Origin of the sequence: Rhizobium sp. BK212 (genome assembly GCF_014197475.1) — a bacterium.
GTDB lineage: Bacteria > Pseudomonadota > Alphaproteobacteria > Rhizobiales > Rhizobiaceae > Rhizobium > Rhizobium anhuiense.
In genome coordinates this window covers 56917-114587 of the sequence record NZ_JACIFS010000014.1, presented here as the reverse complement: position 1 = coordinate 114587, position 57671 = coordinate 56917, and the positions used below count along the sequence as shown (strand labels likewise).

53 protein-coding genes (2 of these 53 only partly in view) are annotated in these 57671 nt (G+C 60.4%); 23 read left to right on the top strand and 30 right to left on the bottom strand.

Going from position 1 to position 57671, the window contains the following annotated elements; translation table 11 throughout:
* A protein-coding gene (locus FHT79_RS30515; RefSeq protein ID WP_028759144.1) for a metallopeptidase family protein crosses the window boundary here: on the top strand, positions 1-122 show its end. The gene continues 316 nt to the left of window position 1, outside the view; 122 of the gene's 438 nt are visible here — the last part of the coding sequence; its start codon lies off the left edge, out of view; it ends in the stop codon at positions 120-122.
* Positions 123-144: 22 nt separating this feature from the next.
* On the opposite strand, the gene FHT79_RS30510 is transcribed toward FHT79_RS30515, so the two are convergent.
* Both FHT79_RS30510 and FHT79_RS30505 read right to left on the bottom strand, forming a co-directional pair.
* Complete coding sequence (locus tag FHT79_RS30510; RefSeq protein WP_017962591.1) at positions 145-351, bottom strand: DUF1737 domain-containing protein; 207 nt, start codon at positions 349-351, stop codon at positions 145-147.
* The gene (locus FHT79_RS30505; RefSeq protein WP_183904645.1) at positions 351-1265 is read right to left on the bottom strand and encodes a CoA ester lyase; all 915 of its coding nucleotides are present in this window, start codon (positions 1263-1265) and stop codon (positions 351-353) included. Before FHT79_RS30505 ends, FHT79_RS30510 begins: the two co-directional genes overlap by 1 nt.
* A 138-nt stretch (positions 1266-1403) precedes the next feature.
* On the opposite strand from FHT79_RS30505, the gene FHT79_RS30500 reads away from it, so the two are divergent.
* From FHT79_RS30500 to leuD, 3 genes are all read left to right on the top strand, one after another.
* Entirely contained in the window at positions 1404-1637 is a 234-nt protein-coding gene (locus FHT79_RS30500) for a hypothetical protein (protein WP_047615832.1), read from the top strand.
* Positions 1638-1763: 126 nt separating this feature from the next.
* Positions 1764-2183: a glyoxalase/bleomycin resistance/extradiol dioxygenase family protein gene (locus FHT79_RS30495; protein ID WP_063473864.1), complete on the top strand. Its 420-nt coding sequence runs from the start codon at positions 1764-1766 to the stop codon at positions 2181-2183.
* 134 nt (positions 2184-2317) lie between these two features.
* The gene (gene leuD, locus FHT79_RS30490) at positions 2318-2926 is read left to right on the top strand and encodes a 3-isopropylmalate dehydratase small subunit (RefSeq protein ID WP_047615835.1); all 609 of its coding nucleotides are present in this window, start codon (positions 2318-2320) and stop codon (positions 2924-2926) included.
* 73 nt (positions 2927-2999) lie between these two features.
* Here the strand turns inward: leuD and FHT79_RS30485 are convergent, their stop codons facing one another.
* On the bottom strand, positions 3000-3932 hold the full coding sequence (locus FHT79_RS30485; RefSeq protein WP_183904644.1) for a pyridoxal-phosphate dependent enzyme: 933 nt from the start codon (positions 3930-3932) through the stop codon (positions 3000-3002).
* A gap of 171 nt (positions 3933-4103) precedes the next feature.
* On the opposite strand from FHT79_RS30485, the gene leuB reads away from it, so the two are divergent.
* Entirely contained in the window at positions 4104-5216 is a 1113-nt protein-coding gene (gene leuB, locus FHT79_RS30480) for a 3-isopropylmalate dehydrogenase (RefSeq protein WP_183904643.1), read from the top strand.
* A gap of 277 nt (positions 5217-5493) precedes the next feature.
* Positions 5494-6246 carry a lipid A 1-phosphatase LpxE gene (gene lpxE / locus FHT79_RS30475; protein ID WP_183904642.1) on the top strand — a complete coding sequence of 251 codons (753 nt, stop codon included), beginning with the start codon at positions 5494-5496 and terminating at the stop codon, positions 6244-6246.
* Positions 6247-6289: 43 nt separating this feature from the next.
* Here the strand turns inward: lpxE and FHT79_RS30470 are convergent, their stop codons facing one another.
* The 5 genes from FHT79_RS30470 to FHT79_RS30450 all read right to left on the bottom strand — a co-directional run bounded on the left by FHT79_RS30470 (position 6290) and on the right by FHT79_RS30450 (position 12839).
* Positions 6290-8176, bottom strand: coding sequence for an MFS transporter (locus tag FHT79_RS30470; protein WP_132574450.1), 1887 nt, complete (start codon positions 8174-8176; stop codon positions 6290-6292).
* A 229-nt stretch (positions 8177-8405) separates the two neighbouring features.
* Positions 8406-9722, bottom strand: a complete 1317-nt coding sequence (locus FHT79_RS30465; protein WP_183904641.1) for an FtsX-like permease family protein — start codon at positions 9720-9722, stop codon at positions 8406-8408.
* Positions 9719-10411 (bottom strand): ABC transporter ATP-binding protein, encoded by a 693-nt coding sequence (locus FHT79_RS30460; RefSeq protein WP_047615849.1) that lies wholly within the window; start codon positions 10409-10411, stop codon positions 9719-9721. Before FHT79_RS30460 ends, FHT79_RS30465 begins: the two co-directional genes overlap by 4 nt.
* 6 nt (positions 10412-10417) lie before the next feature.
* Positions 10418-10885, bottom strand: a complete 468-nt coding sequence (locus FHT79_RS30455) for a hypothetical protein (protein WP_183904640.1) — start codon at positions 10883-10885, stop codon at positions 10418-10420.
* Positions 10886-11084: 199 nt separating this feature from the next.
* A complete protein-coding gene (locus FHT79_RS30450) occupies positions 11085-12839 on the bottom strand; it encodes an alkaline phosphatase (protein ID WP_183904639.1) in 1755 nt (584 codons plus the stop codon).
* 86 nt (positions 12840-12925) lie between these two features.
* Here FHT79_RS30450 and FHT79_RS32540 point away from each other — a divergent pair, with 86 nt between their 5' ends.
* The 3 genes from FHT79_RS32540 to FHT79_RS30435 all read left to right on the top strand — a co-directional run bounded on the left by FHT79_RS32540 (position 12926) and on the right by FHT79_RS30435 (position 15379).
* Positions 12926-13138, top strand: a complete 213-nt coding sequence (locus FHT79_RS32540) for a hypothetical protein (protein WP_028759181.1) — start codon at positions 12926-12928, stop codon at positions 13136-13138.
* A 111-nt stretch (positions 13139-13249) separates the two neighbouring features.
* On the top strand, positions 13250-14284 hold the full coding sequence (locus FHT79_RS30440) for an aspartate-semialdehyde dehydrogenase (RefSeq protein WP_047615853.1): 1035 nt from the start codon (positions 13250-13252) through the stop codon (positions 14282-14284).
* A 273-nt stretch (positions 14285-14557) separates the two neighbouring features.
* Positions 14558-15379, top strand: a complete 822-nt coding sequence (locus tag FHT79_RS30435) for a lytic transglycosylase domain-containing protein (protein WP_132574460.1) — start codon at positions 14558-14560, stop codon at positions 15377-15379.
* A 117-nt stretch (positions 15380-15496) separates the two neighbouring features.
* Here FHT79_RS30435 and FHT79_RS30430 read toward each other — a convergent pair whose 3' ends face one another.
* From FHT79_RS30430 to pdxY, 3 genes are all read right to left on the bottom strand, one after another.
* Entirely contained in the window at positions 15497-17116 is a 1620-nt protein-coding gene (locus tag FHT79_RS30430) for a GGDEF domain-containing protein (protein ID WP_183904638.1), read from the bottom strand.
* A 96-nt stretch (positions 17117-17212) separates the two neighbouring features.
* Positions 17213-17854 carry a carbonic anhydrase gene (locus FHT79_RS30425; RefSeq protein WP_047615856.1) on the bottom strand — a complete coding sequence of 214 codons (642 nt, stop codon included), beginning with the start codon at positions 17852-17854 and terminating at the stop codon, positions 17213-17215.
* 71 nt (positions 17855-17925) lie between these two features.
* Positions 17926-18801 (bottom strand): pyridoxal kinase PdxY, encoded by an 876-nt coding sequence (gene pdxY, locus FHT79_RS30420; RefSeq protein ID WP_183904637.1) that lies wholly within the window; start codon positions 18799-18801, stop codon positions 17926-17928.
* A gap of 18 nt (positions 18802-18819) precedes the next feature.
* Here pdxY and FHT79_RS30415 point away from each other — a divergent pair, with 18 nt between their 5' ends.
* The 3 genes from FHT79_RS30415 to FHT79_RS30405 are packed head-to-tail and all read left to right on the top strand — an operon-like array spanning position 18820 to position 25266.
* A complete protein-coding gene (locus FHT79_RS30415) occupies positions 18820-19065 on the top strand; it encodes a hypothetical protein (RefSeq protein ID WP_183904636.1) in 246 nt (81 codons plus the stop codon).
* Positions 19066-19077: 12 nt separating this feature from the next.
* Positions 19078-23853, top strand: coding sequence for an NAD-glutamate dehydrogenase (locus FHT79_RS30410; RefSeq protein ID WP_183904635.1), 4776 nt, complete (start codon positions 19078-19080; stop codon positions 23851-23853).
* Positions 23854-23877: 24 nt separating this feature from the next.
* Positions 23878-25266, top strand: a complete 1389-nt coding sequence (locus tag FHT79_RS30405; protein WP_028758890.1) for an MFS transporter — start codon at positions 23878-23880, stop codon at positions 25264-25266.
* Between the two features lie 51 nt (positions 25267-25317).
* Here FHT79_RS30405 and purH read toward each other — a convergent pair whose 3' ends face one another.
* The 4 genes from purH to htpX form a co-directional block, all read right to left on the bottom strand.
* Positions 25318-26934: a bifunctional phosphoribosylaminoimidazolecarboxamide formyltransferase/IMP cyclohydrolase gene (gene purH, locus FHT79_RS30400; RefSeq protein WP_047615862.1), complete on the bottom strand. Its 1617-nt coding sequence runs from the start codon at positions 26932-26934 to the stop codon at positions 25318-25320.
* Positions 26935-27041: 107 nt separating this feature from the next.
* Complete coding sequence (locus tag FHT79_RS30395) at positions 27042-28715, bottom strand: heparinase II/III family protein (protein WP_047615864.1); 1674 nt, start codon at positions 28713-28715, stop codon at positions 27042-27044.
* A 215-nt stretch (positions 28716-28930) separates the two neighbouring features.
* Positions 28931-30319 carry an RsmB/NOP family class I SAM-dependent RNA methyltransferase gene (locus tag FHT79_RS30390; RefSeq protein ID WP_028758414.1) on the bottom strand — a complete coding sequence of 463 codons (1389 nt, stop codon included), beginning with the start codon at positions 30317-30319 and terminating at the stop codon, positions 28931-28933.
* On the bottom strand, positions 30310-31272 hold the full coding sequence (htpX, locus tag FHT79_RS30385) for a zinc metalloprotease HtpX (protein WP_047615869.1): 963 nt from the start codon (positions 31270-31272) through the stop codon (positions 30310-30312). Before htpX ends, FHT79_RS30390 begins: the two co-directional genes overlap by 10 nt.
* Before the next feature lie 110 nt (positions 31273-31382).
* Here htpX and FHT79_RS30380 point away from each other — a divergent pair, with 110 nt between their 5' ends.
* Positions 31383-31607 carry a DUF1674 domain-containing protein gene (locus FHT79_RS30380; RefSeq protein ID WP_097544599.1) on the top strand — a complete coding sequence of 75 codons (225 nt, stop codon included), beginning with the start codon at positions 31383-31385 and terminating at the stop codon, positions 31605-31607.
* A gap of 268 nt (positions 31608-31875) precedes the next feature.
* On the opposite strand, the gene acs is transcribed toward FHT79_RS30380, so the two are convergent.
* Positions 31876-33831, bottom strand: coding sequence for an acetate--CoA ligase (acs, locus tag FHT79_RS30375; protein WP_047615873.1), 1956 nt, complete (start codon positions 33829-33831; stop codon positions 31876-31878).
* A 231-nt stretch (positions 33832-34062) separates the two neighbouring features.
* Between acs and FHT79_RS30370 the strand changes: the two genes are divergently transcribed.
* The gene (locus FHT79_RS30370; protein WP_047615874.1) at positions 34063-34761 is read left to right on the top strand and encodes a DUF1013 domain-containing protein; all 699 of its coding nucleotides are present in this window, start codon (positions 34063-34065) and stop codon (positions 34759-34761) included.
* An 82-nt stretch (positions 34762-34843) separates the two neighbouring features.
* Here the strand turns inward: FHT79_RS30370 and FHT79_RS30365 are convergent, their stop codons facing one another.
* From FHT79_RS30365 to FHT79_RS30355, 3 genes are all read right to left on the bottom strand, one after another.
* Positions 34844-35779: a flagellin gene (locus FHT79_RS30365; RefSeq protein ID WP_047615876.1), complete on the bottom strand. Its 936-nt coding sequence runs from the start codon at positions 35777-35779 to the stop codon at positions 34844-34846.
* Between the two features lie 155 nt (positions 35780-35934).
* The gene (locus tag FHT79_RS30360) at positions 35935-37845 is read right to left on the bottom strand and encodes a propionyl-CoA synthetase (RefSeq protein ID WP_183904634.1); all 1911 of its coding nucleotides are present in this window, start codon (positions 37843-37845) and stop codon (positions 35935-35937) included.
* A gap of 82 nt (positions 37846-37927) precedes the next feature.
* Entirely contained in the window at positions 37928-38587 is a 660-nt protein-coding gene (locus FHT79_RS30355; protein ID WP_047615880.1) for a YggS family pyridoxal phosphate-dependent enzyme, read from the bottom strand.
* 200 nt (positions 38588-38787) lie between these two features.
* Here FHT79_RS30355 and leuS point away from each other — a divergent pair, with 200 nt between their 5' ends.
* The 3 genes from leuS to holA are packed head-to-tail and all read left to right on the top strand — an operon-like array spanning position 38788 to position 42978.
* Positions 38788-41418 (top strand): leucine--tRNA ligase, encoded by a 2631-nt coding sequence (leuS, locus tag FHT79_RS30350; protein WP_132574470.1) that lies wholly within the window; start codon positions 38788-38790, stop codon positions 41416-41418.
* On the top strand, positions 41408-41929 hold the full coding sequence (gene lptE, locus FHT79_RS30345) for an LPS assembly lipoprotein LptE (RefSeq protein ID WP_132574472.1): 522 nt from the start codon (positions 41408-41410) through the stop codon (positions 41927-41929). Before leuS ends, lptE begins: the two co-directional genes overlap by 11 nt.
* An 8-nt stretch (positions 41930-41937) precedes the next feature.
* Positions 41938-42978, top strand: coding sequence for a DNA polymerase III subunit delta (holA, locus tag FHT79_RS30340; protein WP_132574474.1), 1041 nt, complete (start codon positions 41938-41940; stop codon positions 42976-42978).
* 90 nt (positions 42979-43068) lie between these two features.
* Here holA and FHT79_RS30335 read toward each other — a convergent pair whose 3' ends face one another.
* The 9 genes from FHT79_RS30335 to FHT79_RS30295 all read right to left on the bottom strand — a co-directional run bounded on the left by FHT79_RS30335 (position 43069) and on the right by FHT79_RS30295 (position 52231).
* Positions 43069-43947: a ParB/RepB/Spo0J family partition protein gene (locus FHT79_RS30335; RefSeq protein ID WP_047615886.1), complete on the bottom strand. Its 879-nt coding sequence runs from the start codon at positions 43945-43947 to the stop codon at positions 43069-43071.
* A 32-nt stretch (positions 43948-43979) separates the two neighbouring features.
* Positions 43980-44774, bottom strand: coding sequence for a ParA family protein (locus FHT79_RS30330; RefSeq protein ID WP_063473880.1), 795 nt, complete (start codon positions 44772-44774; stop codon positions 43980-43982).
* A 19-nt stretch (positions 44775-44793) separates the two neighbouring features.
* The gene (rsmG, locus tag FHT79_RS30325) at positions 44794-45411 is read right to left on the bottom strand and encodes a 16S rRNA (guanine(527)-N(7))-methyltransferase RsmG (protein WP_047615890.1); all 618 of its coding nucleotides are present in this window, start codon (positions 45409-45411) and stop codon (positions 44794-44796) included.
* Positions 45412-45436: 25 nt separating this feature from the next.
* Positions 45437-47314, bottom strand: coding sequence for a tRNA uridine-5-carboxymethylaminomethyl(34) synthesis enzyme MnmG (mnmG, locus tag FHT79_RS30320; RefSeq protein ID WP_132574476.1), 1878 nt, complete (start codon positions 47312-47314; stop codon positions 45437-45439).
* Between the two features lie 73 nt (positions 47315-47387).
* Positions 47388-48707 carry a tRNA uridine-5-carboxymethylaminomethyl(34) synthesis GTPase MnmE gene (gene mnmE / locus FHT79_RS30315; protein ID WP_183904633.1) on the bottom strand — a complete coding sequence of 440 codons (1320 nt, stop codon included), beginning with the start codon at positions 48705-48707 and terminating at the stop codon, positions 47388-47390.
* Positions 48708-48811: 104 nt separating this feature from the next.
* Complete coding sequence (gene rho, locus FHT79_RS30310; protein ID WP_011654069.1) at positions 48812-50077, bottom strand: transcription termination factor Rho; 1266 nt, start codon at positions 50075-50077, stop codon at positions 48812-48814.
* A 199-nt stretch (positions 50078-50276) separates the two neighbouring features.
* Positions 50277-50813, bottom strand: a complete 537-nt coding sequence (gene hemJ, locus FHT79_RS30305) for a protoporphyrinogen oxidase HemJ (protein ID WP_047615896.1) — start codon at positions 50811-50813, stop codon at positions 50277-50279.
* 2 nt (positions 50814-50815) lie between these two features.
* Complete coding sequence (gene hemE, locus FHT79_RS30300) at positions 50816-51862, bottom strand: uroporphyrinogen decarboxylase (RefSeq protein WP_063473883.1); 1047 nt, start codon at positions 51860-51862, stop codon at positions 50816-50818.
* A gap of 66 nt (positions 51863-51928) precedes the next feature.
* Complete coding sequence (locus FHT79_RS30295; protein ID WP_165932242.1) at positions 51929-52231, bottom strand: hypothetical protein; 303 nt, start codon at positions 52229-52231, stop codon at positions 51929-51931.
* A gap of 31 nt (positions 52232-52262) precedes the next feature.
* On the opposite strand from FHT79_RS30295, the gene FHT79_RS30290 reads away from it, so the two are divergent.
* From FHT79_RS30290 to dnaQ, 5 genes are read left to right on the top strand one after another with little or no spacing between them, the layout of a single operon-like run.
* Positions 52263-53084: a pyruvate, water dikinase regulatory protein gene (locus FHT79_RS30290; protein WP_047615900.1), complete on the top strand. Its 822-nt coding sequence runs from the start codon at positions 52263-52265 to the stop codon at positions 53082-53084.
* 33 nt (positions 53085-53117) lie between these two features.
* Positions 53118-53717, top strand: coding sequence for a Maf-like protein (locus FHT79_RS30285; protein ID WP_132574482.1), 600 nt, complete (start codon positions 53118-53120; stop codon positions 53715-53717).
* Positions 53710-54567 (top strand): shikimate dehydrogenase, encoded by an 858-nt coding sequence (locus FHT79_RS30280; RefSeq protein ID WP_132574484.1) that lies wholly within the window; start codon positions 53710-53712, stop codon positions 54565-54567. Before FHT79_RS30285 ends, FHT79_RS30280 begins: the two co-directional genes overlap by 8 nt.
* Entirely contained in the window at positions 54567-55178 is a 612-nt protein-coding gene (gene coaE, locus FHT79_RS30275) for a dephospho-CoA kinase (protein ID WP_132574486.1), read from the top strand. The genes FHT79_RS30280 and coaE overlap by 1 nt, the downstream gene beginning before the upstream one ends.
* Positions 55171-55893: a DNA polymerase III subunit epsilon gene (dnaQ, locus tag FHT79_RS30270; RefSeq protein WP_063473886.1), complete on the top strand. Its 723-nt coding sequence runs from the start codon at positions 55171-55173 to the stop codon at positions 55891-55893. The genes coaE and dnaQ overlap by 8 nt, the downstream gene beginning before the upstream one ends.
* A gap of 66 nt (positions 55894-55959) precedes the next feature.
* Here dnaQ and secB read toward each other — a convergent pair whose 3' ends face one another.
* Together secB and FHT79_RS30260 are read right to left on the bottom strand one after the other, a co-directional pair.
* A complete protein-coding gene (gene secB / locus FHT79_RS30265) occupies positions 55960-56442 on the bottom strand; it encodes a protein-export chaperone SecB (protein WP_047616084.1) in 483 nt (160 codons plus the stop codon).
* Between the two features lie 101 nt (positions 56443-56543).
* Positions 56544-57050, bottom strand: coding sequence for an FxsA family protein (locus FHT79_RS30260; protein WP_048338427.1), 507 nt, complete (start codon positions 57048-57050; stop codon positions 56544-56546).
* A gap of 131 nt (positions 57051-57181) precedes the next feature.
* Between FHT79_RS30260 and FHT79_RS30255 the strand changes: the two genes are divergently transcribed.
* Positions 57182-57671, top strand: the 5' portion of a protein-coding gene (locus FHT79_RS30255) for a Tim44/TimA family putative adaptor protein (protein ID WP_047615912.1). It continues 215 nt past the right edge of the window; only the first 490 of its 705 coding nucleotides appear in the window; the start codon lies at positions 57182-57184; the stop codon falls past the right edge of the window.

The following is a 57671-nucleotide window of genomic DNA, read 5'->3' as shown; positions in this document are numbered from 1 at the left end:
ATGAGACGCTCGGCGATATCATCACCCATGTCCTGATCCACGAGATCGGCCATCATTTCGGGCTGAGCGACGATGACATGGAGCGGATCGAGGCCAGCGCCGAGGAAGCCGCCGAGCGCTAAACCGCGCGTTTGGCAGAACGCGCTACTGCTCGGAGAGCTTCATCTCAGGATCGTAATCCTTGCCTTCGACATGTTTGACGACGGCCTGGCCGCACTGCATCGCGCCGGTTGCGGCATTGAAGGCATAGGTCGGCGAGCCCTCCAGCGACCAGCCCTTGTTGAGGGCGGCGGTAACCTTGTGGCAGAAGGAAGCATCGTCGGGACCGGTCAGGAAGCGGTAGAGTTTCATCACATCGTCTTTCGTGCTGCAGCCTGGCGGGCTGCGATCAGGCGGGCTTTATGAACCAGACTTTCCGCCTGGACAAGATGCAGCCGCTCGATCATCCGCCCGCCTGCATTGATGACGTTCAGCCCCTCGGAAGCGGGATCGGCAAAGGCTGATATGATCGCCTCCGCTTCCGCAATCGCGGCCGGATCCGGGCCGAAATGGCGATTGGCGGGCTCGATCTGCGCGGGATGGATCAGCATCTTGCCGGTAAAGCCCATGGCCCGGCCCTGCTGGCATTCGGCATCGAAACCCTGCTCGTCCCTGAAATCGTTGAAGACGCTATCGATCGCATCGAGCCCGTAGGCGCTGACCGCAAGGACGACCTGCATCAGCCACGGCACGAGATAGCTCCGTCCCGGCTGCGGCAGCACGCCGGTTTCCTTGCGCAGGTCGTTGAGCCCGACGACGAGACAATCGAGCCGCGAGCCCGGCGTGCGCCCGGCCTCGGCGATATCAGCCGCATTCAGGATGCCGCGCGGCGTCTCGATCATCGCCCAGATGCGCAGATCTTCGGGCGCATCCACCTCGGAGAGAAGGTCGCCGATATCGGTGACATCCTGCGGCTCGTCGACCTTCGGCAGCAGAACGGCATCGGGACCAAGCGCCGTCACCAGCTCCAGATCGGCCAGGCCGAAATTGGATGACAGGCCATTGATACGGATGATCCGCTCCTTGCCTTGGAGCGGCCGATCCGAAAAAAAGCGCCTCAGGTTTTCCCGCGCTTCCGCCTTCTTTTCCGGCGCCACCGAATCCTCGAGATCGAAGATCACTGCATCGCAATCGACCGCATGGGTCTTTTCGAGGGCGCGGGGGTTGATGGCAGGCACACTCAGCACCGAACGGCGCAGGCGAGGGGTCACGGGGTTTCGGCTCATGGCGAATTAGTGCCAAGCTTTGACAGCCGAAGCAAGCAACCTGCCCCAGAACATCCAGCAGAACAACAAAAAGCCATGCTTGCCTTGCAGAGAGGAAAGAGAAGGACCACATTCCTTTCCGAAGAAAGGTCTCTAACCATGCAGAACATTCGCTCCATCTTCCTCATGCTTGCCGGCGCCACCGTTTTCGTGGCCATGCTGCTTCTCACCTTTTCGGTGACGCTTGCTGTCGGCGGCATCCTGACCGTACTCATGGTCGGGCGCGCGCTGTCGATGAAGATGAAGCCCGCTCCGATCCGTGCCAAGGCAAACAACGGTAAGCCGGAGATGCGGGTGTGGAACGACGGCCGCGGCACGATCATCGATCTCTGATCACCTTTTCACTGAAGATTTCGTTCGCTGAAAAATTTCGGCCGACACTGTCGGATCACGCTTCCATGCTACGTCCTTGAAGCAGCCAGGCATTCAGCCGGCGCTAAAAACGAATGGAGGACAAGCATGGATGCGACAGAGAGCAACCCGACCAAGATGCCGCCGGTCAAGAATGGCCTGCTGCCCTATCTGACGGTCAATGGCGCGGTGAAAGCTGCGGAATTCTACACGAAGGCTTTCGGCGCCGAAGAGGCCTATCGCGTGCCGGTCGACGAAAACGGCAGAACGATGCATGTGCATCTCTACATCAACGGCAGCTCCCTCATGCTGTCGGATGCCTATCCCGAATACGGCCATCCCTTCAAAGGCCACGAAGGCTTCGCCATCCAGCTGGTTATCGACGATATCGATTTCTGGTGGGATCGCGCGGTTGCGGCCGGCGCCGAAGTCGTCATGCCGGTCGAACTGATGTTCTGGGGTGACCGCTACGGCCAGCTTCGTGATCCGTTCGGCGTCCTCTGGGGGTTGAACGCACCGTCCAAATAAGGGGACCGGCGCAATCGGCGGGCCGCGCGAAACGTCGCGTGGCCGCCATCTGTGAAAGATTCTCCTTCATTTCGACGAAAAACTGGACTAGATGCAAATTCAGAAAGTAGATTTGCTGAAATGGAGCATGGATCATGGATAAATTCGTGAAGCTCACGGGCGTTGCAGCGCCGCTGCCGGTCGTCAACATCGACACCGACATGATCATTCCGAAGGATTATCTGAAGACGATCAAGCGCACCGGCCTCGGCACCGGCCTCTTCGCCGAAGCCCGCTACAATGAGGACGGCTCGGAAAACCCGGATTTCGTGCTCAACAAGCCGGCCTATCGCGATGCCAAGATCCTCGTTGCCGGCGACAATTTCGGCTGCGGCTCGTCGCGCGAGCACGCGCCCTGGGCGCTTCTCGATTTCGGCATCCGCTGCGTGATCTCGACCAGCTTCGCCGACATTTTCTACAACAACTGCTTCAAGAACGGCATCCTGCCGATCAAGGTCAGCCAGGACGATCTCGACAAGCTGATGGACGACGCCTCGCGCGGCTCCAACGCCATCCTGACCGTCGACCTCGAGAGCCTCGAGATCACCGGCCCCGATGGCGGTTCGATCAAGTTCGATCTCGACGAGTTCAAGCGCCACTGCCTGCTGAACGGCCTCGACGATATCGGCCTGACGCTCGAAAAGGGCAAGGCGATCGACAGTTTCGAAAAGAAGAACGCCGCTTCGCACCCTTGGGCGGCCTGAGCACAATCCAATAATTGCCTATCAAGCCGGGCTTTCGCCCGGCTTTTTCTTTACAGTACCGAATTGCCGCAGATCAGAGAAACTTCTCTTTCCAAGCTCTGAGCTTTTCGAGCGATACGCCGATGCCGCCGCAGACTTCGATCAGAGGATTGTCGAAGCGCTGAAGCAGCCCGGCATGCACATCGGCAACGGCAAGGGCGGCACCGCAAGCCGGCTCGACCAGAATGCGCTGCGCATCGGCGAATTTCAGGCAGGCGGCAACGGCATCGGCGTCGCTGACGACGACACTTTCGATCGGATGCTGCTTCGGTAGGTCGAAGACATGCTGCGCCACCTGCCGCGCCCCGAGCGAAGTGGCAATCGAGGTAATGGCGGGAAGGGTGATACGCTCATTCGCCTTGAGGCTGGCGTTCAGCGAGGCCGCCCCTTCCGTTTCGACGGCGATGACAGGCACATCGGATAGCCCGTTTCGCTGCAACCCCGCGACAATGCCGGCAAGCAGCCCGCCGCCACCGACGCTGGTGACGACGCAATCGAATTTTGCACCCTTCGCCACCACCTCGTCGATCAGCGTGGCATGGCCATCCCACAGCAGCGGATGGTCGAAGGGGTGCACATAGGTCGCCTTGCGGCTCCGGGCGAGTTCGACGGCATGGGCATTGGCTTCGTCGAAGACCGAACCATGGACGAGGACATTGGCGCCCGTCGCGGTAATCGTCTGCCGCACATCGGCCGCCGTCGTCTCCGGCACGACGATCGTGACCGGTACGCCGAGCGCCCGGCCGGCATAAGCCGCGGCAATCCCGGCATTGCCGCCGGAAGCACAGAAGATCTCGCGCGCCCCATTTTCCACCTCGTGCTGGCAAAGCCTGCCGACGCCGCGCAGCTTGAAGCTGCCGGAAGGCTGCAGCGCATCAAGCTTCAGCCAGAGCCGTTTGCCGCTGGCGCTGTAACCGGATGCTGTCTGAACCAAGGGCGTGTCGAGATGGAGAGGTGCGAAAGGCATGGGCAACATCCAGGGAAAGAAAAGGGTGGGCCCGCCGTTCTAATCCGTTTGCAGGCACGGGAGCAACCATCGCGGCGAAGAGCGAAGCGTACCGATTCACCTCTCCTCTCGCTTGAAATGCCCATTTCCGGGGTCTAAGAAGCCGCAACTTGTTTTTCCCAGGAGGGTTTCATGACAGCGCGCAATCTTTTCCTGCTGCCGGGTGACGGCATCGGTCCCGAGGCCATGGGTGAGGTCCGCAAGATCATCGCCTATATGAACGAGGCGATGAACGCCGGTTTCGTCATCGACGAGGGCCTTGTCGGCGGCTCTGCCTATGATGCGCATGGCGCGGCGATCTCGGAAGCCGACATGCAGAAGGCACTTGCCGCCGATGCGGTTCTCTTCGGCGCCGTCGGTGGCCCGAAATGGGATAGCGTGCCTTACGAAGTGCGTCCGGAAGCCGGCCTGCTGCGCCTGCGCAAGGATCTGCAGCTCTTCGCAAACCTGCGTCCCGCCATCTGCTATCCGGCCCTGGCGTCAGCCTCGTCGCTGAAGCCGGAGCTGGTCGAAGGCCTCGATATCCTGATCATCCGCGAGCTGACGGGCGGCGTCTATTTCGGCGAGCCGAAGGAGATCATCGACCTCGGCAACGGCCAGAAGCGCGGCATCGACACGCAGGTCTACGATACCTACGAGATCGAGCGCATCGCCGGCGTCGCCTTCGAAATGGCCCGCACCCGGCAGAACCGCGTCTGCTCCATGGAAAAGCGCAACGTCATGAAGTCGGGCGTGCTCTGGAACCAGGTGGTGACCGAGACGCACAAGGCGAAATATTCCGACGTCCAGCTCGAACACATGCTGGCCGATGCCGGCGGCATGCAGCTGGTGCGCCAGCCCAAGCAGTTCGACGTCATTGTCACCGACAACCTCTTTGGCGACATGCTCTCCGACGTCGCCGCCATGCTGACCGGTTCGCTCGGCATGCTGCCGTCGGCCTCGCTTGGCGCGCCTGACGGCAAGACCGGCAAGCGCAAGGCGCTCTACGAGCCGGTGCACGGCTCGGCTCCCGACATCGCCGGCAAGGGCATCGCCAATCCGATCGCCATGATCGCCTCCTTCGCCATGTGCTTGCGTTACTCCTTCAACCTGGTGAAGGAAGCCGACGACCTGGAAAAGGCGATCGCCAACGTGCTCGACAAGGGCATCCGCACCGGTGACATCATGGCCGATGGCGCAAGGCAGGTCGGCACCGTCGAGATGGGTGATGCGATCCTGGCCGAGTTCAAGCCGCTTTCCGCCTGATATTTCACGTGAAACAGTTCCGGCCCTTCGCATGATGCATGCGGAGGGCTTTTTCTCTCAGGAGCGCGAGCCGCATCGGCTTGGTCGAATTATCCCAACCGGACTATTCTCGGCCACAATCTCGTGTATTTTTGCGCCGGATTTTAACGAGCGCATGACCTCGAAATCGGAAGCGATATTCGGCAAGCATTATGCGCCAATTCAAGTGATAAAACGTCCTTAGCGCGTCCTGTAGGATATGGCGGCGCTCCAGGACAAAATTCGAATGGACGACGGCATGCGGGCATTTTGGGCTTCCCTGGACAGGCGCTGGCGCCGGAGCAGCGCCGGCATGCCGCCTTTGCGCTGGCAGGCATGCCTCTTCATCACGCTCAATGCCGTCATCCTCTCCATGCTGCTCTTCGATGCGCCGATCGGCGCCAGCGAAGTTCCTGCACCGGTGAAGCAGCTCGGCCAGATGCTGACCGGTTTCGGCGATTCCGCCTGGCTGATCTACACCAGCATCCTGCTGTTCTTTCAGGGGCGGGCGGGTTACAAGCTTGTCAAGACGGCGCGCTCCAAGGCGCAGGCGCTCTATGTCAGCTGGATCGGCGCCTATCTCTTCATCACGGTCATCTTCTCCGGGCTTCTCGCCAATCTGCTGAAACGAGCGATCGGCAGGGCACGTCCCGATCATTTCCACGATTACGGCATGTTTTCCTTCACGCCTTTTTCAGGCCATGCCGCTTTCGAAAGTTTTCCATCCGGCCATTCCACAACGGTCGGCGCTTTCTTCGCCGCATTCGCGCTGCTGTTTCCGCGCTACCGCGTCGCCTTTATCGCCTGCGCCATCTGGCTCGGCATGACGCGTGTCATGGTCGGCGCCCATTATCCGAGCGATGTCATCGCCGGCCTTGCCTTCGGCGCCTGGTTCTCGCTGCTGACGGCGATCGTCTTCGCCCGCTGTGGTCTGCTCTTCACACTGGCGCCGGATGGCTGGCCAATCGCCAAGCGCCTGTTCTCTGACACGAAAAAACCCGGCGCCATGTGAGCGCCGGGCCTTTTCTCAAGCGGAACGCGGCTCAGCCAACCGCTCAATCCATTGCGTGGATATCCCTGTTCTTCGTTTCCGGCAGGAAGATCAGGCCGATCACCAGCGTGATCGTCGCAAAGACGATCGGGTACCAGAGACCGTAGTATATATCGCCCGCGGCAGCGCTCATCGCGAAGGCCGTCGCCGGCAGCAGGCCGCCGAACCAGCCGTTACCGATGTGATAGGGTAGCGACATGCCGGTATAGCGGATGCGGGTCGGGAAGAGCTCGACCAGAAGTGCGGCGATCGGCCCGTAGACCATCGTCACATAGAGGACGAGGATGAACAGGATGGCGATCGTACCGATCCAGTTGACGCGGGCGGGATCGGCGGTCATGGCGAAAGTGCCGCCATTGGCGATGTTGTAGACCGCCATGTCGGTGACGCCATTGGCCTCATCCGCCGTCAGCAGCTTGGTCTCGACCAGCTTGGCGGCCGGCACGGTTTCCTTCGTACCGGCGCGCACGGCATCGGCATTGAGCGACAGTTCCGGATTGGCGGCGATGAAGGCATCGAGCTTGGCATCCGCCACCTTGGCGGCGCCGCGGTTCAGCGGATAGCCGGCATCGTGAAGCGCGATGTTGACGCCCTTTTCGAAGGCGGCGGTCATGCCCTTTGCCTTGTCGCCGGCAGCGACGACGTCAAAGCTCGGGATCGTCGCGTTGCCGACCTTCACCGTTGCCGGCTGTCCGGCTGGACCCGGCACGACATCATAAGGCACCGAATTTCTGGTCAGGAATGCCGTCGCCACGTCGCAGGAACTGGTGAACTTCGCCGTGCCGGTCGGGTTGAACTGGAACCGGCAATCCGCCGGATCAGCCGTGACCGTTGCCCGGATCGAAGCCTGCGCTTCGGCAAGCGCCGGATTGGCCGTCCAGGTCATCGCCTTGAACAGCGGATTATACGTCACCGCCGCGATGAGAAGGCCTGCCATGATGATCGGCTTGCGGCCGATCTTGTCGGAGAGGCCACCGAAGATGACGAAGAACGGCGTGCCGAGGAGAAGTGCGATCGCGACCATGACATTGGCCGAGAACAGGTCCACCTTCAGCACGTTCTGCAGGAAGAACAGCGCATAGAACTGGCCGCCGTACCAGACGACCGCCTGGCCCATTGTGGCGCCGAGAAGCGCGATGATCGCGATCTTGGCATTTTTCCATGTCCCGAAGGCTTCGGTCAGCGGCGCCTTGGAGCCCTTGCCTTCCGCCTTCATGCGCTGGAACGCCGGCGATTCGTTCATCTTCAGGCGGATCCAGACGGAGATGCCGAGCAGGACGACCGACACCAGGAACGGAATGCGCCAGCCCCAGGCGGCGAACTCAGCCGCACCCATCAGATATTGAACCAGGACGATGACGATCAGCGACAGGAACAGGCCGAGCGTCGCCGTCGTCTGGATCCATGAGGTGAAATAGCCGCGGCGCCCGTTCGGCGCATGTTCGGCGACATAGGTTGCCGCACCGCCATATTCACCGCCAAGCGCCAAGCCCTGCAGCAGACGCAACGCGATCAGGATGATCGGGGCTGCGATGCCGATGGTGGCCGCACCCGGCAGGATGCCGACGAGGAAGGTCGACAGACCCATGATCATGATCGTCATCAGGAAGGTATACTTGCGGCCAACGAGATCGCCGAGACGGCCGAACACCAGCGCGCCGAAGGGGCGCACCAGGAAGCCGGCGGCAAAGGCGAGCAGCGTGAAGATGTTGCGCGTGGCCTCGGGATACTGGGTGAAATAGGTCGCGCCGATATAGGTGGCGAGCGAACCGTAGAGATAGAAATCATACCATTCGAAAACGGTGCCGAGCGAAGAGGCGAAGATGACCTTCTTCTCCTCGCCGGTCATCGGACCGGCCTTCGCGCCGTCGATGCTTGCGACATTTGCCATTGTCTGTCCTCCACAGAGTGATGAGCAACGCGCGCGACCTACTCTCCTCAAAGCAGACCCCTGGCCGCGACACGCCCGACGGGAGTGTGCCAGAAACGGCAGATCAAAAAGAGAGATGCTTTGGGATTATGACTTTAGTCTAATGATATTGCGCTGCGTCATGCAGATCGAGCCCTCCGCCGCTGTGACGCCGCCGGAGGTTTCACTGCAATTTTGCAACGTGGATCCGTTACGCTCTCAGCGCCTGCGCCGGCGATTGCCGATAGGCGAGCACTGCCGGCAGCGCCGCGAGAATTGTGGCAAAGGCAAGCAGAACCGCCGCAAGCCCGGCATCTTCACGGGCGAAGACGACCGGCATGGTGATCCCGCTCGTCTCGGAGAACATGCCGGACAAGAGGAGGGCCGCAGCATAACCGAGGGCGAATCCGAGCCCGATGCCGACTGCCACCAGGAAGAAGAATTCCAGCCAGACAATGCCGAAAATCGCCCCTCGCGGCGCGCCGAAGGCCCTCAGCGCGCCGATCTGGCGGCGGCGCTGGCCGATATGGATGACAGTGACCAGCACCAGCGAGGCCGCGACGAGAGCTTGCGCTCCGGAGGCGACCGCGACGAGGATCTGCTTGGCGTCGCCGAGCGTGGCGTAGAGATTGGTCAACACCTCGCCGGGAAAAACGGCGACGGTATCGCCGCTGCGATATTCCTGCCGCAGCTTGTAGGCATCGGCGATCGTCTTCGGCTTGACGAGAATGGCGGGAAGGCCGGGAGCGTCGGCAGTCCAGCGCTCGTCGAGTGCGGCATCCGGATCGAGCCTGCCGTGATGCTCATGTCCATCGTGATGCTCGCCGGCTTCCTCATGCTCGTGGCCATGTTCAGCCATCCCCGTGCCGGACGCCGCTTCATGCTCGTGCTCGCTCTCGGCCCCTTCCTCCGCATGTTCCTCCGCCGCCAGGCCATGGATATGCCAGACGGCCTGGATCGGAACGAGAATGGCCCGGTCCCAGGCGGTACCCGTCGGCCGCAGGCGGCCGGCGATATGATAGACGAGTTCGATGTGGGTCTCGCCGCCCTCTTCCGGCAAACCGTGCATCGGCTTGATCTCGCCGCCGAGCGACAGTTTGACGGCGGAGCCGATCAGCGCCTCGCCCTCGTGCGCGAAAATCTTGCCCTCGATCAAGCCGCCGGACAGGTTTTGCGCCAGCATGGTCGTCGTGCCGACGATCGGATAGCCGGAGAAGGAATCGCCGAAGCCGATCGGCGCGGCCCAGTCGACACGCGGATCGGCGGCAAGCCTGCCCAGCATCTCGCCCGGCATGAGCGGCAAAGGCGAGGCCTGCAGGAAGACGGAAGACAGCACCAGCTGCGTCTCGCTGCCGCCTGCGCCGATGACGAGATCGAACTTGTCGGCGGCGCGCGCGCTGCCGAGGCGAAGCGCCCGTTCCTGCAGCACGACGGAAACGCCAAGCGCGGTCGCAAGCGCCACCAAAAGCACCACCACCAGCGACCCCGCCCAGAGGCGACGAAGATCGGAAAGGATGAAGCGGATCATGCAGCCTCTCCCGCCGTTGCCGTGGAATCTTCGCTGATCCGGCCGGAGCCGAAGGTGATGCAACGGTCGAGGCGGCTGGCCAGGCGCTGATCGTGTGAAACGACGATCAGCGTACTGCCTTCGGCAATGGCAAGATCGAGAATGAGATCGCCGACAGCCTCGCCGCTTTCGGCATCGAGGCTTGCGGTCGGTTCGTCGGCGATGATGACGCCGGGCTTGCGCAGCAGCGCCCGGCCGATCGCCACCCGCTGCATCTCGCCGCGCGACATGGTTTCGATCTTCTGGCCGGGGCGGGAAAGACCAACCGTGCTCAAAAGCGCATGCGCCCGCTCGATGATATCCGCCGTGGCGGCGCCGGCAAGCCGCGCCGGCAGAAGCACGTTTTCCAGCGCCGACAGGCCGGGAAAGAGATGAAACTCCTGCATCACCAGGCCGATATTGGCGGCACGGAACCGGTCGCGCCGGCTTTCTGAAAAACCCGCGATATCCTCGCCGTTCCAGCGGATGCGGCCTTGCCGTGTCCGCTCCAGCCCGGCAACGATATTGACGAAGGTGCTCTTGCCGGAGCCGGACGCCCCTGTAATGGCGACCCTGCTGCCGGCAGCGATCGACAGGTGGCCGATCGCCAGCGCCGGCGAGGACAGGCCAGGGAAGACAACGGAAAGGTTTTCGATATTGAGAGCGAGCATATCGGTTCAGACGGCGGAATATTCCGCCTGGCGGATACGCAGCAGGCTGACGAAGCCGGTGTCCGGATCCGTCCAGGAATCATATTCCAGCATGCCGCGCACTTCGATCGTCTGGCGCGGCTGCACGAAGGTTTGTTTCTCCAAGAGATAGACGACGACGATATTGTCCGGCCAGTCCGTATCCGAGGAGCAGAAGGGGCAGAGCGACATGGGCACTTCGGTGAGCACGAAGAACTGGGCTTCGGCTTTCAAGGGCGGCGCCATGAAACCTTTCATGCTGACATCTTTGCCGGCAAGGCGCTTCACCTTGTCGGAGAATTCGAGGCCGAGCACGCCGAACTTGCCGTAGAGCTCAGCGAAGCTGATCGAGAAATCCGCAGCAAAACCCGGGCGAACCACAGCCGCGAAAGCCAGCGTACCGATGGCCCCGATCAGGCCGCGGCGGCTGAGATGCCGCGAAGGGAGTTTTTCCATGGCGATCTCCAAGAATGAAGTCCCGGCCGTTAGCATCGGCCCGAAAATCGGAACGATTTTCGGAAAAGCACGATTCTAGCTTCAAAGTGTTGCAGCGTCCTTTTGCGCGTCTGAAAGACGCGCGGCGCTGTAATCGGCCGGGACCATGATCGATGAAAGAGGCAAGGCCGGCAAGCGACCTTACTGAACGGGCTTCAGATCAATTCGTCTGCTTGGCGCCGAGCGCGAAGGTGTCGGCGAGCACGCGATAGACGTCGCTCTGTTCCATGTAGCCATGGAAACCTTCAGCGCCCGGACCGGTCGACTGCAGGACGACGTCGTCAGCGGCGTGCACGCCGGAGTCGCCGCTCTTCGGAATATTACTCTGGACGAAGACCGCGCCGGGAACATCCTTATACTGCTCGTTGGCGACATATTCCTTCTTTTCGTTCTGGACAGCCGGAACGAACGGACCGTCGAGCTTCGGACGGAAGGTCTCGTAGTGATCGGGGCCGTTATTGGCACTCAGGAACAGCCGGCGGCTGACGTCGATTCTGTCGGGATAGCCATCGCCGTTTTCATCCTTGTAGTTCGGGAAGCCGGCCTCGGCATAGATCCCGACCTTTTCGCGCATTTCCGTGCCGGGCTTGTCATCATCGACGGTGCCGATGATCGATACACCATGCGTATGGTCGCCGGTGACGACGATCAGCGTGTCCGGATGGGCCTTCTGGAATTCGCGGGCAACGCCGATGGCCTGGTCGAATTCGATGGTTTCCACGACGGCGCGGTCCCAATCGAGCGGATGGGACATCTTGTCGATCGAGGAACCTTCGACCATCAGGAAGAAACCATCAGGATTCTTGGAGAGGCGGTCGAGCGCAACCTTGGTCATGGCGACGAGACCCGGCTGGTTCGGGAACTTGTCAACGGTGCCCTTCTTCAGGAACTCGCGATCGAGCGTCACGTCCATATTGCCGGTGTGGAAGAGACCGAGCAGATTGCCTTCCGCCGATGCATTGGCTGCGAGCTCGTTCTTGTCGGTCGCAAGCTTGTAGCCGGCATCCTGAAACAGCTTGATGTAGTCCTGGTTGTCCTTGCGCTTGGAACCGGCGACCTCCTTGCCGAGGAAATAGGCCGAGCCGCCACCAAGCAGGACTTCGGGCTTGACGTCGAGCAGCATGCCGACGACATCGGCCTTGTCGTTGCGGTTGCGGGTATGGGCAACGACCGCAGCCGGCGTAGCGTCCTCGACCTCGGCCGTTGCAACGATGCCGATCGACTTCTTGGTCAGGCGGCGGACAGCTTCCGCGAACGTTTCAACACGCGGGTCATCGAGGGAGGCCGGCGTACGGTCCGCGTAGACGCCGATCGCGTTGACGGCCGTCTTGTGGCCCGTCATGTAGGCCGACATTGTATTGGCCGAGTCTGTATCGACGGCGTTGGTCGCCGACGTGCCGATGAAGGCCATGCGCTCGAGATCGTCCATGTTCAAGCGGCCATTCGCCTTCCCTTCAGTCATGCCCTTGGACATGATGCGGGCAGCGGTGCGATGCGCAACGGAAAGCCCGTCGCCCAGCAGGAAGATGATGTTCTTGGCCTTCGGCTCGGCTACGGTTTCGTAAACGTTCCAGGTGACGGACTTCGTCTCGTCTCCGGCAGCAACTTCGACCTTGTAGTCGCCCGGAGCGGAAATCTTCAGGCCGCGCAGCAGGAGAGCGGAGCCGAGAGCCTTGTCATCCTTGCCTTTTTCCAACTCGACGAACTGCGCTTCGCCCCCGAGCACGGTCTTGTAATCCCGGCCGTTGACGGTGATCTTCACGTCTTCGGGCTTGACCTGCTTGTTGAGCTCGACCTTGAAATCGAACGGCGAACCGACGAGGATCGTCGCGCGATCGAGCGGATAGACCGTCGTCGCCTGAGCGGCGCCCGCAAGGATGGTGGTGGCCGCAAAGGCGGCAAGAAGCGTACGCATGGAAAACCCCCGTTTTCGTGCAGACATTGATGACCGGGCCGGGATACCTCCCAAGGATGACAGCGGCATGACAAAACGTCGCAGCGCTGCGGCCGCCGCCTTTGCCTGCCGGCTCGGAGTGCAAAAACCTTGACTCCTGTGGAAAACCTTCTAAGAGCAACAGCGGAAAAGGAATCTCCATGGTTCGCGACGAACACGCCATTGCCGAATGCAATGACCGGGCACGAGTTGCCGGGGTGGACATTGCCGTTCCGGTTTCCGCCAAAACCAAGGCCAAAACGACGACGAAAACCGTCTGACGTCTCTGGCCTGCCGCTCTCTCCCCGGCTCGGCTGGGGACAGGAAGACGCGATCCGTCGCGCCTTTCCCCTCACCGAACAAGAGGAGAGAAGAGAAAGAGAGCTTGAGAAATGGGTTTCAAAGTAGCAGTTGCGGGAGCGACCGGAAATGTCGGCCGGGAGATGCTCAACATCCTCTCCGAGCGCGGCTTCCCCGCCGATGAGGTCGTGGCACTCGCCTCCTCGCGTTCGCAGGGCACCGAGGTTTCCTACGGTGACCGGACGCTGAAGGTCTCCAATCTGGAGAATTACGATTTCTCCGATACCGACATCTGCCTGATGTCGGCCGGCGGCGAAGTCTCCAAGAAGTTCTCGCCGAAGATCGGCCAGCAGGGCTGCATCGTCATCGACAATTCGTCGGCTTGGCGTTACGACGCCGACGTGCCGCTGATCGTGCCGGAAGTGAACCCGGATGCCATCAGCCAGTTCACCAAGCGCAACATCATCGCCAATCCGAATTGCTCGACCGCCCAGCTGGTGGTGGCTCTGAAGCCGCTGCATGACTTCGCCAAGATCAAGCGCGTCGTCATCTCGACCTATCAGTCGGTCTCCGGCGCCGGCAAGGACGGCATGGACGAACTCTTCAACCAGACGCGCGCCGTCTTCGTCGCCGATCCGATCGAGAACAAGAAGTTCACCAAGCGCATCGCCTTCAACGTCATTCCGCACATCGACGTCTTCATGGAGGACGGCTACACCAAGGAAGAGTGGAAGGTGCTGGCCGAGACGAAGAAGATGCTCGATCCGAAGATCAAGGTGACCTGCACGGCAGTGCGCGTGCCGGTTTTCATCGGCCATTCGGAATCGGTCAATATCGAATTCGAAAACGAGATCACGGCCGACCAGGCTCGCGACATCCTGCGCGATGCACCGGGCTGCCTCGTTATCGACAAGCGCGAGAACGGCGGCTACATCACGCCATATGAATCCGCCGGCGAAGATGCGACCTACATCTCCCGCATCCGTGAGGATGCGACGGTTGAAAATGGCCTCAACATCTGGGTGGTCTCCGACAATCTGCGCAAGGGCGCAGCGTTGAACGCCATCCAGATCGCCGAGCTGCTCGTCAATCGCGGTCTTGTCAAGCCGCGCAAGCAGGCCGCCTGATACCATTTGTAAACCATAATATGTTAAAGCCCTGCCGATGAAGGCGGGGCTTTTTGCCGGGCCGTAAGCGCCTCTATTCATAAGCGCTTACTAAAAGGTGATCGTGACAAGATCGCTTTCGGCTGGCATTCTGCCCGGCGTCAAGCCAAGGCGTGCCGCCCGAAACCGTTGAGTGGTTTTGGGAAAACGGCATGCACAGACCGAAGATTTAGGGCGCGTCGCATGGTTCCGATCGGCCGCGGCGCGCTTCAGCAGACTGGAGCGGGGTTTCTCATGCGCATGACAACATTCCTTCTGGCAGCGTTTACGGCAGCCGGCGTTCTTCACGCGCTGCCGGCAGCGGCCCAGGGCGCCCAATGCGGCAACAATAGCAGCGGTTTCAATGCATGGGTCGCCGACTTCAAGCAGGAAGCAGCGGCAAACGGCGTCAACCGCTCGGTCCTCGACCGCGCCTTCGCCAACGTCAATTACAACAAACCGACGATCGCCGCCGACCGCGGCCAGAAGAGCTTCAAACTGTCCTTCGACGCTTTCATGCAGAAGCGCGGCGGTGCCGCCATCATCTCCCGCGGCCGCAGCATGAAGGCTGCCAACCAGGCGCTTTTTGCTTCGATCGAGCGCCGTTTCGGCGTTCCGGCTGGCCCACTGATCGCAATCTGGGGCATGGAAACCGGTTTTGGCAGCTATATGGGCAACCAGCATACGCTGTCGGCTGTTTCGACCCTTGCCTATGACTGCCGCCGTTCGGAATATTTCACCGACCAGCTCTATGCCGCGCTCCAGCTCGTTTCCGAAGGTTATCTGAGCCCGCAGGCCAAGGGTGCTGCCCATGGTGAAATCGGCCAGACGCAGTTCCTGCCGCGCAATGTCGTGCGCTTCGGTGCCGATGGCGACGGCGACGGCCGCGTCGACATGGTCGGTTCCCGCGCCGATGCGCTGGCCTCGACGGCGAATTTCCTCAAGGGCCACGGTTGGCGCCCCGGCGCCGGCTATCAGCCCGGAGAGCCGAATTTCGTTGCCATCCAGGGCTGGAACGCCGCCACCGTCTACCAGCAGGCGATCGCCTATATCGGCCAGCAGATCGACGGCAGATAATGCATGTCGCCCGGAAGCGTGCAGCGGTTCCGGGACAACGACATGCATAAGACAAAAGGACTTTAAGTCTTTATCGACACCGATAGCCGGAAACGCCGCTGCGATATGCGGCGTTTTTCATTTGCGGGAATCAAAACCGCCGCCGGACGCCGTCTTGCGTCGCTCCTCCGGGGCCGAAGCCTGCACGATCGGTCCCGAAACCACGCAGTTGCGGCCAGAGGCCTTGGCGGCGTAGAGCGCCAGGTCGGCGCGTTTGACCAGATCCTCGAAGTTCCTGTTGGAGACTTCATTTGCCCGGCCGGCGCATCCGAAACTCGCCGTTACCTTGAGAATTTCGCCGCTCGGCAAGGGGATTTCCGCCGCCTCGATCGCCAGCCGCACACGCTCGGCAACGATTACGGCATCGTCGGGCGTCGAATCCGGCAGAAGCGCCAGGAACTCCTCGCCGCCATGGCGCACCAGCAGATCGAAGGAACGGAAATTCTCGCGCGCAACGCCCGCGACCTGCCGGAGCACGGCATCGCCGGCGTCATGGCCGTGAACATCGTTGGTCCTCTTGAAATGATCGAGGTCGAAGAGCACGACGGAGATCCAGCGCGATCCGTGTTCGGCTTGTGTGAGAAGCGCCGATGCGGCGACCTCGAAGCCGCGCCTGTTGTACAGGCCGGTCAGAAGGTCTGTCTGGGCGGCATTGCGCAACTCGCCCACCAGCGTCTCGCGATCCCGCGTCAGCCGATCGATCAGGCGCAGGCCCCTTGCCGCCAGCACCATCACCAACGTGGCGAGAATGAGCAGACCGGCACACAGCGCCAGAATCCGCGTCAGATGTATGTGCGCGCGGCTCGAAAGGCTCTCGCCGGTCTCGTGAATATCTTTTGCGGCCTCGACCATCTTCTGCTGCAGGAAGGTCATGCGTTCGCTCTGCGCGGCTGCCCAGACGTCGCGCACGGCCCGCGTCGGCCGCGATCCGGCAAGGATGGCGTCGGTGATCGCATTCGCCTTCACCTGACTGCTGCGGGCGAGATAGGCGACGATCTCGCGCACGATCGGTGCCGCGGAATGAAAGACCATGTGGTCCATGCCCTCACCGAGCATGGTCTTGCCCTGTACGAACTGCTCCACCGGAAATCTGGCGGAAACGCCGCGATCGAGATAGCGGGTGCCGACGCCGGTAATCAGCCTTTCGCCGTAATACGTCAGCAGGATGCCCATCAGCTGGTTGGATTTCTCAAGCAGCATCGGATCGCTGATCAGTGGTGAAAGCGCATCGACGACGGCAAGCTGCTTGAGAGCCGCGTACCAGTAGATGGAACCGGGATCGCTGCCGGCATAACGGCCCTGGTCGACGGCGCTGCGCGCGGCAATGATGCGGCTGTATGCAAGGCTGAGAACCGACAATTCGCCGACGAGGCCGTCATCGAGCGTATCGCGGGAGGGCAGGCTGGCATAGAAAGCGCGGCGCTCGCGATCGAGCGTCACCCGGCTTCGTTGCATTTCGGCGGCAGTCGTGCTGCCGGGGTATGCGAGGTAGAGGCGGGTGGCGGCAATTTCACTCAGAATCTCCGTGGCGGCGATGGATCCGCCGCGGGCAAGCACATCGGCGAACTGCCGGTCCTTTTCGAGATCCCTGTATTGTTTGATTGAAGAGCGTATGACGACGACGCCTTCAATGAGCATGAAGACGAAGGGCAGCAGAATGGCGGCCAGGATAACCCGTTTGATGGTTTCGAACTTCATCGCCAATCGCCACGGTGATCAAAACGTCGGTCGTGAGCGACCAATTGACGGCGAGCTTAACAACAATCCTTAAAAAACTGATAAACCGGCGCGTCCTTAGATTTCGGGCCGAATGAAGTCGCGTGTCTCGGCGTCCATGACCCAGAGTTCACCGGTCGAAATGTCGAACCAGGCGCCGTGGAGATGAAGTTTCCCCGCTTCCTCGAGCGCCTTGATGTCGGGAAAGCTTCTGAGATTGCTGATCGAATTGCGAATGGAGACGCGCTCCAGCGCCGTCTGCCGTTCGGCGGCCGTCATCACGTCGTTGCTCTGGATCTGCTCGGCGGCGGGTTTGACCAGCGACATCCAGCGGCCGATGAAGTCACCCGGCGACAATGGCTCGGCGTTCGGATCGAGCGCAGCCCGAATGCCGCCGCAACGGCCATGGCCCATGACGACGATATCCGTGACCTTCAGCACCTGCACGGCAAATTCGAGGGCGGCCGACGTCGAGTGGAAATGGCCATCCGGCTCGTAGGGCGGCACCATGTTGGCGACGTTGCGGATGACGAAGAGCTCGCCCGGGCCGGCATCGAAGATCAGCTCCGGCGCCGCCCGCGAATCCGAACAGGCAACGACCAGCGTATGCGGACTCTGGCCATTTTCGGCCAGCTGCCGATACCTGTCGCGGGCGTCGGCATAACGCCCGTTCATAAAGTTGCGATAGCCGTCCAGAAGAGGTGTTGGAAAACGCTGCATGCTTCTGGATTAGCGCGCGCGGAAGACAAGATCAACTGCTGCACCGCAAAATGAGCGCATTGGCAGATGCGTCATTTTTTCCGCCGCTGCGCCGGGTGCACGAGTCGGCGCATCTGCACCATGGCCATCGGCGTCGAAAGACTGGACGCATCGCTCGCCAGCATCAGTTCGTTGCTGCCGCGCTTGACGGCACGCGCGAGGACCTCGAAGACGCTGGCGGTGGCAAGCTGCAGCGCCTTCTCGTCCTCGAGCCCGGAAAGCAGGCGCGACAGGAAGACGGCGGCGAGCAGGTCGCCCAGACCATTCGGCGGATTGTCGACGACGCGGTGCTCGGCAAGAAGCGCGTGACGGCCGGAAAGATAGAGATTGCCGGTGCCGCCCGCCATCATCGGCACGGCCGAAGTGACAAGCATGCGCGATGGTCCGAGCGCGAGCGCCGCCTCCATGATCGCGCCATTGTCTTCGAGCGCTGCCCCCGAAAGCCATGCGAGTTCATAGCGGTTCGGCGTCGCCAGCGAGGCGAGCGGAATAAGGTGGTCGCGAATGGCCTCCGCGGTTGCTTCCGGCACATAAAGGCCGCCGAGATCGCCCATGACGGGATCGCAGACATAGATGTGCTCGGGATTGTTTTGCCGGAGCGCATCGACCAGCCGGGCGACGGAGCGGACTTGAGCGGCGTTGCCGAAATAGCCGGAAAGCACCGCCTTGACTTCGCCGATCCAGGGCGCGCGGATGAGATCGTCGATCGCCGCGTCGAAATCCGTTTCCGCAAAAGTCAGCCTCGTCGAGCGGCCATGGCCGGGATGCCAGGGCAGCACGACGGTCGGCAGGGCCCAGACCGGGTGGCCAAGCGTCTCCAGCGCAAAGACGGCTGCCCGGTTTCCGACCGAGCCACGCACCACATGGCTGGAGATGACGATGACTGCACCCGCTGCATTTTCCGACATGATATCCAGATCCGAATGATGACCGCGTTTGATGATCTTTTTGACGCCACGCTGTCAACCATTGTTCATGCGAGCGTGGAAATGTGCGGCGGAACGAAAATCCTGAAGACGGAACTTTCTCTTTCATTTCGCCACGAAAGCGGAAAATTTCTTGGATTTTCTCGTTTCGAGCGCCAAAAAAGCGCCAAAACAATCCTTCGAACCTCTCTTTTAGAGATTTTTTCGAAGAATCTTCTGCTAGCTTGCAGAAAATCAGACCATTGAGGGAGGCGATCCATGGCTGCCAGAAACAATCCGAAACGGGAAAAGCAGATCGAAAGCGCGCGCAAGATCGCCAAGGCGACGGGCGAGGCGCATCTCGATCCGGAAATTCTCTTCGGCCGGGCAAGCAATGATGATCTCGAACTCTATACGCCTGAAATGCTGGCACTCTCTGCCGTACACTCGGCAAAGGAACTCGCCGCATGGAGCGGCAAGGCGCCGCGCGTCAGCATCGACACCATTGCCGACGTGACGCCGGATGGCATCGCCGTCTCGGTGCTTTCCGTCACCGACCGGAACATGCCTTTTCTGTTTGAATCGGTCATGGGTGAAGTGACGAGCAGCTATCGCGACCTGTTCATGGCCGTGCATCCCATCCTGGTCATGGAAAAGGGCAAGGCGCCTGCGCTCTATTCCGCCGATCACCCGAGCGACCCGACCAATCGCGTCAGCCATATCCAGCTTCATATTGCGCCGCTCAATTCCACCCAGACCGCCGATCTCGTCAAACGCATCGAAACCGTGCTCGAACAGGTGCGCCTGTCGGTGTCCGACTGGAAGCCGATGCTTTCCAAGGTCGACGGCGTGATCGCCGAGCTTTCGGCCAATGGCACCGGCCGCAAGAAGGCCGATCGCGACGAAGCCGTCGCCTTCCTGACCTGGCTGCGCGACGAGAATTTCACTTTCCTCGGCATGCGTGAATATGTCTATTCCGGCAAGGGGAGCGATGCCAGGGTCGAACGCGACAAGGGAGCAGGCCTCGGCATCCTCTCCAACCCCGATGTTCTCGTGTTGCGCACCGGCAAGGACGCCGTGACGACTACGCCTGAGATTCTTGCCTTCCTCGACGGCCCCGACTTCCTGATCGTCACCAAGGCGAATGTGAAATCGATCGTCCATCGCCGGGCCTATATGGATTATGTCGGCGTCAAGCGCTTCGACGCGCAAGGCAAGGTCACCGGCGAACTGCGTATCGTCGGCCTTTTCACCTCGACGGCCTATACGTCGCTCGCCTCGGAAATCCCGCTGCTGCGTTCTAAGGTCGAGAAGGTGAAGGAGCATTTCGGCTTCGACCCGATGAGCCATTCCGGCCGCATGCTCGACAACACGCTGGAATCCTATCCGCGCGACGATCTCTTCCAGATCGACACGACGCTGCTTGCAAGTTTTGCCGAACAGATCAACGACCTGGCCGATCGGCCGCGCGTGCGCGTCCTGCCGCGCATCGACCATTTCGATCGCTTCGTCTCGGTGATCGTCTACGTGCCGCGCGAGGAATATGACTCGATCGTTCGCGAGCGGATCGGCACCTATCTGAAGACCGTCTATGACGGCCGCGTCTCCGCCTATTACCCGGCTTTCCCGGAAGGCGGCGTGGCGCGCGTACATTTCATCATCGGTCGCTCCGGCGGCAAGACGCCACGCATTCCGCAGGCAAAGCTTGAGCAGATGATCCGTGAGATCACCGCCCGCTGGGACGACCGTTTCGAGGCACTGGCCGGGGCAAAGGCGCCGAAGATATCGGTCGACCAGGCCTTCCAGGATTCCTTCACCCCGGAGGAAACCGTGGCCGACCTTGCGGATATCGGCGCCTGCGCCGCAGGCGAGCCGCTTCGCATCCAGTTCTACCATCGTCAGGAAGAGCAGGGCCGCACCCTTTCCTTGAAGATCTTCCACGCCGGCGGCCAGCTGGCGCTGTCGCGCCGCGTGCCGCTTCTCGAGAATCTCGGCTTCAATGTCGTCAGCGAACGTACCTTCGACATCGGAGTGCCGGCCGCCGATGCAGAAACGAAACTCGTCGTGCTGCACGACATGGAGCTCGAAACCCGCAATGGCGGCGAAATCGATCTGGCGCGTTACGGCGCCGCCCTCGAGGAAGCCTTCGTAGCCGCCTTCGCCGGCACGATCGACAATGACAGCTTCAACCGGCTGATCATTTCGGCCGGGCTTTCGGCGCGCGAGACCAACGTGCTGCGCGCCTATGCGCGTTATCTCCGCCAGGCCGGCATCGCCTATTCGCAGGACTATATCGCAACGACGCTCGACAAATATCCTGTCGTCGCCGCCGCCATCTTTCGTCTCTTCCATGACACTCTCGACACCCGGCTGTCGGAGAAGGTCCGCGTGAAGAAACTTGCCGAACTGCACCAGGCGATCGAGGCAGAGCTCGCCGACGTGCCGAGCCTTGACGACGACCGTATCCTGCGCCGCTACGTCAATATCGTCGATGCGACGCTGCGCACTAACTATTTCCAGAAGAACCCCGACGGCTCGCCGAAACCGATGCTGGCCTTCAAGCTCGATCCGCACCTGGTCGACGGGCTGCCGGAACCGAAACCCTTCCGCGAGATGTTCGTCTACGGCGTCGAAGTCGAAGGTGTGCACCTGCGCTTCGGCAAGGTGGCGCGCGGCGGCCTGCGCTGGTCGGATCGCGCCGAGGATTACCGCACCGAAGTGCTCGGCCTCGTCAAGGCGCAGCAGGTGAAGAACGCGGTCATCGTGCCGGTCGGCGCCAAGGGCGGCTTCTATCCAAAGAAGCTCCCGGTCGGCGGCAGCCGCGACGAGATCTTCAATACCGGCCGCGAGGCTTACAAGACCTATATCCGCACGCTGCTTTCGATCACCGACAATATATCGGGCGCCGATATCGTGCCGCCGAAGGATACGGTCAGGCTCGACGGTGACGACCCCTATTTCGTCGTCGCCGCCGACAAGGGCACCGCGACCTTCTCCGACACCGCCAATGCATTGGCGCAGGAAGCCGGCTTCTGGCTGGACGACGCCTTCGCTTCCGGCGGCTCGGCCGGTTATGACCACAAGAAGATGGGCATCACCGCCCGCGGCGCCTGGGAAACCGTGAAACGCCATTTCCGCGAAATGGACATCGATATCCAGACGACACCTTTTACCGTCGCCGGCGTCGGCGACATGTCGGGCGACGTCTTCGGCAACGGCATGCTGCTGTCTCCCAAGATCCGGCTCATTGCCGCCTTCGATCATCGCGACATCATCATCGATCCCGATCCCGACATGGAAAAGGCGCTGGCCGAACGTCAGCGGCTCTTCGACCTGCCGCGTTCGAGTTGGCAGGATTTCGACAAGAGCAAGCTCTCGAAGGGGGCAATGATCATTTCTCGCTCGGCGAAATCGGTCTCGCTGACGCCGGAAGCGGTTGCTGCAATCGGCATCGACAAGGCCGTGGCCACGCCCTTCGAAATCATCACGGCGATCCTGAAGAGTGAGGTCGACCTGCTCTGGTTCGGCGGCATCGGCACCTATGTGAAAGCGCCTTCCGAAACCGACACCGAAGTCGGCGACCGCGCCAACGACCCAATCCGCATCACCGCGGTTGAGGTGCGCGCCAAGGTGATCGGCGAGGGCGCAAACCTCGGCGTTACCCAGAAGGGCCGCATCGCCTATAGTCTGAAGGGTGGACGCTGCAACTCCGACGCCATCGACAACTCGGCCGGCGTCAACACCTCGGACGTTGAGGTCAACATCAAGATCGCGCTGGCCGCCGCCATGCACGACGGACGCCTGACGCGGGCAAAACGCGACCAGCTTCTTTCCTCGATGACCGGCGAAGTGGCGGCCCTGGTGCTGCGCAACAATTACCTGCAGTCGCTGGCGATCTCGCTGACAGAACGCAAGGGCACGGCAAATGGCCTGGAACTTGCGCGCTTCATGACGGTTCTCGAAGGCGCCAAGCAGCTGAATCGCAAGGTCGAGACGCTGCCGGACGACCAGACCCTCGCCGAACGCTATGCTGCCGGCAAGCCGCTGACGCGGCCGGAAATCGGCGTGCTGCTGTCTTATGCCAAGATCGTGCTCTTCGATGCGCTGGCCGCAAGCGATCTGCCGGATGATCCCTATTTCACCGCGACGCTTTCGAATTATTTCCCCGTCAAGATGCAGAAGACGAATGCCGGCGATATCGCCAGCCATCGCCTGAAGCACGAAATCGTCGCGACGGTGCTTGCCAATGAAGCGATCAACCGCGGCGGGCCGAGCTTCACCGTCGCCATGATGGACGCGACGGCGGCCTCGGCGCCGGAAGTGGTGCGCGCCGCGATCGTTGCCCGCGACGGGTTCGACCTGACCCGGCTCTGGTCCGAAACGGACGCTCTCGACGGCAAGATATCAGGTGAGATGCAGAACCGCATCTACGAGGAAATCAGCCATAGCTTTATCGTGTTGACGCGACTGCTCTTGAAGACCGGCATGACCAAGGCCGATATGGCGGAAGTGATTAGCCGGCTGCAGGCAGCCCTGAAGAGGCTGAGGCCTGCCTTCGCCGAACAGGCGGCCGGCGATACCGCCACCCGCCAGGCGGAGTACGGCCAGGCAGGCGTGCCCGAAAAGCTCGCGGCCGAGATTGCCAACCTCCAAAGCTTCGCGCTGGTGCCGGAGATCATGCAGATTACCGAACGCACCGGCGAGCCCCTGGTGCGCGCCGCTGAAAACTACTTCGCGGTGTCGCAGACCTTCCGTATCGCCAGGCTGCTGGCAGCCGGCGGACGGATCCTCACCTCCGACCATTACGAGAATCTGGCGCTTGCCCGCAGCATCGACCAGATCGCCAGCGCCAGACGCGACATCGTCATCTCGGCTCTTTCCGATCACGGCAAGGAAAAGCTTCCGGTTCAGGCCTGGCATGCGCAGGATCGCATCCGCATCAACCGTATCCTCGAAGAGCTTTCGAGCCTCAGCGACGGCGGCGATCCCAACCTTGCGCGTATTACCGTTGCCGCAGGTATCCTGACCGATCTTGCGCGCGACCGGGCGAGGTGAGACAGTCCGCGAAAAAAGGAGCGGATGTTGAATCGCATTGACTGGACAGGAACGCAACCGCCGAAGGCCACGGAGAAGGGCATATGGGGGTGGATGTTCTTCGATTGGGCAGCGCAGCCCTTCTTTACCGTGGTCACAACCTTTATCTTCGGGCCCTATTTCGTTTCCCGCCTGACCGATGACCCGGTTTCCGCGCAGACGACGTGGAGCAACATGGCGACGATCTCCTCGGTGATCATCGCCCTGCTCTCACCCGTTCTCGGCTCGATCGCCGACCAGTCCGGCGCACGCAAACCCTGGATCGGCTTCTTCGCCGTCATCAAGATCGCCAGCCTTTCCTGCCTGTGGTTTGCCGCCCCGGGTTCACCAGTCCTCTATCCCGTCATTTTCATGATCCTCGCCTCGATCTCGGCGGAGTTTTCGATCGTCTTCAACGATTCGATGATGCCGCGCCTGGTCGCCAGGCACGAGGTCGGAAAGCTCTCCAACACCGCCTGGGGGCTCGGTTATCTGGGCGGCATGATCGTGCTCATTGCCGTCGTGACGCTTTTGGCGGCAAGTCCCGAGAGCGGCAAGACCATCCTCGGCCTCGATCCGTTATTCGGTCTCGATCCCAAGACCGGCCAGGATGCACGCATCACCGGGCCGATCTCGGCCGTCTGGTACCTGATCTTCATCCTGCCGATGTTCTTCTTCACACCGGATGTCGGCAAGGGCCTTCCCTTCGGCACCGCTGTCCGCTCGGGCTTGCGGGAGCTCAGGAATACGCTTGCCGAACTTAAGGAGCGCCGCGGCATCCTGACATTCCTCGTCGCCCGGATGATCTATCAGGACGGCGTCAACGGCCTGCTGATCCTTGGTGGAATCTTTGCGGCCGGCATGTTCGGCTGGGCGACAATCGAGATCGGCATCTACGGCATCATCTTGAATGTCGTCGCGATCTTCGGCTGCCTGATCGCCGGCCGCGTCGACAGGAGCGTCGGTTCGAAGGTGACCGTCGTCATCAGCCTGACCATGCTGCTTCTCGCCACCATCGGCATCATCTCGACAGGACCGGGTTACACGCTGTTCGGACTGATGCCGCTGCCGATGGCCGATTCCGGTGGCCTCTTCGGGACCGCGGCGGAAAAGGCTTATATCCTCTATGGTCTGCTGATCGGGCTCGCCTTCGGGCCGGTGCAGGCCTCGTCGCGCTCCTATCTCGCCCGCAGCGTCAGCCCCGAGGAGGCCGGCCGCTATTTCGGCATTTATGCGCTTTCGGGGCGCGCCACGAGTTTCATGGCGACGCTGCTCTTCTCGCTGGTGACCTATATCAGCGGATCACCGCGGCTCGGAATGGCAACGCTGATCCTGTTTCTCGCCGGCGGACTGGTGCTCCTGATCCGCACGCCCTATCCGGCCGATCGGGCATAGGAACAGGCCCGATCAAGCCGGAGATGAGCGCGTGCCGCGCCCGATCCTCATTCAATGGCGGAAATGGCGCATGCCGGTGAACACCATCGCGATGCCGTGTTCGTTGGCAGCATCGATGACTTCCTGGTCGCGCATCGAGCCGCCCGGCTGGATAACCGCGGTCGCCCCTGCGGCGATCATCGACAGAAGACCGTCAGCAAAAGGCAGGAAGGCTTCGGAGGCGACTGCCGAACCATGGGTCATCGGCACGGCAAGGCCGAGCGCCTTGGCGGCCTCCTCGGCCTTCAAAGCGGCGATGCGGGCCGAATCGACGCGGCTCATCTGGCCGGCGCCGATACCGGCTGTCTGGCCGTCCTTGGCATAGACCACGGCATTCGATTTCACATGTTTGCCGACCTTGAAGGCGAACTTCATGTCATCAAGTTCCCGTGCCGTCGGCGCGCGCCTGGTGACGACCTTGAGTTCCAGATCTTCGACCATGCCGTTGTCCCGGCTCTGGACCAGCAGGCCGCCGGAAACGGTCTTTGCCGTCAGGCCTGCGGCACGCGGATCGGGCAGGCCGCCGGCCGACAGCAGCCGCAGATTCGGTTTGCGGGCGACGATCGCCTTCGCCTCCTCCGTCACATCCGGCGCGATGATCACTTCGGTGAAGAGCTTGACGATCTCTTCGGCCGTTTCGGCGTCCAGCGTCCGGTTGAGGGCAATGATCCCGCCGAAGGCGGAAACGGAATCGCAGGCGAGCGCCCGCTGATAGGCTTCGACCAGGCTCGATCCGGTGGCAACACCGCAGGGATTGGCATGCTTGATGATGGCGCAGGCCGGCGCTGTCTCAGGCAGGAACTCGGCGACGAGCTCGTAGGCGGCATCCGTATCGTTGATGTTGTTGTAGGAGAGCTGCTTGCCCTGGAGAAGGGTGGCCGTAGAAACACCCGGGCGCTTCTCGCCGGTGACATAGAAGGCCGCCTTCTGATGCGGGTTTTCGCCGTAGCGCATCTCTTCCTTCAGCGCACCGCCGATGACCCGGTGGTGCGGCGTGTCGATCGACAGCGCCTCGGCGAACCAGTTGGAAATCATCGCATCATAGGCGGCGGTGCGGGCATAGGCCTTGGCGGCCATGCGCTGGCGGAAGGCATAGCCAGTCTTGCCGTCATCTGCGGAAAGCTGCTCCGTGAGTTCGGCATAATCGGCCGGATCGGTCAGAATCGTCACATAGGCATGGTTCTTGGCCGATGCGCGGATCATCGCCGGACCGCCGATATCGATATTCTCGACAGTCGTCGGATAGTCGCCGCCGGCGGCGCGCACCTCCTCGAAGGGGTAGAGATTGATGACGGCGAGGTCGATGCTCTCGATACCGTGCGTTTTCATCGCCTCCTGGTGTTCGCTGTCGTCGCGGATCGCCAGCAGACCGCCATGCACCGTCGGATGCAGCGTCTTGACGCGCCCGTCCATGATCTCCGGAAACCCGGTGATTTCGGAGACATCGGTGACGGCGAGACCGGCAGCAGTGATCGCTTTATAGGTGCCACCGGTCGAAAGCAGGCGGACGCCCCTGGCAGACAGGGCGTGGGCGAGCTCGACGATCCCGGTCTTGTCGAAGACGGAAATGAGTGCGGTCTTAATTTCGACCTTGTCGGGGGCGGGGATCTTCTTGGAAATGACGGCCATGAAACCTTCTCCGTTCGGGCTTCGGGAGATATCCGCGAGGGATGCTCGCATGCTGGCGTCGCGTTAGCACAGCTTTGCCGCCGCGCAAACAGGCGTCGGCACATGATCTAGCCCTTGCGGGACAGGAACCAGCGGATTTCCGTCTTCTCGGCAAGATCGAAATCGATCTCGATCTGGTCCGAACCGCAGATGCCGGAGCTGTCGGCGAAGAAAATGTCCTCGGTGATCAGCACTTCATTGCCGGGTGCCGAAAACAGCCAGCTTTCACCGTCCGGCGCCGTCAACAGCACGGACTCGCCGTCACTCTGATGCAGGACGATCGCGGGATGGATATGAAAACGGGCGACAGCATTCAGGGGCTCGTCACTCTCATATCCTTCGCGGACGACGAGCCGGTCGCGGCCTGTCACGATCGAGCCCGCGGCATTGAGGGTCAGTTCACGCTCGTGCAGCACCCCGAACACCCTGAGATAACCGTCATGGCTGAGCTTGATGCCGTCGCGTCCATCCTCCGTTTCGGCGCGCTCGACGGTGACTGTCTTGACCGGTTCGATGATCGCGTGATTGAGGAAGGGCGAGGGCGAAAAACGGCTGGACGAGGTGTCGTTGAGGATGACGGTCGAATGCGCCGCCGTCGTTCGCGCCATCTGGACATAGCGGTGCCCGGCAAATTTCGGCGAACCGGAATTGACGATGAAGCGATGGCGGCCGGACGACATCTCGAAGGAGAGGCTGCCGGCATGCGCGGTCCGCAGCCCGCCTGCCGAAGGCGGCGTGCCGGTATCGGCAATGATCACGGTCTTCCCGCCGGAAAGCCGCTGATAGCGCGAATGCGGCAAAGCTTTGAACGGCTGACCGGCGGTCTCGTCATATCGCAGCACCGACATCAGCTCGTTTGCGAGCGTCGAGGTCGCTCCGTTGAAGAGCGCCAGGTCGCCGTCCTGATGGCGAAAGAACCGCAATGCCGGATACATGCGGTCGATGCCGGAGATCAGCTTCTGCGGCAGGTCATGACCGAGATTGACATAGGTCTGCCTGAGCGGCAGCAGATCAAGCAGCAATTCCAGCCCGACACGTGGATTGCGCGAGATATGGCCGCCATCCGACAGAATCTGGCTATCGAACTCGCGGTCGAGCGCCTGCGCCGCCCTTCTGAGCGTGGAGGCGCGCGCCGGCATGGCAACGGAGGCCATGGCGAGCGCAATACGCAGCCGAAACAGCTCCAGGCCGCCGAGGGTGAACGGCGCCATGCGGTGCAGGAACCTCACCTGGAACGCCAGCGACTTCATGAAGCGGCGATAGAAGCCGCGATCGGCGTTCTGCAGCACCACCGGTGAATGCGACAGCCAGGCAATGACGCGCTGGGCGGTGACGTCGGTCTCCCAGGCGACCCCCTCCATCCGGCCGGCATGGATGGAAAGCCAGCTGTCGACGATCGCGCGGGCGGCAGCCGAGCTGCGCTCCGTCTTGTTCGCCCGCATATGCCGCAACCAGCCGAAGCTATGAAGACGGATCGCGAAGGGGCGCGAGGGCAGGGTGAAGGTGAAGGGCGACTTTCCGTTGGTTTCCAGCATCCGCCCGGCCAGGAGAAAACGTCCGTTGAGGATCTCGTCGGCCACATGCGGATCGATGCTGCGCAGATCGGTCGGCGCGACGATCAGACGCTCGGGCACCTTGATCGAATGGCGAAAGAGCTTCAGGCGCAGCAACGCGACGCGGCGCAAGGCGCGCCGCCAAGCCTCCCGAACATACATGCTCGCAAAACGCCGACCAAACTGCATATTCTATTGTCTATTGACCCTCGTGGTTAAGAATAGGTGAAAAGCGGCCGATTTCATCGTCCGCAATGAATTAATTCGTGACAAGGTTCGAATATACGCAATTAACGCGTTTCAACGGCATCATGCGGGCGGTTTTGTGAGAACGGCATGCGTAATGCCGGGCTGTGAAATGTCTGGCTTGGCGGAGATTCGCCTGGGCGCGCTCAAGCCTGCAATCAGGCCACGCGACGCAGCACGGCCGCATAGAAGCCGTCGAGGCCGGAGGCGATGCCATCGGGCATTTTCAGCATGGTGGGAAGCGTGCGGAATTCGCCGAGTGGTGTGATCGCCGCCTCGAGGCCGGGCCAGTCGCCGGCACCGATCGAAACGCGCTCGACCGCATCCGTATCGGAAAGAACACGGGCGACGACGTCCTCACCCTCGGCAGGGTCGAGCGAGCAATTCGAAAAAACCAGCGTGCCGCCCGGCTTCAGCAATGTCAGCGCATGGCGCAGCAGCCGTTCCTGTAGCGCCGCCAGCCTGGCAATATCCTCAGCTCCTTTGGTCCACAGCACGTCAGGGTGCCGGCGTGTCGTGCCGGTGGAAGAGCAGGGGGCATCGAGCAGGATCGCATCGAAACGCTCCGCCGGCTCGAACGTCGTCAGGTCTGCCGCAATCGTCTCGGCTTTGAGGCCAAGCCGGTCGAGATTCGACCGCAGCCGTCTTAGCCGGCTTTCCGACTGGTCGAGGGCGGTGACTTCGCCACCGGCAAGAATGAGCTGCGCCGTCTTGCCGCCGGGCGCGGCGCAGAGATCGGCGGTACGTCTGCCCGAGAGATCGCCGAAAAGCTTGGCGGGGATGCTTGCTGCCGCATCCTGCACCCACCATTCGCCCTCATCGAAGCCTTCGAGCGCAGGAATGCCGCCGTCGAAGGCAGCAAGCCGCACACCGCCCGTCGGCAGGGCAACACCGTTCAGCCGCTTGGCCCAGCCTTCAGGGTCGGATTTGACGGTCAGATCGATCGCGGCCGGCTCGAGCTGGGATTCCGAAATCGCCAGCGCCGCATCCCGGCCATAAGCCTTCTCCAGCCTGGCGATGAACCAGGCCGGCATCGGCGCGACCTTGCCGATCTCACCCAGCACCTCAGCCTTTTCGCGGCCGAGCCGACGGAGGATGGCATTGACCAGCTTGGCGAAACGGCGATTGCGCGGGTCCTGATTGGCCTGCTCGACGGCAAGATCGACAGCCGAATGATCGGGCACGTCGAGATAGAGGATCTGCGCCGCGCCGATCGCAAGCACATGATGCAGCGCCCTTGCCCCCTCCGGCAGCGGCGAATCCAGCAGCCCGGCAATGGCGGCATCGATGCGCGGCAGATGACGCAGCGTCGTGTTCAGGATGGCGCGGACGAGCGCCCGGTCGCTTTCGCCGAGCGCCCTATAGGCCGGATTGCCGTGTTCATGATCGAGAGCGCCGTCGAGCGGCAGCTTGCGGTCGACGACGGCAGCAAGAATTTTTGCCGCGGCGGCCCGCGCCTGCATGCCGGGTTTAGCCGGTGCGGAGCGCTCGGCGGAGGGCTTTTGCTTGCGGAATGGCTTCTTCGTGCCGTCTGAATTCAAGACCACGGACCTTTTGGCGGTTGCGAACCACCGCGACCAAGGCCCGTATCCGGAACAGAGCGCGATTTGCGCGACGGATTAGCAGCACGCGCCGGCGACGTCGAGACATTCATGCCGCCTTGCGCCATGTCATACAGGGCAGCGATGCGGTTTTCCGTGTTCGGATGGGTGGAAAACAGATTGTCCATCCGCTCTCCGGAGAGCGGATTGATGATGAACATATGTGCCGTCGCCGGATTGCGCTCGGCATCTTCGTTCGGAACATGGGCGGCACCGCGCGCGATCTTGCCGAGCGCCGAAGCGAGCCAGAGCGGATTGCCGCAGATCTCGGCGCCGCGGCGGTCGGCCGAATATTCGCGCGTGCGGCTGATCGCCATCTGCACCAGCATGGCGGCGAGCGGCGCCACGATCATCGCGACGATGACGCCGATGAAGCCGAGAGGATTGCTGTTGTTGTCACGATTGCCCCCGAAGAAGAAAGCGAAGTTGCCAAGCATCGAGATCGCACCGGCAAGTGTTGCCGTGATCGTCATCGTCAGCGTGTCGCGGTTCTGAATATGCGCCAGTTCATGCGCCATTACGCCCGCCACCTCCTCGGGAGACAATGCGCTGAGCAGGCCGGTAGAGGCGGCCACGGCAGCATTGTCGGGATTGCGGCCGGTGGCGAAGGCATTCGGCTGCGGGCTGTCGTAGAGATAGACCTTCGGCATCGGCAAACCGGCATTGCCGGCGAGATCGCGCACGATCCGGAAAAACTCAGGCGCGTTGCGCTCGTCGACCTCCTGCGCGCGATAGGCCGAAAGCACCATCCGATCGGAATTCCAGTAGGAGAAGAAATTCATGCCGGCGGCAATGACGAAGGCGATCATCATGCCGGCCCGACCGCCGATCAGGAAGCCGACGAACATGAAAAGCGCCGTCATGAAGGCAAGCAACATGGCAGTGCGGACGAGGTTCATTGCGGATCTCCATCTCCGATTTCGGCGTCCCAAGCTTTCAATCCCGGCGCCGGCGCATTATGATTTGGTTATTCACCAGCCATTTTCAATATTTTCCGGCAGGAGAAGGCATGCAGGACGCTGATAATGACAATAGCGAAACGCCGGTAGCCGAGGGGTCGGAGCCACCGCGCAAGACGCTGTCCCCGGCTGCCAGGCGCGCGCTTGCCGAAGCCGAAGAGCGGCGGAAGAACCAGAAACCGCTGGAACTGCCGCCGGAGACCGGCGGTCGCGGCGGAGCCGAACCGGCGCGCTTCGGCGACTATGAGATCAACGGCCGGGCGATCGATTTCTGAGTAATATTCCTATTGGCTTCTTTCGATCGGAATATGCGGATTTACGAAATCACTATGGCGGAGCTGCACTCCACGCAGATGGCCTATGTAAGTAGAATCCGGCTAACGAGCCTTAGGCTCCAGTATTTTTGCCGTATCCTGATGTCGTCTTGACGGACGGACGTTGCCTCACCGAGGGCTTCGCCCGTGATTGCGGTCAACGCACGCCAATGCGTCGACGAAATGGGAGCCGCTCCGGAAGCCGCGAGGGACGGAGCGGCTCCATATCTCAGGCCGTCGCCTTGTTCTGTCGGTTGGCGATCAGATCGTCGACCACGGCGGGATCGGCGAGCGTCGAGGTGTCGCCAAGTGCACCGAAATCGTCCTCGGCGATCTTGCGCAGGATGCGGCGCATGATCTTTCCGGACCGGGTCTTCGGCAGACCGGGCGCGAACTGGATCTTGTCGGGCGCGGCGATCGGGCCGATTTCCGCCCGCACATGTTTCACCAGTTCCTGGCGAAGCGCGTCTGAACCATCGTGACCGGCCATCAGCGTCACATAGCAATAGATACCCTGGCCCTTGATCGGATGCGGATAACCGACAACAGCAGCTTCCGAAACCAGATTGTGCGAGACGAGTGCCGATTCCACCTCTGCCGTGCCGAGCCGATGGCCGGAGACGTTCAGCACGTCGTCGACACGGCCGGTGATCCAGTAATAACCGTCCGCATCGCGCCGGCAGCCGTCGCCGGTGAAATACTTGCCCTTATAGGTGGAGAAGTAGGTCTGGATGAAGCGCTCGTGATCGCCGTAGACCGTGCGCATCTGACCCGGCCAGCTGTCGGTGATGCACAGATTGCCGTCGGCCGGGCCGTCCAGCACCTTGCCCTCATTGTCGACCAGCTGCGGTTTGATGCCGAAGAACGGGGTCGTCGCCGAACCGGGTTTCAGATCGGTGGCACCTGGCAGCGGCGTGATCATATGGCCGCCGGTTTCCGTCTGCCACCACGTGTCGATGACAGGGCAACGCTTGTCGCCGACGACATTGTAATACCACTCCCAGGCTTCGGGGTTGATCGGCTCGCCAACGGTGCCGAGCAGGCGTAGCGAAGAGCGCGAGGAGCGCGTGACGAAGTCGTCGCCGGCGCCCATCAGCGAGCGGATCGCTGTTGGCGCCGTATAGAAGATATTGACGTTATGCTTGTCGATGACTTCCCAGAAGCGGCCCTGGTCCGGGAAATTCGGCACGCCCTCGAACATCAGCGTCGTTGCGCAGTTGGCGAGCGGCCCATAGACGATATAGGAGTGGCCGGTGACCCAGCCGACATCGGCCGTGCACCAGTAGACGTCGCCGTCGTGATAATCGAAGACATATTCATGCGTCATCGCCGCATAGACGAGATAACCGCCGGTCGTGTGCAGCACGCCTTTCGGCTTACCGGTTGAGCCTGACGTATAAAGAATGAAGAGCGGATCTTCCGCCTTCATCTTCACCGGCGGGCATTCCGCCTTCACGGTGGCGATTTCCTGGTGATGCCAGAGATCGCGGCCTGGCGCCCAGCCGGTCTTGCCACCGGTGCGGCGAACGACCAGAACCTTCTCCACGATCACGTGCTGGCGTGCCGCGATATGAATTGCGGTATCAGTATTGTCCTTCAGCGGCACCGGCTTGCCGCCGCGCACACCTTCGTCGCATGTGATGACGAAGGTGGATTCGCAGTCAACGATGCGCCCCGCTAAGGCCTCCGGCGAGAAACCGCCGAAGACGACCGAATGCACCGCGCCGATGCGGGCGCAGGCGAGCATCGCATAGGCGGCTTCCGGGATCATCGGCATATAGATGGTGACGCGATCGCCCTTTTTGACGCCGTGCTTCTTCAAGACGTTCGCCATCCGGCAGACATGCTCGTAGAGCTCGTTATAGGTGACCTTCTTGTCGATATAGGGGTTGTCACCTTCCCAGATGATCGCCACCTGGTCGCCATTCGTTTTCAGATGTCGGTCGATACAGTTGTAGGAGACGTTGGTCTGGCCGTCCTCGAACCACTTGATCGAGACCTTGCCGGTAAAGGAGGTGTTCTTGACCTTGGTATAGGGCTTGAACCAGTCGATCCGCTTGCCGTGCTTGCCCCAGAACTTGTCCGGGTTCTCGACGCTTTCCTCGTACCATTTCAGGTACTTTTCCTTATCGATCAGGGCGCGCGCCTTCACCGGCTTCGTAACCGGATAGATCTTCTCCGACATGGAACTCCTCCTCATGGGACATGCGATGGGCCGCGCCGGCAAAGCGGGCCTGGATTTCAAATCCGGGCAATTCATAGCAGTTCGCATCGTGGCGGCAATTAGACAAAGGTCATTTCATTTTGGAAGAATTGCAATTCTGCGACAGTGCGGTTATATAGCGGCATATTTCCCGGACATTGTGGTGACAATCCACGGACCGCGACCGGCGCGGACGATAGAAGGACTATATCCATGGCTCAAACACTGCTCATGCCGAAGGCGACAGCCATCTGGCTCGTCGACAATACGGCACTGTCTTTCGATCAGATTGCGCAGTTTTGCAAACTGCATCCGCTCGAAGTCAAGGCGATCGCCGATGGCGAAGCGGCGCAGGGTATCAAGGGCCTCGACCCGATCTCGACGGGACAGCTCTCCCGCGACGAGATCGCCCGCGCCGAAGCCAATCCGAACCACAAGCTGAAGCTTTCCGAACCAAAGGTGCGCGTGCCGGAATCCAAGCGCCGCGGCCCGCGTTATACGCCGGTTTCGAAGCGTCAGGACCGCCCGAACGCCATTCTCTGGCTCGTTCGCAACCATCCGGAGCTGAAGGACGCGCAGATTTCCCGCCTCGTCGGCACGACGAAATCGACCATCGAGCAGATCCGCGAGCGCACCCACTGGAACTCGGCCAACCTGGCGCCGATGGATCCGGTAACGCTCGGCCTCTGCAGCCAGATCGATCTGGACATGGAAGTGGAAAAGGCCTCCAAGGGTCGTCCGCTGCCGACCGCCGCCGAGCTTGGCGCGACGCTGCAATCGGCACAGGAAACCGAGCGCCTGACCCCGAGCTACGAGCGCGAAGAGGAAAAGGAAATCGATGCCGACGCCGTCTTCCGCAAGCTGAGCTCGCTGCGCTCAGCCCCGAAGGACGAGGACGACGACCAGTACTGAGATATCGGTTATCTCATGAAAAACCCCGCCGGTCTGGCGGGGTTTTTTATTGCCTATTGCCTGTAGAAGATCACGACGCGCTTTAGCTGCGGAACAGGGTGAGGATGTTCTGCGCCGAGCTGTTGGCAATCGACAGCGACTGGACGGCCAGTTGCTGCTGCGTCTGCAACGCCGAGAGCCTGCTCGATTCCTCTTCCATATCGGCATCGACCAGACGTCCGACGCCGGAGTCGATTGAATCGTGAAGACCGCTGACGAAATTTTCCTGGAGCTGGATACGGGTCGAGATCGAGCCGAGAGCTGAGCCGGCGGCGGTCATGGCGCCGAGGACCAATTCGACGCCGGTCAAGGCCGCGTCGAGCTGGCCCTGGGTGAAACCGGTAATGTCGAGATCATAGATCGACGCCATGACGATAACTTTGCCGCCATAGGTTCCGTTGAAAGCCGTGCCGATGATGCCGCTGGTCGTTTCGATCGCGCCGGTGCTGGTCATGCCGAAGAGCACGTTTCCAAGCGTGCCTGAATCGAGCACATAGTCCGTCGTCTTGACCGAGACGGCATTGCTGCCGTCGCGGACGAAGGACGAGACGACGCTCTTCGTGCCGGAAGCGCCGGCGACCCAGTTTTCACCCGAGAAGGATGCCGATTGGGCGATGCTGAGCAGCTGCTCCTGCAGCTGATCGAGCTCCTGCTGGATCTTCGTCTTGTCGACGCCTTTTTCCGTGGCGGCGACGATCTTGGCCTTGATTTCGCTGACGATGTCGAGGGCACTGTCCATGGCCGAATAGGCGGTATCGACCTTCGCCGCGCCGAGACCGAGGGCATCCGAGACGGCCGAAAGCGCTTTATTGTCAGAACGCATGGTCGTTGCGATCGACCAATAGGCGGCATTATCAGCCGCCTTTTCAACACGATAACCCGAGGAAACGCGACCCTGGGTGTCCTTGAGACTATCGTTTACACCGCGCAAAGTCTGCAGCGCTGCCATGGCAGCGTTGTTGGTGAGGATGCTTGTCATGATCCGTTCCACAATCGTTGAGAAAGGGGCAATCCGGACTAAGCCGGTAACGGCGACCGCGTCATGCAAAGCCTGCTATGCAAGCCATTGCCGTTAACAAATGCTTGCATCGATATGGTTAACAATTCCTCAATTAGACTTACCGAAAGTTTAATTCACATCGGCAGCGAGCCGAACCCGCGCGCCCGCAGCGCCTCGGCGATTTCTTCCAAAATCGTTGGATCATCAATGGTTGCAGGCATTTTCCAGGGTATGCCGTCGGCGATTTTCTGCATGGTGCCGCGCAGGATTTTGCCGGAGCGCGTCTTCGGCAACCGGTTAACGATGATGGCCATCTTGAAGGCGGCGACGGGTCCGATCGAATCACGAATCATCGCCACGACCTCTGATTCGATCACCGTCGCCTCACGGGAAACATGGCGCTTCAGCACCAGGAAACCGCAGGGCACCTGACCCTTCAGCGCATCGATCACGCCGATAACAGCGCATTCGGCGATATCGGGATGACGCGCACAGACCTCCTCCATGGCCCCTGTCGAGAGCCGATGACCGGCGCAATTGATGATGTCGTCGGTGCGCGACATGATGAAGAGATAGCCGTCTTCATCGACATATCCGGCGTCAGCCGTCTTGTAGTAGCCCGGAAACTCATCGAGATAAGCCGATCGAAAACGCTGGTCGGCGTTCCAGAGGGTCGGCAGACAGCCGGGCGGCAAGGGCAGCTTCACGACGATATTGCCGAGCGTTCCGGCCGCGATCGGATGGCCGGCATCGTCGAGCACCGCGATCTCATAACCGGGCATCGGCAGCGCCGGCGAACCGTGCTTGACGGGAAGGGCGCCGAGACCGAGCGGATTTGCGGCGATCGGCCAGCCGGTCTCCGTCTGCCACCAATGATCGATGACGGGTATGCCGAGCATGCGCTCCGCCCACTTCAGGGTCTCCGGATCCGCCCTTTCGCCGGCAAGAAACAGCGCCCGCAAATCCGGCATCGGATATTTGCGTATCAGATCGCCGTCCGCGTCCTCCCGCCGAATGGCGCGGAACGCCGTCGGCGCCGTGAATAGCACCCGCACCTTATGCTCCGAAACGATGCGCCAGAATGTGCCGGCATCCGGAGTACCGACCGGTTTTCCCTCGAAGATCAAGGTGGTTACGCCTGATATCAGCGGAGCGTAGACGATATAGGAATGCCCGACGACCCAACCGATATCCGAAGCCGTCCAGAAGACCTCACCCGGCTTCAAGCCGTAGATATTCCGCATCGACCAGTTGAGCGCAACCATATGGCCGCCATTGTCGCGCACCACACCCTTCGGCTGGCCCGTGGTGCCGGAGGTGTAGAGGATATAGAGCGGATCGGTCGCCTTGACCGAAACACAGGCGACCTCGGCGCCGCGATGGCGCGCCACTGCCGTCTCGAAATCCTGATCGCGGCCATTGACGAGATCTGCCCGAAGCTCCGGCCGCTGCAGCACCAGGCAACGCTCCGGCTTCGAACCCGCGATCTCGATCGCCTGGTCGACCAAGGGCTTATAGACAATGATACGGCCGGGCTCGAGCCCACAGCTTGCGGTGATCACCAGCTTCGCACCGCAATCGTCGATGCGCGCTGCAAGTTCGCTGGCGGCAAATCCACCGAAAACGACGGAGTGAACCGCACCGATGCGAGCGCAGGCGAGCATCGAAAAGACCGCCTGCGGTAGCATCGGCATATAGAGGATCACGCGATCGCCCCTGCCGATGCCGAATTCGAGCAGCGTTGCGGCGATCGCCTTTACCTCGACAAGCACCTCGTCGTAAGTGAAACGCCGCTTCTCGCCGGTCATCGCGCTGTCGAAGATAACGGCTGTCTCGCCGCCGCGCCCGGCAGCGATATGCCGGTCCAGGCAATTGTGGCAGGTATTGGTTTCCCCGGCTGAGAACCAACGGCCATAGACACCGTCGTCGGGCGAGAACACCCGCTCCGGCGGTTTGAACCAGTCTATGTCGGCAGCGGCTTCACGCCAGAAGGCTTCGGGATCGCGTTTCCAGGCCGCGTAGACCTGATGATAGTCGTTCTGCATCTGCTCCTCCCCAGGACATGCACGCCTCGATATCAATCTAGGCAGCGGTGAGAGGAACGGGAAGCCCGACCAAAGCAGAGTTTCAGCGCGCGCCGAAAATCGCCGATCCGACGCGGACGCTGGTGGCGCCGAAGGCGATTGCCATCTCGTAGTCACCGGACATTCCCATGGAAAGTTTTCCGACGCCGCATTTGGACGCAAGTCTTGCCAGCAGGGCAAAATGCGGCCCGGGATTTTCCTCGGCCGGCGGAATACACATCAAACCTTCAACAGAAAGGCCGAGCTCGTCGCGACAGAGCGCCACAAAGGCTGGCGTGTCGTCAGGAGCGATACCGGCCTTCTGCGGTTCGAGCCCGGTATTGACCTGGACGTAGAGCCGCGGCGTCTTGGCCTGCCGCTTCATCTCCTCGGCAAGCGCGCGGGCGATCTTTTCCCGGTCCACCGTCTCGATGACGTCGAAGAGCGCCACCGCATCCGCCGCCTTGTTCGATTGCAGCGGCCCGATCAGATGCAATTCGATATCCGGACGCTCGGCCTTCAGCGCCGGCCACTTGCCCTGGCTTTCCTGCACCCGGTTCTCGCCGAAGACGCGCTGTCCCGCTTCGATGGCCGGGCGGATCGCGTCCGCCTCGAAGGTCTTCGATACCGCGACCAGCTGAACGGAACCCGCCGGCCGACCTGCCGCGCGTTCCCCGGCCGCAATCCGTGATCGCACGTCGTTCAACCGCTCTTGAAGTTCCATCGTTCTGCCTCGACATACCAGCATGAAAGGATTGGCAATGAACTAACCAGCCAACCCGTGCTTGCCAAGACCCGCCTTCGCGAAATCGCTTGCACGTGATCAAGATCGGACGCTTGCAGCGCCTGCAAAACTTGACGCTACGGTGGTTTCATGGTGAAGGTCTCGACCAACTCCCCTGATTTTCCGGAAATACGAATACGATGGCCACAGAACGTTATAATCCGCGCGATGCCGAGCCTCGCTGGCAGCAGAAATGGAATGAAGACAAGGTCTTCGAGACCGACAATGCCGATCCGCGCGAAAAATATTACGTCCTCGAAATGTTCCCCTATCCGTCGGGGCGCATCCATATGGGCCATGTCCGCAATTACGCCATGGGCGATGTCGTCGCCCGCTATAAGCGCGCGCGGGGCTATAATGTGCTGCACCCGATGGGCTGGGACGCTTTCGGCATGCCGGCAGAGAACGCCGCCATGGAGCGCGGCGTGCATCCCGCTTCCTGGACCTACCAGAATATCGGCTCGATGAAGGCGCAGTTGAAGGCCATGGGGCTCTCGCTGGACTGGAGCCGCGAATTCGCCACCTGCGATGTCGAATATTACCAGCACCAGCAGCATCTCTTCCTGGATTTCCTGGAAAAGGGCTTGGTTTACCGCAAGCAGTCGAAGGTCAATTGGGATCCTGTCGACAACACTGTGCTCGCCAACGAACAGGTGATCGATGGCCGCGGCTGGCGTTCCGGTGCGCTGGTCGAACAGCGCGAACTGACGCAGTGGTTCTTCAAGATCACCGATTTCAGCCAGGATCTGCTCGACGCGCTGGACACGCTTGAACAGTGGCCGGAAAAAGTGCGGCTGATGCAGAAGAACTGGATCGGCCGCTCGGAAGGCCTGACGATTCGTTGGGAGATTGTGCCGGAAACGGCGCCTGCCGGCGAGAGTGAAGTCACGGTCTATACCACCCGGCCGGATACGCTGTTCGGCGCCTCCTTCCTGGCGATCGCCGCCGATCACCCGCTGGCAAAGGATGCCGCCGCAAAGAATGCCGATATCGAAGCCTTCTGCGAGGAGTGCCGCCGTGCCGGCACGTCGCTCGCCGCACTCGAGACCGCCGAAAAGAAAGGCATGGATACCGGTATCCGCGTCAGGCATCCGCTTGATCCCTCCTGGGAGCTGCCTGTCTATATCGCCAACTTCGTCCTGATGGATTACGGCACCGGCGCGATCTTCGGCTGCCCGTCAGGCGACCAGCGCGACCTTGATTTTGCTCGCAAATACGGCCTGCCGGTCGTGGCCGTCGTCATGCCGAGGGATGGCGACGCTGCGAGCTTTGCCGTCGGCGATATCGCCTATGACGGTGAGGGCGTGATGATCAATTCGCGCTTCCTCGACGGCAAGACGACGGAGGAGGCCTTCAATATCGTTGCCGACCGCCTGGCGGCCGCTTCGCTCGGCAATGCGCCGCAGGGCGAGCGCAAGGTCAATTTCCGCCTGCGCGACTGGGGCATTTCTCGTCAGCGTTATTGGGGCTGCCCGATCCCGGTCATCCACTGCGATGATTGCGGCGTCGTGCCGGTGCCGAAGAAGGACCTGCCGGTCAAGCTGCCCGACGACGTCACCTTCGATCAGCCCGGCAACCCGCTCGACCGTCATCCGACCTGGCGTCATGTCTCCTGCCCGACCTGCGGCAAGGATGCCCGCCGCGAGACGGATACGATGGATACTTTTGTCGATTCGAGCTGGTATTTCACCCGCTTTACCGCGCCCTGGGAAGGAAAACCAACCGATCCCGAAGCCGCGAACCGCTGGCTGCCGGTCGACCAGTATATCGGCGGCATCGAGCACGCGATCCTGCACCTGCTCTATTCGCGCTTCTTCACCCGCGCCATGCGCGAAACCGGTCACGTGGCGGCCACCGAACCCTTCAAGGGTCTCTTCACCCAGGGCATGGTGGTCCACGAAACCTATAGCCGCGGTGCCGGCGCCAGCCGCGAGTGGGTGGCCCCTGCCGATATCCGCATCGACGAACTCGACGGCAAACGCCGGGCCTTCCTGCTGACCAACAACGAGGAAGTTGCGATCGGCTCGATCGAGAAGATGTCGAAGTCGAAAAAGAACGTCGTCGATCCCGACGATATCATCGCCTCCTATGGCGCCGATACCGCCCGTTTCTTCGTTCTGTCCGACTCTCCGCCCGAGCGTGATGTCATTTGGTCCGAGGCGGGTGTCGAAGGCGCCCATCGTTTCACCCAACGCCTGTGGCGGCTGATTTCGGAAGCCGCGGACACACTCTCCGCCGTCGCAGCTGCGCCGGCGAGCGAGGGGGAAGCCTTGCCGATCTCACAGGTCGCCCACAAGACGCTGAAGGCTGTCGAAAACGATTATGACAAGCTCTGGTTCAACAAGGCCGTCGCCCGCATCTATGAACTCGTGAACGCACTGGCCGCACCGCTGACCAGGGTTGCGGCGGGCGAGGGTGATGCCGCCTATCGCGCGGCAGTCCGCGATGCCGCAGAGATCCTGATCCAGCTGGTCGCACCGATGACGCCGCATCTGGCTGAGGAGTGCTGGACGGCGCTCGGCAACGAAGGGCTGCTTGCCCGGACAAGCTGGCCGCGCTACGACGAAACGCTCGTTGTCGAAAACGACGTCGTTCTGCCGGTCCAGATCAACGGCAAGAAACGCGCCGAATTGACAATTTCTCGCGATGCAGATCAGAATGCCGTCACCGCCGCCGTGCTGGATCTGGATGCGGTGAAGAACGCGCTGAACGGACAGGCACCGAAGAAGATCATCGTGGTTCCCCAAAGGATTGTAAACATTGTCGTTTGATATCGCTTGCAAGCTGGCTCGCAATGCCGGCATCGCCATGATCCTTGCCTCCGCGGCTTTTCTCTCTGCCTGCCAGGTCCGGCCGCTTTACTCCGAGAATTCCGGTCTCACCGAAAAGCTTTCCTCCGTCGGCTTTTCCCCGGCAGGCAGCCGGGTTGAGCAGCAGGTTCGCAATCACCTGATCTTCTTTGCAGCACGTGGCGCCGGCGAAGCCGCAAACCCGCAATATCAGGTTGAGATGCACGCCACCTCGAGCGTCGCCGATACGCTGCTTCAGGAATCCGGCGATACGTCGAAAGCCGGCCGGGTGACCGTCACCGTCACCTACACGCTGCGTGCCATAACCGGCAATCATGTCATCAAGGCCGGCAGCCGTCAGGCCACGGCGCTGGTGGATTTCTCCGAACAGCAATTTGCCAAGCAGCGGGCGATCCGTGATGCCGAGAACCGCGCAGCGGATCAGGCGGCGGAATTCGTAGGGGCCGACATCGCCGCTGCCCTCAGCCGCTGAGGCGAGATGTGGCAGAGATAAAATCCCACGAATTCGAGATCTTTCTGCAGAAGTCGGCGCTGAACTATCGGATCTTCGTCATCTATGGGCCGGATCGCGGCCTCGTTTCGGAACGGGCGGGTCTGCTTGCCGGTAAAAGTGGTGTGGCCCTCGACGACCCATTCTCGCTGACGAAGCTCGATATCGGCGATCTGCAGAAGGATCCCGGACGATTGGTCGATGAGGTCCAGTCGATCGGGCTGTTCGGCGGTGAGAAGCTGATTTGGATCCGCGGCGCCGCAAACGAAAAATACCTCGTCGATTCCCTGGCCCTGCTCGCCGAAAAACCACTCGAAGCCGCCTATCTAATCGTGGAGGCCGGCGACCTGAAAAAGGGTTCGCTGCTGCGCAAGACCGCCGAAGCCGCGCGATCCGTCATGACGATCCCCTCTTACGCCGATGACAGCCGTGCTCTGAATACGCTGATCGATACCGAACTCGGTGCAGAGAAACTCGGTATCACGCCGGCCGCGCGGCAGGCGCTGATCGCACTGATTGGCGGTGATCGCATCGCTTCCCGAAACGAGGTGCGCAAGCTCGCGCTCTATTGTCGCGGCGCCGATACGGTTGAAGAACATCACGTTACCGAAATAATTGGCGATGCCAGCGCGATCTCCGTCGACGATGCCGTCGACGCGATTCTCAGCGGCGATCTCACGGCCTTTCTGCACGCCATGCAGAAGATCAGCAGTTCAAAAACCGCAATCTTTCTCGTGCTTCAGGCATGCCTGAAGCAGTTTCAGCTTCTCGATACGATGCGCGCTGAAATGGAGGAAAAACGCCTGCAGCCGCCTCAGATCATGCAGACCATGGGGCGGCATCTGCATTTTCGCCGCAAGCCGATCATCGAACAGGCGCTGCGCCAATGGACCGCCGAAAGCATCGCCCGTGAATCCAATCGCCTGCAGGCCGCAATTCTGCAGAGTCGGCGGCGCCAGGTACTGGAAGACAGCGTTGCGATGCAAACGCTTCTTTCCACCACCCTTCAATCCGGTCGAAAATCGGCGTGATTTGGAGCGCTTCAGCTGCTAACCGAAGCACGCTCTGCCCTTCACGCCCTTCTGGACGGAAAACCGCTTCGCTATTTTCTGGGAATCGCTCTAACGCCGCTCGAGCAAGCGGCAGATTTCCTCGAGCTGCTCCAGCGACTTGTAGGAAATTTTAATCTGCCCGCCACTGGTTTTGTGATTGATCGCAACGTCAAGGCCGAGGGCATCGGAAAGTGTTCTTTCCAGGGCCAGCGTGTCGGAATCCTTCTGATCGCGCCGTAGGGCCGGCGGAGGCTCGGATTGTGCCTTGATATTGTTCTGCGCCAGCTTCTCCGCATCGCGGACCGACATGCCCTTCGCAACGATCGTACGGGCAAGACTGGCCGGATCCGGCGTCGAAACCAGCGCGCGTGCGTGCCCGGCCGACAGGCTGCCGGCAGCAAGCAGATCACGAACCGGGTCCGGCAGTTTCAACAGGCGCAGAGAATTGGCAACGTGGCTGCGGCTTTTGCCGATGATCTCGCCGAGGTCGTTCTGGGTGTAGCCATATTCCGCGATGAGCTGCTCATAGCCCAAGGCTTCCTCAAGCGGATTGAGATCCGCGCGCTGCACGTTTTCGACAATGGCGATTTCCAACGCCGTCTTGTCATCGACGTCACGGACAATGACTGGAATTTCGATCAATCCGGCAAGCTGAGCGGCGCGCCAGCGGCGCTCACCGGCGATGATTTCATATCGATCCCGCGACATCGTTCGCACCACGATCGGCTGCACGATACCATGCTGACGAATGGAGCTTGCGAGATCGTGCAGCTCAGTGTCATCGAAGAAACGACGAGGATTGCGGGGGTTACGGCTGACGAACTCGATCGGGATCATCCTGTCGGCACTGATGGTCCGCTCGGCTTCCACCGGGACAGGCTGATCCATTTCGCCTATCAGCGCCGCGAGGCCACGGCCCAATCGCCTTTTCGATACATCGTCATTCATGATCTACACTCACCTACACCCCTGAAATGATATTACGCGGCCAGTCTCTGGCGCTCCCGTTGAATGACCTCTGAGGCCAGTTGCAGATAGGCCTGGCTGCCCGCGCATTTCAGATCATAGAGAATAGCTGGCTTGCCGTAGGACGGCGCCTCGGAAACCCGGACATTGCGCGGAATTAACGTATGGTAAACCTTTTCGCCGAGATGGGTGCGCACATCATTGACCACTTGCTGGGCGAGATTGTTGCGCGCATCAAACATTGTCAAGACGATCCCCTGGATATCCAGGCGCGGATTCACCGTTCGACGAACCTGGCTGACGGTCTCGAGCAACTGGCTCAGCCCCTCCAGCGCGAAAAATTCACATTGCAGCGGCACCAGCACGGAATGCGCGGCCGCCATGGCATTCATCGTCAAAAGATTGAATGACGGCGGGCAATCCAGAAGAATATAGGAGAACGCCATTGCTTCAGGCGAAGACAAGGCTTTCCGCAATTTGAAGACTCGATCGCTTTGCTGCGAGATTTCCATCTCGACGCCAAGCAGATCCATCGTCGACGGGACGATAAAAAGATTGGGAACCACTGTTTCGAGCGTCACCTCGGTGATACCGCGATCACCAACCATCAGATCATAGGAGGAGAGTTTGCGATCGCGACGGTCGATACCGAGGCCGGTGCTGGCATTGCCTTGCGGATCGAGATCAACGATCAAGACACGCTCGCCAATGGCAGCAAGAGCCGTTGCCAGGTTGATTGCGGTGGTTGTTTTGCCAACACCACCCTTCTGATTTGCGATGGTGATAATCCGGTGTCGTTCGCCAGCCATTGCCGCAATATCCGATCTGTTAAACCAAGCGCCGGAGATTTGATACTTCCAAAATAACAGATTCCTGCTCGACGGCGCTCTTATGTTCTAACAGATCGAATTCCCACCGACCACGTGCTTTGTCGATTTCCCGCAGGTAATCCCGGCCTTTATGAAAAAAGCCACGGCAATTTTGCTTGCCCAGCATCCACGGAGCCGAATAGTCCATGAGCCCGTCCAGGTCGGCCAACGCTCGGGCTGAAATCGCACCGCAGTCGCCAATCTCGGCATAGGCATCTTCGATTCGATTGGTATGCACACTCCCACGCGCCTGCGTCTCTCGCAGCGCTGTCCGCAGAAAGGCCGCCTTTTTATGGTTGCTTTCGACCAGATGCACCCAGCCGCTTTGCAGCTCGGCCAGAAAAATCGCCGTAATAACGCCCGGAAAGCCCCCGCCACTGCCGAGATCAACCCAGGTGATCGGTTGAGGATGGATCTGAAACACCTGGCTGCTATCAGCGATATGCCGGTGCCATAGATCTTCGAGTGTCGACGGCGCCACCAGATTGATCGTTTTGGCCCACTTCTGAAAAAGTACCGCGAAGTGTTGAAGCCGTTCCTGTGTTTCACGTGAAACACGCAAACCGTTTAATTCCATTCTGAAAGACTTTCAAATCTCGTCGTCAGGCGCTTTGACGCTCGGCAGACGTTAGGCGGCGCAAATGCACAAGCAGCAATGCGATTGCCGCCGGCGTCATCCCCTCAACGACGGAGGCCTGGGCAATGTTGAAGGGGCGAGCCGCGCTGAGCTTCACCTTGAGTTCGTTGGAGAGGCCGGAAAGCGCATCGTAATCGAAATCGAGCGGTATCTGCCGTTGCTCGTCGCGTTGCTGATCGGCAATCGCCGTGGCTTGCCGATCCAGATAAACTGAATAGCCGGCCTCGATTTCCAACGCTTCCGCCACCTTGGATCCCATCGTACCAAATGTCTCAGGCCAAACACGGCGAAGTTCAGCAAAATCATAATTCGGATAGGACAACAAATCATAAGCGGTTCGGCGCTGCCCATCGAGATTGATATTCAAGCCGGCCCGCCGCGCTTCATTCGGCGTAACGGTGAGCGACTGCAAGAGCGCCCGACCCATGTCCATCTCAGCCTGATAGGCTGTGAATCGCTGCGCGCGTTCGCTGCTGGCGCAGCCAAGCCGAATGGCCAGCGACGTCAACCGCATGTCGGCATTGTCTGCACGCAAAGTCAGCCGGTATTCGGCCCGCGAGGTAAACATTCGATACGGCTCCGTAACACCGCGGGAGGTGAGATCGTCGATCATGACGCCGATATAGGAGCTGGTCCGACTAAAATGAAACGGATCCGAATCGCTGCTCTGCAGCGCCGCGTTTAGACCTGCAGCCAAGCCTTGGGCGGCCGCCTCCTCATAGCCGGTGGTGCCATTGATCTGGCCAGCAAGAAAGAGACCTTTCAGCCGTCTGACTTCCAACGACAGCGTCAACTCTCTCGGGTCAACATGATCATATTCGATTGCATAGCCGGGTTGCAGAATTCTTGCCGCTTCAAGCCCGGGAATTGTCTTGATGAAATCTGCCTGGACTTCCGCCGGCAAAGAGGTGGAAATACCGTTCGGATAAACCGTGTCGTCGTCCAGTCCCTCGGGCTCGAGAAAGACTTGATGCCCATCCCGCTCTCCAAATTTTACCAGCTTGTCTTCGATGGACGGGCAATAGCGAGGACCGACGCCTTCGATCTGTCCGGAATACATCGCCGATCGCATGATGTTGTCGACAATGATGCGATGGGTCGCTTCAGTCGTCCTGGTGACCCCGCATTCGATCTGCGGCGTCGTAATCCTGTCGGTCATAAAGGAGAAGGGCACGAGTTCCTCGTCAGCCCCCTGCCGGCCGACGGATTGCCAGTCTATGGTCTTTCCGTCCAACCGCGCCGGTGTCCCGGTCTTCAGTCGTCCCAAGCGCAATCCCAGCCTGGCCAGCGTGGCGGACAGCCCGATCGACGGCGCTTCACCGACACGGCCGGCCGGCGTCTTTTCCGAACCGATATGAATAAGTCCGCGTAGAAAGGTTCCCGTCGTCAAAACGACGGCAGGAGTCTTGAGGATGCGACCATCCTTCATGATCACCCCGGCCACATGCCCATCGACAACGTCGAGGTCGAACGCATCGCCTTCGACGATGTCCAGCCCAGGTGTGGCCTCAATCGCTGCCAGCATCGCCAAACGATAGAGTTTTCGATCGGCCTGGGTCCGCGGTCCTCGAACGGCTGCGCCTTTTTTCTTGTTCAGCATCCTGAACTGAATGCCCGCGACGTCGGCGACACGACCCATCAGGCCATCCATAGCGTCGATCTCGCGAACCAGATGACCCTTACCGAGCCCGCCGATTGCCGGATTGCATGACATCACACCGATCGTGTCCCGCCTGTGTGTCACCAAGGCGGTTTTTGCACCCAGGCGCGCGGCCGCGCTGGCGGCTTCCGACCCCGCATGGCCGCCACCGATCACAATCACATCATAGACATTATCGGTCATTTCAAGACTCCAGTTTCGGCCGACGTTTCACGTGAAACTGGGCATACACAACCGCCGCCATGTTTCACGTGAATCATTTCCCGATACAAAACTCCGAGAAGATCACCCCAAGCAGCTGTTCGACATCCACTCTTCCGGTAATTCTTCCCAAAAACTCCGCAGCAATTCGAAGCTGCTCGGTCCGCAGTTCGAGATTTACGTCCTTCTGCATAACCGCAGCATCGAGCGCGGCTAAACATTTCGTCAGCGAATCTTTATGCCGTTGCCGACTGGGGATCGCCATGGACAAGCCGCTGAAACGGGCTGCGACGCTGTTGCCAATCAACTGCCGCAATTCCGGCAAGCCGTCACCGGTTGCCGTCGAAATCTGAAGATCATACCGACCCAAGACGACATCAACGAGATCCTTCTTCGTGCCGACAGTAACATGAGGCCAAGTTGCCTCCAAGTCGTCAGGGATCAGCGGATTCGACATGTCGACCAGCAGCAGCACAAGATCGGCATCGCCAAGCGCAAGACGCGCGCGCCTAACGCCTTCTATTTCAACCCGGTCGTCGGCATCGCGCAGGCCGGCTGTATCATAGAGCTTGATCAGGTAGCCATCGATATCGAGATCAACCTGCAGGACATCGCGGGTGGTGCCGGCGATCTCGGTGACGATCGCAACATCGCGCCGTGCCAGAGCATTCAGCAGGCTTGATTTTCCGGCATTCGGCGCACCGGCAATAACCACCTTAAAGCCGTCCCTGATAATCTCACCTGCCGAAGCCGCACCCAAATGGTGCGCGATATCGGCGCGTAGCTTACTCATATCGGCCCAGACCATATCCGATACCGACCCCGGAACATCATCCTCGTCGGGAAAATCGAGTTCCGCCTCAATCAGCGCTCGTGCGCGGGTTAATCGTTCCGCCCACGAATCGTAAATTATGGAAAGTCCGCCCGCGCTATGTTCGACCGCAAGGCGTCGCTGCATTTCCGTCTCGGCACCGATAAGGTCGGCCAGACCTTCGACTTCGACCAGGTCAAGCTTGCCGTTCTCAAAAGCCCGGCGGGAGAACTCACCCTCAACAGCCATTCGAACACCCGGAATGTCGCCAAGTGTGTGAAACAGCGCCGCCAGGACAGCCTTGCTGCCATGGAGCTGTAGCTCCGCGACATCTTCCCCGGTAAATGAATTTGGCCCCGGAAAAAACAGCACCAGACCACTGTCGATCGGTTGGTCGTTACGAGTCCGAATCGTTCGGTGCGATGCGTATCGAGCTTTCGGCACCGAGCCGACGAGGCTCGCCAATATGTCTCTGGTCAGCGGACCGCTGATGCGAATAACCGAAACACCTGAAGGTGCAGCACCGCTCGATAGCGCATATATGGTATCATTCAACATGGCCATATTGCCTGGTTAATCTTCGACTTCGAATCGGTTCCTCCTAAATAGAAAAGCTGGCGACATCATCACGATGCCTCCAGCTCTCATAGGATGAATCCGGCTAAGGATTATGTATTCATCGAATCGAAGAAGTCGGAATTGTTCTTCGTCTGCTTCAGCTTGTCGATCAGGAATTCGATCGCATCGGTCGTGCCCATTGGCGCAAGGATGCGGCGGAGCACAAAGATCTTCTGCAGATCCTGGCGTGGGACGAGAAGGTCTTCCTTGCGCGTGCCGGACTTGAGGATGTCCATCGCCGGGAAGATGCGCTTGTCGGCGACCTTGCGATCAAGGACGATTTCCGAGTTGCCGGTGCCCTTGAATTCTTCGAAGATCACTTCATCCATACGGCTGCCGGTATCGATCAGCGCCGTGGCGATGATCGTCAAGGAACCGCCTTCCTCGATATTGCGCGCCGCACCGAAGAAGCGCTTAGGACGCTGCAGCGCATTGGCGTCGACACCGCCGGTCAGGACCTTGCCTGAGGAGGGAACCACGGTGTTGTAGGCACGGCCGAGGCGCGTGATCGAATCGAGCAGGATGACGACGTCGCGCCCATGTTCGACAAGACGCTTTGCCTTTTCAATGACCATCTCCGCCACCTGGACGTGACGTACGGCCGGTTCGTCGAAGGTCGAGGAGATGACCTCGCCGCGAACGGAACGCTGCATGTCGGTCACTTCCTCAGGACGCTCATCGATCAGAAGAACGATGAGATAGCACTCCGGATGGTTCGCGGTAATCGAATGCGCGATATTCTGCAGCAGCACGGTCTTACCGGTGCGGGGCGGCGCGACGATCAGTCCACGCTGGCCCTTGCCGAGCGGCGCCACCAGGTCGATCACGCGCGGCGACAGATCCTTGGTGGTGGGAATATCGAGTTCCATCTTGAAACGCTCGTTCGGATAGAGCGGCGTCAGATTGTCGAAATGAACCTTATGACGAATCTTTTCCGGATCGTCGAAATTGATAGTGTTGACCTTCAGCAGCGCAAAATAGCGCTCGCCTTCCTTCGGCCCGCGGATGGGGCCTTCGACCGTATCACCTGTTTTCAGCGAGAAACGGCGGATCTGCGAAGGGGAGATATAAATATCATCTGGGCCTGGCAGATAGTTGGCATTTGCGGAACGCAGGAAACCGAAACCATCCTGGAGCACTTCGACGACACCTTCGCCGATGATTTCGACATCCTGGCTGGCGAGCATCTTGAGGATAGCAAACATCAATTCCTGTTTGCGCATCGTGCTGGCATTCTCAACCTCGAGCGATTCGGCGAAAGCCAGAAGATCCGTCGGGGATTTGCTCTTAAGTTCCTGAAGCTTCATTTCAGCCATGAAGTGACCAATACTCTTTTCAATTTCGAAGGGGAAAGGCGATGTTGGGTCGTATTCGGTACTGCGAAAGGGCTCGCAGACGACTGAACTCTACACACATGCCACGTAGATGAGATGCGCGGAAAATAGCGACTCGCAATCGCTGCCGCAAGAGGGCTGCTTAAAATGAAGCAAATTTAACCTGAGTATGGATTTTGCCTCAGAATGGCTTCACCACGACGAGGATCACGATCAGGATCATCAGCAATGTCGGTGCCTCGTTCATGAACCGCCAATAGCGCGCAGAGCGGCGGTTTTCATCCCGCTCGAAGGCTCTGACGGCACGGCTGAAGAACATATGAACGCCCGTCAGCAGCACAACGAGACCGATCTTGGCGTGCAGCCAGCCGCCTTGGAATCCATAGACCGACCAAGCGAGATAGAGGCCAAAAATCCACGTCAGCATCATCGCCGGCGTCATGATGATTCGAAGCAGCCGGCGTTCCATCACCTTGAAGGTTTCCGATTGCACCGAACCCGGTTCGGCATCGGTGTGATAGATGAACAGCCGCGGCATATAGAACAATCCAGCCATCCAGGAAATGACCGCGATGATGTGCAGTGCCTTGATCCAGAGATAGAGATTATCGGGGTTCCAGGCGAAAAGCCCGACCGCCATCAGCGCGAAGAAGACCAGCGCAAAATGGGCTCGGCGCCGGGCGTAAGCGCCAGGTCTCCGATCGGTCTGCTTCTCCATCGTCACGCCCCGCCTCGCATCCGCCCGCCACGCACACGATCGACCAGCAGACGCACATGCTCGGGGTCGGCCTGCGGCGTGATGCCGTGACCGAGATTGAAGATCAGCGGCCCATTGCCGAGATGCTGCAGAATATCGTCGATGCCCTCTTCAAGCGCCCGACCGCCGGCAACGACGCGCATAGGATCGAGGTTGCCCTGCACCGGCCCGTCCTTTTGAAGTTCGGCGGCAAAGGCCAGCGGGACAGACCAGTCGAGACCGATCGCATCCGCACCAGTCTTCTGGCGATAGGTTTTCAGCTGGTAGCCGGCGCCCTTGGCGAAAGCGATGATGCGCGCGTGTGGCCGCTGCGATTTGACCGAAGCGATCATCCGCGCAACCGGCCTGATCGCGAACGCCTCGAATTCCCTCTCACCGAGAACGCCGGCCCAGGAATCGAAAATCTGCACGGCATCGGCGCCGGCATCAATCTGGGCCACGAGATAATCGGCCGATACGTCAGCAAGCAGCATCAACAGATGCTCGAAGGCGCGAGCATGCCGATACGCGAAAAGGCGGGCAGGCGCCTGATCCGGCGTGCCATGTCCGGCGATCATATAGGTCGCGACCGTCCAAGGCGCGCCGCAGAAGCCGAGCAGCGTCGTCTCGGCTGGCAGCCCCTCACGCAGCCGCCGCACCGTCTCCAGCACCGGCCTGAGATAATCGACAACCTCTTCGCCATTCAATCTGCTGATCCCGGCTTCATCGATTGGATCCATCTCAGGACCATGGCCTTCGGTGAACCGGACGTTCCGCTTCATTGCATCGGGAATGACCAGGATATCGGAAAACAGGATGGCTGCATCGAAGCCATAGCGGCGGATCGGCTGCAATGTCACTTCGACGGCGTGATCGGGCGTATAGCAAAGATCGAGAAAACTCCCTGCCTTTGCCCGTGTCTCCCGATATTCCGGCAGATAGCGCCCCGCCTGCCTCATCAGCCAGAGAGGAGGAGGGGAGAGGCTTTCGCCATCCAGAACCCTCATGATCTTTCGGCGCGTCTCGCTCAAGCGCTTCTTCCCTATAAAAAATCAAAGATATTTTAAAAGGTTTCTATTTCTTAGAGTCGGTGTCTATCAAGGATTAAAATCCATCCACTGCCGATGCCATTTGTCGCGCACCTGCAAAAAACATTGGAAGGATTTCGCCGTTGTTTCCGACGTTCGGGGAAAAGCTGAATCTGAAAATGATTCCAAGCCCTTCGGAATGGGTGATTTTTTTCGTGGCTGTGGATAGGCTGTGGACCAGCTTTCCAGAAATCGATCTTCTCCCCATCGTCCACAGGGCCAACCGAAACCGATCCGCAAAATCCGAAATGTGGATAAGTAGGCATGTTTTCCCTTGCCGGAGGCTGCCTCGGCACCGTAGCTCTGTTTCATCCAGTCTTTTCAACAGGCAGCGGAAAATAGCGTGGAGAACAGAACGAACTTCTTTCATCTGCATCTGATTTCTGACTCAACGGGAGAGACTCTGATCTCCGCCGGCCGTGCCGCGTCGGCGCAGTTCAGATCCGCTCAGCCGATCGAACATGTCTATCCGCTGATCCGCAATCGCAAGCAGCTGCTGCCGGTTCTCCAAGCGATCGATGACGCCCCCGGCATTGTGCTCTACACCATTGTCGACCGGGAGCTCGCGAGCCTGATCGATGAGCGCTGCGTCGAGATGGGCGTTGCCTCGGTGAATGTGCTGGAGCCGGTCATGAATGCATTCCAGATCTATCTCGGTGCCCCGTCGCGCCGCCGGGTCGGAGCACAGCATGTGATGAATGCCGGCTACTTCGCGCGCATCGAAGCGCTGAATTTCACCATGGATCACGACGACGGTCAGATGCCGGACGATTATAACGATGCCGATGTCGTCATCATCGGCATCAGTCGTACGTCCAAAACACCGACCAGCATCTATCTCGCCAACCGAGGCATCAAGACGGCAAACATTCCGATCGTCTACGGCGTGCCATTGCCGGAGAGCCTCTTTGTCGCGACGAAACCGCTCATCGTCTGCCTGATCGCCACCACCGACCGTATTTCCCAGGTGCGGGAAAACCGGGTGCTCGGGGTGACGCAGGGCTTCGATCGCGAACACTACACCGACCGCGCCGCGATTTCGGAGGAGTTGAAATATGCCCGCTCGCTCTGTGCCCGTCACAACTGGCCGCTGATCGACGTCACGCGCCGCTCAATCGAGGAAACAGCCGCGGCAATCGTTGCCCTGCGCCCGAAGCTGCGCTAAGCGCTGACGAAAAGCCGGCACTCCGAGGAACCCATGACGCCGAAACTCATTCTTGCATCGTCGAGTCCCTTTCGCCGGATGCTGATGGAAAATGCCGGTCTATCCTTCGAGGCGCATGCCGCAAGGATCGATGAACGGGCGGTCGAAGTACCTCTGGAAAAAGCTGGCGCCAAGCCGGATGCCGTCGCTCTCGTCCTGGCCAAAGCCAAGGCCGAGGAAGTGAGCAGCCGTTTTCCGGATGGCTTGGTCATCGGTTCGGATCAAACCATGTCGCTCGGCGACCGCGTTTTCCATAAGCCGAAGGACATGGCCGACGCGGCTGGTCATCTTCAAGCGCTTTCGGGAGTGTCCCACCGATTGAACAGCGCCGTTGCGATCGTCCGCGATGGCGTGCTCTTGTGGGAATATCTGGCGCATGCCGAACTGACGATGCGGCCGCTGACAGCGGATTTCATCGCCAGGCATCTGAGCCGGGTTGGCGAACGCGCGCTTTCCAGCGTCGGCGCCTATCAGTTGGAGGGGGAGGGCATCCAGCTTTTCGAAAAGATCGAGGGGGACTATTTCACCATTCTTGGCCTGCCGATGCTGCCGCTCTTAAAAAAATTGCGAGAACTGGGAGCGATCGATGGGTGATTCACGTGAAACATTCGGGCCGAAAGCGTTTGTCACGGGCTTTCCCATCAAGCATTCGCGCTCGCCGTTGATCCACGGATATTGGCTGAAGACGCTCGGCCTGCCAGGCAGCTACCGCGCTCATGAAGTCGCCCCCGAGGCCTTTGGTGATTTCATTCGTGCGCTGAAGGACGGCAGTTCCGGCTTTGCCGGAGGCAATGTCACCATTCCCCACAAGGAAATGGCGTTCCGGCTCGCCGATAGACCGGACGCGTTGTCACGCGAACTTGGCGCCGCGAACACGCTCTGGCTGGAGGATGGCGTCTTGCATGCAACAAACACCGACGGTCGCGGCTTCATCGCCAATCTTGATGAACGCCATCCAGGCTGGGACAGGCACCGCAGAGCCGTCGTCTTTGGTGCCGGCGGCGCCAGCCGGGCGATCATCCAGGCGGTCCGGGATCGTGGTTTCCGCGAGATCCATGTCGTCAATCGCACCGTCGAACGCGCGCGTGAACTCGCGGACCGTTTTGGTCCGAGTGTTCAGGCCCACCCTGCCGGGGCGCTTGCCGAAGTCATGAAGGGTGCCGGCCTCTTCATCAATACCACCTCGCTCGGCATGGACGGCGAGGCTGCGCCCCAGCTCGATTTTTCACCTCTTGCAGCCGATGCCGTGGTCACCGACATCGTCTATGTGCCCTTGAAGACGCCGATCCTGGCACAGGCAGAAGAGCAAGGATTTCCTATTGTGGATGGTCTCGGCATGCTGTTGCATCAGGCCGTGCCCGGATTCGAGAGATGGTTCGGACAGCGTCCCGTTGTCGACGCTGCACTGCGTGCGCTCATCATTGCAGATATGGAATCACACTGATGCTGAAGATCGGTCTCACCGGCTCCATCGGAATGGGAAAATCGACGGCATCAAAGCTCTTTGCCGATGCCGGAATCCCGGTGAACGATTCTGATGCCGTGGTCCACGATCTCTATGCCGGCGAGGCTGCGCCCCTGGTGGATGCCGCCTTTCCCGGCACGATGAAGGATGGAGCAGTCGATCGGCATGAACTTGGCCGCCAGCTCGCTTTTGATCCCGACGGCTTTAAACGCCTGGAAGCGATCGTCCATCCGCTGGTTCGCAAACGCGAGATGGAATTTCTGGCGCAACAAGGTGCCGCTGGCGCCGACATGGTACTGCTCGATATTCCGCTGCTCTTCGAAACCGGCGCTGAGGAAAGAGTCGACGTCATCGTCGTCGTCAGCACTGATCCACAGATTCAGCGTCAAAGGGTGCTTGCGCGTCCCGACATGACCGAGGAAAAATTCAGCATGATTCTCTCCCGCCAGACACCGGACGCGGAAAAACGGCGGCGGGCCGATTATCTGATCGACACCAGTCACAGTATCGCGGAGACGAGGGAACGGGTGCTCGAGATCGTCGCCGACCTGAAAACGCGGATTGCCAAGGGAGATTTCCGGAATGCGTGAGATCATCTTCGATACGGAAACCACCGGTCTCGACAACCGCGCCGACCGCATCATCGAAATTGGCGGCATCGAGCTCTTCAACCATTTCCCCACAGGCAACACGATCCATATCTTCATCAATCCCGGAGATCAGAAGGTTCATCCGGATGCGCTCGCCGTACACGGCATCACCGATGAATTCCTGAAGGACAAGAAGCCTTTTGCGGACGTCGCCGAAGAAATCCTTACCTTTTTCGGCGATGCGAAGTGGATTGCCCACAACGCCACCTTCGATATGGGCTTCATCAACGCGGAGTTCGCGCGGATCGGCTTGCCGCCGATCCTGCCGGAAAGGGTGCTCGATACCTTGTCGATGGCCCGACGCAAACATCCGATGGGGCCGAATTCGCTCGATGCGCTTTGCCGGCGTTACGGCATCGACAATTCGCACCGGACCAAACACGGCGCGCTGCTCGACTCCGAACTGCTTGCCGAAGTCTATATCGAGATGATCGGCGGCCGACAGGCAGCCTTCGGTCTGAGCACGGTCAGCAAATCCAACCAGGCAGCTCGCGGTGACATGGCTGGGGATGACGATGAAGTGATTGCCGCAGTGCTCGAGCGGCCCCGCCCGCTTGGTAGCCGCCTCAGCCAAACCGAGGAGCAGGCGCATGAGGCGCTCGTCGCTAAGCTCGGGGAAAAAAGTATCTGGGCGAAATACGCCAACCTCGATTGAACCAGCCACAATTGAAAGTGCCCGGGACCAGCCCGGGCATCCGTATTTCAGTGAAGAAAGATCCGCTCAGTTTGGAACGGCTTGAACCTTGGCGCGGGCCTGTTCTTCGGCGACGCGCTGGGCGAACATCTGCGTAAAGTCGATCGGGTCGATCATCAGCGGCGGGAAACCGCCGTTGCGGGTGACGTCGGCGATGATCTGACGGGCGAAGGGGAAGAGCATGCGCGGGCACTCGATAAAGAGAACCGGCAGCATGTGCTCCTGCGGGAAACCGGCCACGCGGAAGACGCCGCCATAGGCGAGTTCGGTATGGAAGACCGTCTTGTCGCCATCCTTGGCTTCGGCGTTCAGCGACAGCACGACATCGAAATCCGTATCGGAAAGCGGGTTGGCGTTGACGTTCACATTGATGTTGATCGTCGGCGCCTTGTCGCGGGCCTGCAGCGAACGCGGCGCACCCGGATTTTCGAAGGAGAGATCCTTGGTATATTGCGCAAGGATCGAAAGGGTGGGGTTGGCCGCACCGTTGTTGTTGTTATCGTCTGCCATTGGCTTTTCCTCGAGGGGCATGGGAATGGTGCCGCCATCTAACATTTCAGGGAAAGGCTTACAACCCTGAGCGCTTGGCGCGGTTGATCAGCCGCAGTGCCTCAATCGCCGAGATGCTTGCCGGACCACGGCGAGTTGCGATCCGGCTCTCTATGATAGTCCTCCTCGTCGAGATCGACCACCTTTGAGTTTGGCTTGCGGTCGCGAAAATCGGGTTGTGGCTCGGAGGAAAAACCGCCCTTGGCGTTGACGACGACGAAGCGTTTGGCAATCGCCCGCCAGACCAGATCGCGCACCGGCGGAATGAGAATGAGGATGGCAATGATATCCGTGAGGAAGCCGGGAATGATCAGCAGCAGCGAGGCGATGACGTTCATCGCCGGCCGCAGCAAATCTCGGCCAGGCATCACCCCGTTTCGTCCTTCGCTCGACATGCGGCGCAAAATACCGATGCCTTGCCGGCGCAGCAGAACCACGCCGAGAACGAAACCCAGCATGACGAGCGCGAGCGTCAGCCACAATCCGATCGCCCGGCCGACGACGACGAAACCGGCAATTTCGGCGAACGGGAGTAGCAGAATGAAAGCTGGCAGGATCGAAAAACGCATGTCTGTCATGTCCCGGACGTGCCGGTCTCCTCTTGGCGCCGGCGAAGATGCCAGCCATCATTTGAATCATCTGTATAGGCGGACTATATGGGAGTACAAATCAGAGATGTTAACGGCGGCTGCGATACGATATGAGTTCGAACGACTTCATCACATTATTTTTCCTGGTGGCGGCTGTGCTGATTTTCTTTCAGCTTCGCTCCGTGCTCGGGCGCCGCACAGGAAATGAGAAGCCGCCGCGCGATCTCTATACGCCGCGGGATGCGGCTCCGGCCGATGCCGCCGATGCCGGCAAAGTCGTAACGCTGCCGCGGCGCGATGCGACGACCGAGGATGAGGATCGCTTCGCCGCCATCGATGCTTTTGCGGCGCCTGGAACGCCGCTCAACGAATCGCTGCGTGCGCTGAACAAGGCCGATCCCGCTTTCAGCCCGAAGGAGTTTCTGAACGGCGCCCGCATGGCTTACGAGATGATCGTCATGGCCTATGCCGATGGCGACCGGAAAACACTCAAGAACTTGCTGTCCCGTGAAGTCTATGACGGTTTCGATGCGGCAATCGGCGAACGCGAAGCCCGCGGTGAGAAGGTGAAGTCCACCTTCGTCGGCATCGACAAGGCCG

Coding starts and splice junctions, on each gene's coding strand:
- FHT79_RS30510 (WP_017962591.1), bottom strand. CDS start 351: ATGAAACTCTACCGCTTCCTGACCGGTCCCGACGATGCTTCCTTCTGC.
- FHT79_RS30505 (WP_183904645.1), bottom strand. CDS start 1,265: ATGAGCCGAAACCCCGTGACCCCTCGCCTGCGCCGTTCGGTGCTGAGT.
- FHT79_RS30500 (WP_047615832.1), top strand. CDS start 1,404: ATGCAGAACATTCGCTCCATCTTCCTCATGCTTGCCGGCGCCACCGTT.
- FHT79_RS30495 (WP_063473864.1), top strand. CDS start 1,764: ATGGATGCGACAGAGAGCAACCCGACCAAGATGCCGCCGGTCAAGAAT.
- leuD (WP_047615835.1), top strand. CDS start 2,318: ATGGATAAATTCGTGAAGCTCACGGGCGTTGCAGCGCCGCTGCCGGTC.
- FHT79_RS30485 (WP_183904644.1), bottom strand. CDS start 3,932: ATGCCTTTCGCACCTCTCCATCTCGACACGCCCTTGGTTCAGACAGCA.
- leuB (WP_183904643.1), top strand. CDS start 4,104: ATGACAGCGCGCAATCTTTTCCTGCTGCCGGGTGACGGCATCGGTCCC.
- lpxE (WP_183904642.1), top strand. CDS start 5,494: ATGCGGGCATTTTGGGCTTCCCTGGACAGGCGCTGGCGCCGGAGCAGC.
- FHT79_RS30470 (WP_132574450.1), bottom strand. CDS start 8,176: ATGGCAAATGTCGCAAGCATCGACGGCGCGAAGGCCGGTCCGATGACC.
- FHT79_RS30465 (WP_183904641.1), bottom strand. CDS start 9,722: ATGATCCGCTTCATCCTTTCCGATCTTCGTCGCCTCTGGGCGGGGTCG.
- FHT79_RS30460 (WP_047615849.1), bottom strand. CDS start 10,411: ATGCTCGCTCTCAATATCGAAAACCTTTCCGTTGTCTTCCCTGGCCTG.
- FHT79_RS30455 (WP_183904640.1), bottom strand. CDS start 10,885: ATGGAAAAACTCCCTTCGCGGCATCTCAGCCGCCGCGGCCTGATCGGG.
- FHT79_RS30450 (WP_183904639.1), bottom strand. CDS start 12,839: ATGCGTACGCTTCTTGCCGCCTTTGCGGCCACCACCATCCTTGCGGGC.
- FHT79_RS30440 (WP_047615853.1), top strand. CDS start 13,250: ATGGGTTTCAAAGTAGCAGTTGCGGGAGCGACCGGAAATGTCGGCCGG.
- FHT79_RS30435 (WP_132574460.1), top strand. CDS start 14,558: ATGCGCATGACAACATTCCTTCTGGCAGCGTTTACGGCAGCCGGCGTT.
- FHT79_RS30430 (WP_183904638.1), bottom strand. CDS start 17,116: ATGAAGTTCGAAACCATCAAACGGGTTATCCTGGCCGCCATTCTGCTG.
- FHT79_RS30425 (WP_047615856.1), bottom strand. CDS start 17,854: ATGCAGCGTTTTCCAACACCTCTTCTGGACGGCTATCGCAACTTTATG.
- pdxY (WP_183904637.1), bottom strand. CDS start 18,801: ATGTCGGAAAATGCAGCGGGTGCAGTCATCGTCATCTCCAGCCATGTG.
- FHT79_RS30415 (WP_183904636.1), top strand. CDS start 18,820: ATGACCGCGTTTGATGATCTTTTTGACGCCACGCTGTCAACCATTGTT.
- FHT79_RS30410 (WP_183904635.1), top strand. CDS start 19,078: ATGGCTGCCAGAAACAATCCGAAACGGGAAAAGCAGATCGAAAGCGCG.
- FHT79_RS30405 (WP_028758890.1), top strand. CDS start 23,878: ATGTTGAATCGCATTGACTGGACAGGAACGCAACCGCCGAAGGCCACG.
- purH (WP_047615862.1), bottom strand. CDS start 26,934: ATGGCCGTCATTTCCAAGAAGATCCCCGCCCCCGACAAGGTCGAAATT.
- FHT79_RS30395 (WP_047615864.1), bottom strand. CDS start 28,715: ATGCAGTTTGGTCGGCGTTTTGCGAGCATGTATGTTCGGGAGGCTTGG.
- htpX (WP_047615869.1), bottom strand. CDS start 31,272: ATGAACCTCGTCCGCACTGCCATGTTGCTTGCCTTCATGACGGCGCTT.
- FHT79_RS30380 (WP_097544599.1), top strand. CDS start 31,383: ATGCAGGACGCTGATAATGACAATAGCGAAACGCCGGTAGCCGAGGGG.
- acs (WP_047615873.1), bottom strand. CDS start 33,831: ATGTCGGAGAAGATCTATCCGGTTACGAAGCCGGTGAAGGCGCGCGCC.
- FHT79_RS30370 (WP_047615874.1), top strand. CDS start 34,063: ATGGCTCAAACACTGCTCATGCCGAAGGCGACAGCCATCTGGCTCGTC.
- FHT79_RS30365 (WP_047615876.1), bottom strand. CDS start 35,779: ATGACAAGCATCCTCACCAACAACGCTGCCATGGCAGCGCTGCAGACT.
- FHT79_RS30360 (WP_183904634.1), bottom strand. CDS start 37,845: ATGCAGAACGACTATCATCAGGTCTACGCGGCCTGGAAACGCGATCCC.
- FHT79_RS30355 (WP_047615880.1), bottom strand. CDS start 38,587: ATGGAACTTCAAGAGCGGTTGAACGACGTGCGATCACGGATTGCGGCC.
- leuS (WP_132574470.1), top strand. CDS start 38,788: ATGGCCACAGAACGTTATAATCCGCGCGATGCCGAGCCTCGCTGGCAG.
- FHT79_RS30335 (WP_047615886.1), bottom strand. CDS start 43,947: ATGAATGACGATGTATCGAAAAGGCGATTGGGCCGTGGCCTCGCGGCG.
- FHT79_RS30330 (WP_063473880.1), bottom strand. CDS start 44,774: ATGGCTGGCGAACGACACCGGATTATCACCATCGCAAATCAGAAGGGT.
- rsmG (WP_047615890.1), bottom strand. CDS start 45,411: ATGGAATTAAACGGTTTGCGTGTTTCACGTGAAACACAGGAACGGCTT.
- mnmG (WP_132574476.1), bottom strand. CDS start 47,314: ATGACCGATAATGTCTATGATGTGATTGTGATCGGTGGCGGCCATGCG.
- mnmE (WP_183904633.1), bottom strand. CDS start 48,707: ATGGCCATGTTGAATGATACCATATATGCGCTATCGAGCGGTGCTGCA.
- rho (WP_011654069.1), bottom strand. CDS start 50,077: ATGGCTGAAATGAAGCTTCAGGAACTTAAGAGCAAATCCCCGACGGAT.
- hemJ (WP_047615896.1), bottom strand. CDS start 50,813: ATGGAGAAGCAGACCGATCGGAGACCTGGCGCTTACGCCCGGCGCCGA.
- FHT79_RS30295 (WP_165932242.1), bottom strand. CDS start 52,231: ATGAAACAGAGCTACGGTGCCGAGGCAGCCTCCGGCAAGGGAAAACAT.
- FHT79_RS30285 (WP_132574482.1), top strand. CDS start 53,118: ATGACGCCGAAACTCATTCTTGCATCGTCGAGTCCCTTTCGCCGGATG.
- FHT79_RS30280 (WP_132574484.1), top strand. CDS start 53,710: ATGGGTGATTCACGTGAAACATTCGGGCCGAAAGCGTTTGTCACGGGC.
- coaE (WP_132574486.1), top strand. CDS start 54,567: ATGCTGAAGATCGGTCTCACCGGCTCCATCGGAATGGGAAAATCGACG.
- dnaQ (WP_063473886.1), top strand. CDS start 55,171: ATGCGTGAGATCATCTTCGATACGGAAACCACCGGTCTCGACAACCGC.
- secB (WP_047616084.1), bottom strand. CDS start 56,442: ATGGCAGACGATAACAACAACAACGGTGCGGCCAACCCCACCCTTTCG.
- FHT79_RS30260 (WP_048338427.1), bottom strand. CDS start 57,050: ATGCGTTTTTCGATCCTGCCAGCTTTCATTCTGCTACTCCCGTTCGCC.